The organism is Stenotrophomonas daejeonensis, from assembly GCF_001431505.1.
Taxonomy (GTDB): domain Bacteria; phylum Pseudomonadota; class Gammaproteobacteria; order Xanthomonadales; family Xanthomonadaceae; genus Stenotrophomonas; species Stenotrophomonas daejeonensis.
In genome coordinates this window covers 1-48163 of the sequence record NZ_LDJP01000042.1, presented here as the reverse complement: position 1 = coordinate 48163, position 48163 = coordinate 1, and the positions used below count along the sequence as shown (strand labels likewise).

General features: G+C 69.6%; 38 protein-coding genes, 1 other RNA gene and 1 riboswitch. Of the genes, 15 read left to right on the top strand and 24 right to left on the bottom strand.

Going from position 1 to position 48163, the window contains the following annotated elements; genetic code table 11:
• Positions 1-44 precede the first annotated feature (44 nt).
• On the top strand, positions 45-2384 hold the full coding sequence (locus tag ABB34_RS07690; protein ID WP_057640685.1) for a beta-N-acetylhexosaminidase: 2340 nt from the start codon (positions 45-47) through the stop codon (positions 2382-2384).
• A gap of 85 nt (positions 2385-2469) precedes the next feature.
• Here the strand turns inward: ABB34_RS07690 and ABB34_RS07685 are convergent, their stop codons facing one another.
• Both ABB34_RS07685 and ABB34_RS07680 read right to left on the bottom strand, forming a co-directional pair.
• Entirely contained in the window at positions 2470-2853 is a 384-nt protein-coding gene (locus ABB34_RS07685; RefSeq protein WP_057640692.1) for a VanZ family protein, read from the bottom strand.
• Between the two features lie 20 nt (positions 2854-2873).
• The gene (locus ABB34_RS07680; protein WP_057640683.1) at positions 2874-4058 is read right to left on the bottom strand and encodes a class I SAM-dependent methyltransferase; all 1185 of its coding nucleotides are present in this window, start codon (positions 4056-4058) and stop codon (positions 2874-2876) included.
• A gap of 54 nt (positions 4059-4112) precedes the next feature.
• Here ABB34_RS07680 and ABB34_RS07675 point away from each other — a divergent pair, with 54 nt between their 5' ends.
• Entirely contained in the window at positions 4113-4850 is a 738-nt protein-coding gene (locus ABB34_RS07675; RefSeq protein WP_057640680.1) for a pteridine reductase, read from the top strand.
• Between the two features lie 147 nt (positions 4851-4997).
• Here the strand turns inward: ABB34_RS07675 and ppc are convergent, their stop codons facing one another.
• Entirely contained in the window at positions 4998-7709 is a 2712-nt protein-coding gene (ppc, locus tag ABB34_RS07670) for a phosphoenolpyruvate carboxylase (protein ID WP_057640679.1), read from the bottom strand.
• 388 nt (positions 7710-8097) lie between these two features.
• The gene (locus tag ABB34_RS07665; protein WP_057640677.1) at positions 8098-10605 is read right to left on the bottom strand and encodes an alpha/beta hydrolase family protein; all 2508 of its coding nucleotides are present in this window, start codon (positions 10603-10605) and stop codon (positions 8098-8100) included.
• Positions 10606-10703: 98 nt separating this feature from the next.
• Positions 10704-10795: riboswitch (S-adenosyl-L-homocysteine riboswitch) on the top strand.
• Positions 10796-10828: 33 nt separating this feature from the next.
• On the opposite strand from ABB34_RS07665, the gene ahcY reads away from it, so the two are divergent.
• Positions 10829-12268 carry an adenosylhomocysteinase gene (ahcY, locus tag ABB34_RS07660; protein ID WP_057640676.1) on the top strand — a complete coding sequence of 480 codons (1440 nt, stop codon included), beginning with the start codon at positions 10829-10831 and terminating at the stop codon, positions 12266-12268.
• A gap of 164 nt (positions 12269-12432) precedes the next feature.
• Positions 12433-13017 (top strand): YdeI/OmpD-associated family protein, encoded by a 585-nt coding sequence (locus ABB34_RS07655; RefSeq protein WP_057640674.1) that lies wholly within the window; start codon positions 12433-12435, stop codon positions 13015-13017.
• Between the two features lie 104 nt (positions 13018-13121).
• Here the strand turns inward: ABB34_RS07655 and ABB34_RS07650 are convergent, their stop codons facing one another.
• Positions 13122-13676, bottom strand: coding sequence for a DUF3228 family protein (locus ABB34_RS07650; protein WP_057640671.1), 555 nt, complete (start codon positions 13674-13676; stop codon positions 13122-13124).
• Between the two features lie 106 nt (positions 13677-13782).
• Here ABB34_RS07650 and grxB point away from each other — a divergent pair, with 106 nt between their 5' ends.
• The 3 genes from grxB (at position 13783) to ABB34_RS07635 (ending at position 16123) form a co-directional block, all read left to right on the top strand.
• Positions 13783-14421, top strand: coding sequence for a glutaredoxin 2 (grxB, locus tag ABB34_RS07645; protein WP_057640670.1), 639 nt, complete (start codon positions 13783-13785; stop codon positions 14419-14421).
• Positions 14422-14584: 163 nt separating this feature from the next.
• Complete coding sequence (gene metF / locus ABB34_RS07640; RefSeq protein WP_057640668.1) at positions 14585-15415, top strand: methylenetetrahydrofolate reductase [NAD(P)H]; 831 nt, start codon at positions 14585-14587, stop codon at positions 15413-15415.
• Between the two features lie 135 nt (positions 15416-15550).
• On the top strand, positions 15551-16123 hold the full coding sequence (locus tag ABB34_RS07635; RefSeq protein WP_057640667.1) for a DUF4124 domain-containing protein: 573 nt from the start codon (positions 15551-15553) through the stop codon (positions 16121-16123).
• Here ABB34_RS07635 and ABB34_RS07630 read toward each other — a convergent pair.
• The 3 genes from ABB34_RS07630 to ABB34_RS07620 form a co-directional block, all read right to left on the bottom strand.
• Entirely contained in the window at positions 16113-17066 is a 954-nt protein-coding gene (locus ABB34_RS07630; protein WP_057640665.1) for a Nudix family hydrolase, read from the bottom strand. The two genes, ABB34_RS07635 and ABB34_RS07630, sit on opposite strands and share 11 nt — an antisense overlap.
• A 398-nt stretch (positions 17067-17464) precedes the next feature.
• Positions 17465-20176, bottom strand: coding sequence for a preprotein translocase subunit SecA (secA, locus tag ABB34_RS07625; protein WP_057640663.1), 2712 nt, complete (start codon positions 20174-20176; stop codon positions 17465-17467).
• A 163-nt stretch (positions 20177-20339) separates the two neighbouring features.
• Positions 20340-21290 carry a M23 family metallopeptidase gene (locus tag ABB34_RS07620; protein ID WP_057640661.1) on the bottom strand — a complete coding sequence of 317 codons (951 nt, stop codon included), beginning with the start codon at positions 21288-21290 and terminating at the stop codon, positions 20340-20342.
• Between the two features lie 12 nt (positions 21291-21302).
• Between ABB34_RS07620 and ABB34_RS07615 the strand changes: the two genes are divergently transcribed.
• Entirely contained in the window at positions 21303-21752 is a 450-nt protein-coding gene (locus tag ABB34_RS07615; protein WP_057640658.1) for a DciA family protein, read from the top strand.
• Between the two features lie 183 nt (positions 21753-21935).
• Here ABB34_RS07615 and lpxC read toward each other — a convergent pair whose 3' ends face one another.
• The 14 genes from lpxC to mraZ form a co-directional block, all read right to left on the bottom strand.
• Positions 21936-22847 carry a UDP-3-O-acyl-N-acetylglucosamine deacetylase gene (gene lpxC, locus ABB34_RS07610; RefSeq protein ID WP_057640656.1) on the bottom strand — a complete coding sequence of 304 codons (912 nt, stop codon included), beginning with the start codon at positions 22845-22847 and terminating at the stop codon, positions 21936-21938.
• Positions 22848-23209: 362 nt separating this feature from the next.
• On the bottom strand, positions 23210-24439 hold the full coding sequence (ftsZ, locus tag ABB34_RS07605) for a cell division protein FtsZ (protein ID WP_057640690.1): 1230 nt from the start codon (positions 24437-24439) through the stop codon (positions 23210-23212).
• 125 nt (positions 24440-24564) lie between these two features.
• Positions 24565-25800 (bottom strand): cell division protein FtsA, encoded by a 1236-nt coding sequence (gene ftsA / locus ABB34_RS07600; protein ID WP_057640654.1) that lies wholly within the window; start codon positions 25798-25800, stop codon positions 24565-24567.
• A complete protein-coding gene (locus ABB34_RS07595; protein ID WP_057640688.1) occupies positions 25797-26525 on the bottom strand; it encodes a cell division protein FtsQ/DivIB in 729 nt (242 codons plus the stop codon). The genes ftsA and ABB34_RS07595 overlap by 4 nt, the downstream gene beginning before the upstream one ends.
• Positions 26526-26610: 85 nt before the next feature.
• On the bottom strand, positions 26611-28050 hold the full coding sequence (murC, locus tag ABB34_RS07590; protein WP_057640653.1) for a UDP-N-acetylmuramate--L-alanine ligase: 1440 nt from the start codon (positions 28048-28050) through the stop codon (positions 26611-26613).
• Positions 28047-29297, bottom strand: a complete 1251-nt coding sequence (gene murG, locus ABB34_RS07585) for an undecaprenyldiphospho-muramoylpentapeptide beta-N-acetylglucosaminyltransferase (protein WP_057640651.1) — start codon at positions 29295-29297, stop codon at positions 28047-28049. The genes murC and murG overlap by 4 nt, the downstream gene beginning before the upstream one ends.
• Positions 29297-30604 carry a putative lipid II flippase FtsW gene (gene ftsW / locus ABB34_RS07580; RefSeq protein WP_057640650.1) on the bottom strand — a complete coding sequence of 436 codons (1308 nt, stop codon included), beginning with the start codon at positions 30602-30604 and terminating at the stop codon, positions 29297-29299. Before ftsW ends, murG begins: the two co-directional genes overlap by 1 nt.
• A complete protein-coding gene (gene mraY / locus ABB34_RS07575) occupies positions 30604-31689 on the bottom strand; it encodes a phospho-N-acetylmuramoyl-pentapeptide-transferase (RefSeq protein ID WP_057640648.1) in 1086 nt (361 codons plus the stop codon). The genes ftsW and mraY overlap by 1 nt, the downstream gene beginning before the upstream one ends.
• Positions 31679-33118 (bottom strand): UDP-N-acetylmuramoyl-tripeptide--D-alanyl-D-alanine ligase, encoded by a 1440-nt coding sequence (locus tag ABB34_RS07570; protein ID WP_057640646.1) that lies wholly within the window; start codon positions 33116-33118, stop codon positions 31679-31681. The genes mraY and ABB34_RS07570 overlap by 11 nt, the downstream gene beginning before the upstream one ends.
• Positions 33115-34644, bottom strand: a complete 1530-nt coding sequence (locus ABB34_RS07565) for a UDP-N-acetylmuramoyl-L-alanyl-D-glutamate--2,6-diaminopimelate ligase (RefSeq protein ID WP_057640645.1) — start codon at positions 34642-34644, stop codon at positions 33115-33117. Before ABB34_RS07565 ends, ABB34_RS07570 begins: the two co-directional genes overlap by 4 nt.
• On the bottom strand, positions 34641-36500 hold the full coding sequence (locus ABB34_RS07560) for a peptidoglycan D,D-transpeptidase FtsI family protein (RefSeq protein WP_057640644.1): 1860 nt from the start codon (positions 36498-36500) through the stop codon (positions 34641-34643). The genes ABB34_RS07565 and ABB34_RS07560 overlap by 4 nt, the downstream gene beginning before the upstream one ends.
• 115 nt (positions 36501-36615) lie before the next feature.
• Positions 36616-36879, bottom strand: coding sequence for a cell division protein FtsL (ftsL, locus tag ABB34_RS07555; RefSeq protein WP_057640642.1), 264 nt, complete (start codon positions 36877-36879; stop codon positions 36616-36618).
• Positions 36876-37937: a 16S rRNA (cytosine(1402)-N(4))-methyltransferase RsmH gene (gene rsmH, locus ABB34_RS07550; RefSeq protein ID WP_057640640.1), complete on the bottom strand. Its 1062-nt coding sequence runs from the start codon at positions 37935-37937 to the stop codon at positions 36876-36878. Before rsmH ends, ftsL begins: the two co-directional genes overlap by 4 nt.
• Before the next feature lie 14 nt (positions 37938-37951).
• A complete protein-coding gene (mraZ, locus tag ABB34_RS07545; RefSeq protein ID WP_057640638.1) occupies positions 37952-38398 on the bottom strand; it encodes a division/cell wall cluster transcriptional repressor MraZ in 447 nt (148 codons plus the stop codon).
• A 318-nt stretch (positions 38399-38716) separates the two neighbouring features.
• Here mraZ and ABB34_RS07540 point away from each other — a divergent pair, with 318 nt between their 5' ends.
• On the top strand, positions 38717-39472 hold the full coding sequence (locus tag ABB34_RS07540; protein WP_057640636.1) for an NRDE family protein: 756 nt from the start codon (positions 38717-38719) through the stop codon (positions 39470-39472).
• 196 nt (positions 39473-39668) lie between these two features.
• Here the strand turns inward: ABB34_RS07540 and rnpB are convergent.
• Both rnpB and rsmI read right to left on the bottom strand, forming a co-directional pair.
• Positions 39669-40020, bottom strand: an RNA gene (rnpB, locus tag ABB34_RS07695) — RNase P RNA component class A.
• A 68-nt stretch (positions 40021-40088) separates the two neighbouring features.
• A complete protein-coding gene (gene rsmI, locus ABB34_RS07535) occupies positions 40089-40913 on the bottom strand; it encodes a 16S rRNA (cytidine(1402)-2'-O)-methyltransferase (protein ID WP_057640686.1) in 825 nt (274 codons plus the stop codon).
• An 81-nt stretch (positions 40914-40994) separates the two neighbouring features.
• On the opposite strand from rsmI, the gene ABB34_RS07530 reads away from it, so the two are divergent.
• From ABB34_RS07530 to ABB34_RS07505, 6 genes are all read left to right on the top strand, one after another.
• A complete protein-coding gene (locus ABB34_RS07530; protein WP_057640634.1) occupies positions 40995-42722 on the top strand; it encodes a penicillin-binding protein activator in 1728 nt (575 codons plus the stop codon).
• Positions 42712-43086: a YraN family protein gene (locus ABB34_RS07525; RefSeq protein WP_057640632.1), complete on the top strand. Its 375-nt coding sequence runs from the start codon at positions 42712-42714 to the stop codon at positions 43084-43086. Before ABB34_RS07530 ends, ABB34_RS07525 begins: the two co-directional genes overlap by 11 nt.
• A 4-nt stretch (positions 43087-43090) precedes the next feature.
• Positions 43091-44470, top strand: coding sequence for an FAD-binding oxidoreductase (locus ABB34_RS07520; RefSeq protein ID WP_057640630.1), 1380 nt, complete (start codon positions 43091-43093; stop codon positions 44468-44470).
• A 621-nt stretch (positions 44471-45091) separates the two neighbouring features.
• Positions 45092-46066, top strand: a complete 975-nt coding sequence (gene ilvC / locus ABB34_RS07515) for a ketol-acid reductoisomerase (protein WP_057640629.1) — start codon at positions 45092-45094, stop codon at positions 46064-46066.
• A gap of 39 nt (positions 46067-46105) precedes the next feature.
• Positions 46106-47833 carry an acetolactate synthase 2 catalytic subunit gene (gene ilvG / locus ABB34_RS07510; RefSeq protein ID WP_057640628.1) on the top strand — a complete coding sequence of 576 codons (1728 nt, stop codon included), beginning with the start codon at positions 46106-46108 and terminating at the stop codon, positions 47831-47833.
• Positions 47817-48065, top strand: coding sequence for an ACT domain-containing protein (locus tag ABB34_RS07505; RefSeq protein WP_057640627.1), 249 nt, complete (start codon positions 47817-47819; stop codon positions 48063-48065). Before ilvG ends, ABB34_RS07505 begins: the two co-directional genes overlap by 17 nt.
• Positions 48066-48163 lie beyond the last annotated feature (98 nt).

The window sequence follows — 48163 nt, the reverse complement described above, 5'->3', positions numbered from 1 at the left end:
ACCTTCCCCCGCAGGGGGAAACAAATTCACCACGAGGATTCGCCATGCCCCGACACCGACGCCCCGCCACCGTCCTTGCCGCCACGCTGCTCGCCTCGCTGGTGGCCTTGGGCGGCTGTTCCTCCGGCAATGACCAAACCGCCGCCACCGCGCAGGCGCAAACCGCGGAGGTCAGCGGCGCGCCATTGATACCGCGCCCGGTTTCGCTGCAACTCGGCGAAGGCCGCTACACCGTCGACAACGCCACCGGCATCCATGCGCAGGGCGAGGCCGCAGGCCACGTGGCGGCGCAGTTCATCGAACTGCTGGGCAGGACCACGCCGCTGCAGCTGAAAACCACCAATGGCGCCGCCGGCATCAGCTTCCGCCTCGTCGAAGCCGCCGAAGGCGCATCGCCGGAAGCCTACGTGCTGGACATCGGCAACGACGGCATCAGCATCGAAGCCGGCGACGAGCGCGGCCTGTTCTACGGCGCAATGTCGCTGTGGCAGCTGCTGGCCGGGCAGCAGGCCGGTGCGGTGTCGTTGCCGGCCATGCACGTCGAGGACGCGCCGCGCTTCGGCTGGCGCGGGCTGATGCTGGATTCGGCGCGGCACTTCTGGAGCGTGGAGCAGGTCAAGTCGATGATCGACGCGATGGCCGTGCACAAGCTCAACACCTTCCACTGGCACCTCACCGACGACCAAGGCTGGCGCATCGAGATCAAGCGCTACCCCAAGCTCACCGAAATCGGCGGCTGCCGCGTGCCGCAGGGCGATGCCGGGCGCAAGGCCGATGGCTCGCCGAACCTGTACTGCGGCCATTACACGCAGGAGCAGATCCGCGACGTGGTGGCCTACGCCGCCGCGCGCCACATCACCATCGTCCCCGAGATCGACGTGCCCGGCCATGCGCAGGCGGCGGTGGCGGCCTACCCCGAGCATGGCGTGGTCGATGGCCCGACCGAGCCGTCGCACAACTGGGGCGTGAACCCCTACCTGTTCAACCCGCGCGAGGAAACGCTGCAATTCCTCGAAGGCATCCTCACCGAAGTGATCGACCTGTTCCCCGGTGCCTACATCCACATCGGCGGCGACGAGGCGGTGAAGTACCAGTGGCAGGCTTCCCCGCAGGTGCAGGCGCATATCCGCGCGCTCGGCCTGAAGGACGAGGAAGCGATGCAGTCGTACATGCTCAAGCGGCTGGATCGATTCCTCGAAGCACACGACCGCAGGCTGATCGGTTGGGACGAGATCATCGAGGGCGGGTTGCCGCCGCAGGCCACGGTAATGTCCTGGCGCGGCACCGAGGGCGGCATCGAGGCGGCCACCCACGGGCATGACGTGGTGATGACGCCGGGCCACACGCTGTACCTGGACTTCCTGCAGACCGACCTGCCGGACGAACCGCCGGGCCGGCCGAAGTTCACCCCGATGCAGAAGATCCACGCCTTCGACCCGGTGCCGGAACAACTGACGCCCGAGCAGCGCAAGCACGTGCTCGGCGTGCAGGCCAACGTGTGGACCGAACACATGCGCCTGTTCGAGCGCGTGCAGCACAACGTGTTCCCGCGCATGGCGGCGCTGGCCGAAATCGCGTGGTCGCCGGTCGAGGGCAAGGATTACGACGAATTCCTCACCCGTCTGCCGGCGCAGTTGCAGCGCTACAAGGCACTGGGCATCCCGTATGCGCAGACCGCGCTGTCGGTGGCGATGCAGCGCCGGGACGACCGCGCCAACGGCACGGTGACGGCCGAATTGTCCAACCCGATGGGCTATGCCGACATCCGCTACACCACCGACGGCAGCGCGCCCACCGCGCAATCGCCGGCCTACGATGGCCCATTGACCCTGCCGGTGCCGGCCACGCTGAAGGCCGCCGCCTTCTTCGACGGCAGGCCGCTGGCCGACGCCGCCAGCAGCTGGACGCTGGACGCCGCCTCGCTGCTGAGCCGCAACGACAAGACGCTGGCGCAATGCCCGCAGGGCGGCCGGCTGCTGCTGCGGCTGGAGGACGACAACCCGCTCGACGGCCCGCGCGAGAACTTCGACGTGAGCATCTTCAACCCGTGCTGGCTGTGGGAGAACGCGCAGTTGCAGGACGTGGCCAGCATCCACGTCCGCGCCGGGCGCCTGCCCTACAACTTCGGCCTGCTGCGCGAGGAGGAAGCCAGGCGCGGTTTCCGCAAGCCGGTCGCCGCGCATGGCGAGTTCGAGGTGCGCGACGGCTGCGAAGGCCCGGTGCTGGCCTCGGTGCCGCTGCCGGAGGCGCCGGGCACGGATGGATTCATCGAGCTGGACGCGCCGTTGCATGCGCCGGCCAACGACGTCGCCAACCTGTGCATGACCTTCAGCGGCGATACCCGGCCGCAGATGTGGGTGTTGAAGCAGGTGACGCTGCAATAACCCGTAGCAGCGGGGCTTGCCCCGCTGTGGCTTCACCGGGAAAGCCACGTGCCGGGCAAGCCCGGCACCTACGGGGGTTGCCTCGTCATCGGCGCGGCTGCAAGCGCAGCAACAGGTCGCGCAGCGGCGTGAACGCCGTCATCAGGCCAACCGACACACCCACCGTGTTGGCCAGCGCATCGAACGGATCGGCACTGCGGGTTTCAGTCAACGCGCCCTGCGCAAATTCGATGCACACGCCCATCGCCACCAGCGCCACGCCCACGGCCAGCAGCACGCAGCCGCGGCGGAACAGCTGCACCGCACCGGCGGCCAACAGGAAGTAGGCGGCGAAGTGTTCCAGCTTGTCGCTGTTTTCCGGCAGCGGCGGCAGTGGCGGCGGCGGAACCAAGCACACCACGATCACTGCCAGCACCGCCGACGCCCACAGCGTGGCCCAGAACCGATGGTGCCGCAGCGGCTTGAACATGCCGTTCACAAGCCCGCCGCTCACAGGCGCCAGGTCAAGTCGCCCATCGCGAACGCGGCCGACAGGTCCACGTCGCGGCTGAAGCCCATCACCTGGAAACGCTCGCCCATCTCGGTCGGCAGGGTCAGGCGCTTGAACTGCTCGCGCAGGCGCACGCGCCCGACTTCGTCGGTGTGCTCGTCGGCGGCTTCCAGCAACTCGGCAATGCCGTTGCCGAGCAGGAACCCGGCCTGGTGGCCATAACCGGCCAGCTCGAAGCCGGCGCCGGTGCCCGCCTCGGCCAGCGCGGTGAAATCCACCGAGGCGGTGATGTCCTGCAGGCCCGGCCACCGGTATACGTCGTTGTGCACGCGGTGACGGTAGAACGCGCGCACGGTGCCGTCGCTGCGGTCGTCCTGGTAGAACTCGTCGCGCACGTAGCCGTAATCGACGAACAGCATCGCGCCGCGGCGCAGGCCGCCGGCCACTGCCTGTATCCAGTACGGCAGCTGCGGCAGCAGTTCCGAACGATAGCCGTTGGCGAACGGGCGTTCGAGGTAACGCTCGACATGGCGCACCGCCGCGTGCAGCAGCATGTCCGCCGGCTGTGCGCCGCGCACGAAGCGGCCTTCGCCATCGAGTTCGACCGTTTCCTCGTACACCTCGCCTTCGTCGATGAAGAAGCGCGGCGTCGGCAGCGCGTCGATCACCTCGTTGGCGAACAGCACGCCGTCCCACTCGTCCTCGAACGGGCGGTCCAGCCATTCCACGCGGGCGAACAGCGCCGGTTCCAACGCTTCGCGCAGGCGATGGCGCTGGCGCTGGCGCAGGTCGGCGCTGGGTTCGAGGATCGCGTAGCGCGCCGGCGCCGCGTCCAGCTCGGCCAGCCGCTTCAGCGCGGCCTCGGCGAAGGCGCCGCTGCCGCCGCCCAGTTCCAGCACGCGCGCCTGCGCGCCGAGTTCGCGCAGTACCGGCGCCAGCGCGTTGGCGGTGGTCGCGGCGAACAGCGTGCCCAGCTCCGGCGCGGTGACGAAATCGCCGGCGGCACCGAACTTGCTGGCGCCGGCGCTGTAATAGCCCCAGCCCGGCGCGTACAGCACCAGTTCCATGAAGCGCGAGAACGGCATCGCGCCGCCCTGCGCCATGATCTCCGCGCGCAGGTGCGCGGCCAGCTGCTCGCTGTGGGCCAGCGCATCGGGTTCGGGCAGGGGCAGGTCGGAATGCATGGGACGGCGGTTTGCGGGGACAATGCACAGGATAGCCGAGCAAGGAAACCGCAGATGACCGACCCGCAACGTGTAGCCCTGGTGACCGGCAGCGCGCGCCGCATCGGCGCGGCCATCGCCCGCCACCTGCATGCGCACGGCTACCGGCTGGCGCTGCATGCGCACCACTCCGGCGAAGAGCTGCAGGCGCTGGCCTTCGACCTGGAAAGCGAGCGCCCCGGCAGCGTGCTGGCGGTGCAGGCCGACCTGCGCGAGCCGCAGGCGCTGCCGGACCTGGTCGAGCAGGTGGTGGCGCATTTCGGCCAGCTCGACGCACTGGTCAACAACGCCTCCAACTTCTTCCCCACGCCGTTCGGGCAGGTAACGGCGGCGCAATGGGACGAGCTGTTCGCGGTCAACGCGCGCGCGCCGTTCTTCCTCGCCCAGGCCGCCGCCCCGTACCTGCGCAGCCAGCGCGGGGCCATCGTCAACCTGACCGACGTGCATGCCACCCGGCCATTGCGCGAGCACCCAGCCTATTCGGCGGCGAAGGCGGCGCTGGAGATGACCACGCGCACGCTGGCGCTGGAACTGGCCCCGCACGTGCGGGTCAATGCCGTGGCGCCCGGCGCGATCCTGTGGCCGGAACAGGGCAAGAGCGAGCCGGACAAGCGCAGGCTGATGGAGCGCACCCCGCTGGCGCGCACCGGCACCCCGCACGAGATCGCCGCGGCGGTGCGCTGGCTGCTCGACGATGCAGGCTACGTCACCGGGCAGACGCTGTGGCTGGATGGCGGGCGGATGCTGACCTGAACCTGCCTCGCGGGAGCCTGCCTTCGCGCGCGCTGAGGCTATTCGTGGATGCCTCTGCGCCACGTAGGTACCGGGCTTGCCCGGTACGGGCTTTATCGGGAATGCCCCATGCGGGGCAAGCCCCACATCTACGGGCGCTCCCGCGCCTCACCCGGTGTTCTGCACACCCTGCGAGACACCATTGACGCAGGCCACCAGCGCGCGCAGCAGCGCCTCGTCCTCGCGGCCGCTCTGGCGCCAGCGGCGCAGCAGGTCCACCTGCAGGGTGCTGATCGGGTCGATGTAGGGGTTGCGCAGGCGGATCGACAGCGCCAGCCGCGGGTCGTGCTCCAGCAGTTCCTGCTGGCCGCTCAGGCGCTTGACCCAATGCGCGGTCAGCGCCAGTTCGTCGCGGATCAGCGGGAAGAAGCGCGCGTGCAGCGGCCCGGCCAGCGTCGAGAACTGTTCGGCGATGTCGATGTCGCCCTTGCTCAGCACCATCGCCATGTCGTCGAGGAAGGTGGCGAAGAATGGCCAGTCGTGCGCCATCTCCAGCAGCGTGTCCTCGTGGCCGGCGGCAGCGGCCGCCTGCAGGCCGCTGCCGACGCCGAACCAGCCGGGGATCACCGCGCGCGCCTGGCTCCACGCGAACACCCACGGGATCGCGCGCAGGTTGGACAGCGCGGCGTTCTGGCCGAGCCGGCGCGAGGGCCGCGAGCCCAGCGTCATCCGCTCGATCACGTCGATCGGCGTGGCCTGCCGGAAGTAGTCCATGAACTGCGGGTCGCCGACGAAGGCGCGGTAGGTACGCGAACTCTCGCTGGCGACGATGTCCATCACCGGCTTCCAGCGCGCCTCGCGCGGCTCCGGCGCGCGCGGGCGCAGGCTGGCGCGCAGCACCGCGCCGGCGGCCTGCTCCAGCGAGCGCAGCGCCAGCGCGCGGATGCCGTACTTGCGGTGGATCACCTCGCCCTGCTCGGTCACCCTCAAGCGCCCGCCGATACTGCCGCGCGGCGAGGCATCGACCGCATGCGTGGTCTTGGTCCCGCCACGGCTGAGCGAGCCGCCGCGGCCGTGGAAGAAACTCAGCCGCACGCGCTGTTCGCTGGCGGCGTTGAGCAGTTCCACCTGCGCCTGCTGCAGGCCCCAGCGCGAGGCGGCGATGCCGCCGTCCTTGCCGCTGTCCGAATAGCCCAGCATCACCATCTGCACGTCGCCGCGCGCGCGCAGGTGGGCGCGGTAGACCGGGTCGGCCAGCAGGTCGCGCAGGGTGGCGGTGCCGCGGCGCAGGTCGTCCACGGTTTCGAACAGCGGCGCAATGTCCAGCGGCACCGCGCCCTGCGCGTCGACCAGGCCGCCGCGGCGCGCCAGCGCCAGCACCGCCAGCACGTCGCCGCGGTCGTGCGCCATCGAGATGATGTAGGTGCCCAGCGCATCGGTGCCGTGGCGGCGGCGCGCGTCGGCCAGCGCGGCGAACGCCTTGTCCAGGCGCTGGCCGGTTTCGTCGTTGCCGGGCGGCAGCGCGGCCTCGCCGGCCGCATACGGCGACAGCGTGCCGGCGCGCGCTTCGTCGTCGAGCGCATCGAATGCCTCCTGCCCGCCCAGCACCTCGGCCAGCGCGCGCGAATGCACGCTCGACTCCTGGCGCACGTCCAGCCGCGCCAGGTGGAAGCCGAAGGTGCGTACCCGCCACAGCAGCCGGCGCACCGAGAACCAGCCGGCATGCCTGCCCTTGTTCGCCTCCAGGCTGTCGAGGATCAGCTGGATGTCGCCGATGAACTCCTCCGGCGAGGCATACGCGCCCGGCGCGTCGTCCAGCGTGGCCTGCAAGCGCGCGCGCATGCGGTCGTTGAGCAGGCGGTAGGGCATGTCGGCGTGGCGCGGGCGCGACTGCACCTGCGGCAGCAGCTGCCGGTATTCCTCGACGCGCGCGCGCACCGCATCGCTGACGCCGATCAGCTCGGTGGACTGGCTGAGCAGGCTGGCGAGCTTGAGCAGGTCCTTCAGGTACAGCTCCAGCACCGCGTTGCGCTGCGCGTCCAGGGTGGCGGTGATGGTGCCGGCGTCGACGTTGGGATTGCCGTCCATGTCGCCGCCCACCCAGGTACCGAAGCGCACCAGCCGCGGCAGCGGCAGGGTGCGGCCCCAGGTGTCGAGCAGCGCCTGTTCCAGCGATTCGTAGAACACCGGCATCACCCGGTACAGCACCCGGGCGAGGTAGAAGCCGACGTGCTCGCGCTCGTCGTCCACCGTGGGGCGCACCGGCGAGGAGTCGGCGGTCTGCCACGAGGCGGTGAGCGCCATGCGGAAGCGCGCGGCATCGGCGGCCTGTTCGCCCGGCGTGCGCTGGCCGTCGAGGTTGTCCACCAGCGCGGCCACCATCAGCTGCTCTTTTTCCAGCAGCGCGCGGCGCACCGCTTCGGTCGGGTGCGCGGTGAACACCGGCTCGATGTCGATGCGCGGCAGCCACTGCGCCAGTTCTTCCAGCGTCACGCCCTGCGCCTTGAGCTGCTGCAGCGCGTCCTGCAGCCCTTCCGGCTGCGGGCGCTTGGTGCCGGCGCGCTGGTAGTCGCGGCGGCGGCGGATGCGGTGCACGCGCTCGGCGATGTTGACCACCTGGAAATAGGTGCTGAACGCGCGCACCAGCACTTCGGCCTGGCGCGGCGCACGCCCGGCCAACTGCTCGCTCAGCGTGGACAGCGGGCCCTGGCTTTCGCGGCGCGCGATGGCAGCGGTGCGCACGTCTTCCACTTCATCGAGGAAGGCCGGTGCGACCTGTTCGGAAATGAGCTCGCCGACCATCGTGCCGAGGCGACGCACATCGTCGCGCAGGGGCAGGTCGGGGGTGGCGAAGACGACGCTGCTGCGGTACTCGTTCATCCGGAATGCCGAACCTCGGGGGAGGAAGCATTCAAGCCTAACCGAAAAAAACATCGGTTTTTGCAGTGCATCAAACCTGAAACAGTTGCATCTGCATGTTGTCCGGCCGCTGTCCGGATGGACATGGAAACGGGACGCTAGCGCCCCGGGGTGGACATGCGATGACGTCATGAAGCCGTAGATGCGGGGCTTGCCCCGCATGGAGCCTTGCCGGGAAATCCCCGTGCCGGGCAAGCCCGGCACCTACGGGTTGCATTGTGTGCGGCGGTGCGCCGCGCCGATGGGTTTCCCGCAACCGGATCGGTAGTGCCGACCAACGGTCGGCACCCACCCCGAGGGTGCAGCCCCGACCTGTCACCGGTAGTGCCGGCCACTGGCCGGCACCCCATCAACGGCGCTTGCTCTGCTCCGCCGGTGCGGCCAGCCAGCGGTCAAGCCAGTCCTCGCTTTCGGCAAGCATGGTCATGATCGATTCGCGCGCGCGGTAGCCGTGCGATTCGTTCGGCAACATCACCAGCCGTGCGGTGCCGCCCAGGCCCTTGACCGCGGCGAACATGCGTTCGCTCTGCATCGGGAAGGTGCCGGAGTTGTTGTCGTCCACGCCGTGGATGAACAGGATCGGGTCCTTGATGTCGCCGGCGTAATTGAACGGCGACATCTTCAGGTAGGTGTCCTGCGCCTGCCAGTAGTTGCGTTCCTCGGCCTGGAAGCCGAACGGGGTGAGCGTGCGGTTGTATGCGCCCGAACGCGCGATGCCAGCCTGGAACAGGCGCGTGTGCGCCAGCAGGTTGGCGGTCATGAACGCACCGTAGGAATGCCCGCCCACGGCGATGCGCCCGCGCTCGCCGACGCCACGCCGCACCACTTCGTCCACCGCTGCCTGCGCACTGGCGACCAGTTGTTCGATGTAGGTGTCGTTGGGCTCGACGTCGCCCTCGCCGATGATCGGCATGCTCGGGTTGTTGAGCACCACGTAGCCCTTGGCGAGGAACGCCTGCGGCCCCCAGTAGCTGATCGCGTTGAAGCGGTGCGGCGAGCCGGTGACCTGGCTGGCGTCGTCGGCCGACTTGAACTCGGCCGGGTAGGCCCACATCAACACCGGCCGCGGGCCGTCCTTCGCCGGGTCGTAGCCGGGCGGCAGCAGCAGGTCGGCGGTGAGCTCGACGCCGTCGTTGCGCGCGTAGCGGATCTGTTCCTTTTTCACCCCGCGCAGCTGCGGCAACGGATGCGCGAAGTGGGTCAGTTCCACCGGCGCGGCATCGCCGCCGAGCGCGTGCGCGAACAGGTTGGCCGGCACGTCGCTGGATTCGCGGTAGGTGAGGATGCGCGCGTGCTCGCCCTCGATGATCGACAGCGGCACCTCGTAGTACGGCGCCTGCGAATGGAACAGCCGTTCGCTGGCGCCGCTGGCCAGGTCGACGCGGTCGAGGAACGGGCGGTCGCCCTGCGGCGAGGCGCCGTCGCCGACGCGGTAGAAGCTGCGGCCATCGGCGCTGAGCTGCAGGCGGGTGCGGCCGGCGGCGTCGCGCCGCAGCAGCGGTTCGCCCGGGTCGCCGTAGCGGTCGTCCTCCGAGCGCGCGTACAGCAGCACCGGCGCCTGCTCCGGGTGGTCCGGCGCGATCTTCCACTGCTTCACCTGGCGGCTCTTCCACCAGTATTCGTCCAGCAGCGCCAGCCCGTCGTCCGCCCAGGTGATGCCCGCATAGCGCGAACCCAGCTGCGCCAGCGTGACCGGTGGCTTCTCGAACGGCGCGGCCTGCATCAGCACCGCGTCGCGGATGGCCGCCTCGCGCGAGGGATCGCCGCCGTCCTGCGCTTCGGCCCAGACCAGCGTGGCCGGCGCGTCGGCGCGCCAGCCGATCGCGCGCACGCCGGTCGGCACCGCGTCGTTGCCGGTCGGCAGGCCCTCGACCAGCGGCAGCTTCGCCACCGTGTGCGCCACGCGGCCCTGCGCATCGAGCACCTCGATGCGGCGCGGGAAACGGTTCACCGGCACCGCGTAGGAGAACGGCCGCTCCACGCGCTGGCCGAGCAGGTAGTTGCCATCGGGCGAGGCCGACAGGCCCAGGTACAGGCCGGGGGCGCCGATGGGCGCGCTCTGGCCGTTGATCGCCACCCGCAGCGGCTGCGCCTTCAGGTAATGCTCGAACAGGCGTGCGTCGTCCTCGTTCTTCAGCAGGTCCTGCCAGGTACGCACCGCACGCACGCCCTGCCCGGCCACGGTTTCCTGCACCGCCGGCCCGGTGGGCACGCCATCGCCCGCCGGCGCCTCGCCCTGCCCGGCCGGGCGCTGCATCACCAGCAGCGCGTCGCCGCCCGGCAGCCAGGCATAGCCGTCGGTGGCGACGCTGTTCAGCCGCTCGGCCAGCTTGCGCGCGCTGCCGGCGGCCACGTCCACCAGCCACAGCTCGTTGCGGCCGCTGGCCGGGTCGAGCTGGTTGAAGGCGAGGTAACGCTGGTCCGGCGACCATGCCAGCGACGCCACCGACAGCGGCTGCGGCAGGCCGCTGATCTGGCGCTCGACACCGTCGACGGTGGAGATCAGCCACAGCTTGCTGCCGAAGGAGAAGCGGCTGTCGGAATAGGTCTTCGGATTGATCCGCAATCCGGCCAACTTCAGCTCCGGCGCGGCGACCTGGGCGATGGACGGCAGCGGCGGGGTCTGCAGCATCGCCGCCATGTCGCGGCGGGGCGAGAGGTGCAGGCTGGGCGCGCGCGGCGCATCCACCACCGCCTGCAACGCCGCCGACGGCAGCCGGTAGCCCTGTCCGTCGCTGGCGGCGGGCTGGGCCGCGGGCGTGGCCGCCAGCAACGGCGGCACCGCCAGCAGCAGGCCCGCGCACAGCAGCAGCGCCGCGGAAGCCCGCCGTGGGCGGCGGGAAGCGAACATCGTCATGGCAATCCTCTCCAATGGAATCAGCGGGTCACGTTAACAAGCTGCGCCCGCCGGCTCCCCTGCCTTTGGTTGGGCCGGGCCACGATATAATCGCCGGCCCGTACCGAGGGGCGCTGCGACTGTCAGGCGGTTCATGCCGCCCAATACAGCCAGGCTCGGACGGCTACCCACAGAACGGCGCCCGGCGAACACGAGTCCCCTCGTACCCACCGGAGCACACCGCATGAACACCCGTACCTTCTCGCAGGAAGGCGACTACAAGATCGCCGACATCTCGCTGGCCGACTGGGGCCGCAAGGAAATCGACATCGCCGAGCACGAGATGCCGGGCCTGATGTCGATCCGCCGCAAGTACGCCGCCGCCAAGCCGCTGGCCGGCGTGCGCGTGACCGGCTCGCTGCACATGACCATCCAGACCGCGGTGCTGATCGAGACGCTGAAGGACATCGGCGGAGACGTGCGCTGGGCCTCGTGCAACATCTTCTCCACCCAGGACCAGGCCGCGGCCGCCATCGCCGCCACCGGCACTCCCGTGTTCGCGTGGAAGGGCGAGACGCTGGAGGAATACTGGGACTGCACGCTGGAAGCGCTGACCTTCAAGGCGGCCGATGGCACCCTGCTCGGCCCGGAACTGGTCGTCGACGACGGCGGCGACGTTACCCTGCTGATCCACAAGGGCTATGAGCTGGAGAATGGCAGCGACTGGGTGAACAGCGCCTCCGGCTCGCACGAAGAACAAGTCATCAAAAACCTGCTCAAGCGCGTGCATGCCGAGCGCCCCGGCTACTGGACCCGCGTGGTCAAGGACTGGAAGGGCGTCTCCGAAGAAACCACCACCGGCGTGCACCGCCTGTACCAGCTGGCCGAGGCCGGCACCCTGCTGGTGCCGGCGATCAACGTCAACGACTCGGTGACCAAGAGCAAGTTCGACAACCTGTACGGCTGCCGCGAATCGCTGGCCGACGGCCTCAAGCGCGCGATGGACGTGATGCTGGCCGGCAAGGTGGCCGTGGTCTGCGGCTACGGCGACGTCGGCAAGGGCAGCGCGCACTCGCTGCGTGCTTATGGCGCACGCGTGGTGGTCACCGAGATCGACCCGATCTGCGCGCTGCAGGCGGCGATGGAAGGCTTCGAGGTCAACACCATCGAATCCACGCTGGGTACCGGCGACATCTACGTCACCACCACCGGCAACAAGGACATCATCCGCATCGAGCACCTGAGCGCGATGAAGGACCAGGCCATCGTCTGCAACATCGGCCACTTCGACAACGAGATCCAGGTCGACGCGCTGGTGAAGTTCCCGGGCGTGCAACACGTCAACATCAAGCCGCAGGTGGACAAATACGTGTTCCCGAACGGCAACGCGATCTTCCTGCTGGCCGAAGGCCGGCTGGTGAACCTGGGCTGCGCCACCGGCCACCCCAGCTTCGTCATGTCCAACAGCTTCGCCAACCAGACCCTGGCGCAGATCGACCTGTGGGCCAACAAGGACAGCTACGAGGCCACCGTCTACCGCCTGCCGAAGAAGCTGGACGAGGAAGTGGCGCGCCTGCACCTGGAGAAGATCGGCGTGAAGCTGACCACGCTCACGCAGGAACAGGCCGACTACCTCGGCGTGCCGGTGGACGGCCCGTTCAAGCCGGAGCATTACCGCTACTGAGCGGCTTGCCGTTCGGCCGATGATTCGCGGAAACGGGTGCCGAAAGGCGCCCGTTTTCTTTTGCGTATTCCGCGAGCGGAATCGGATCGCAGCCGGCTTCGCGCGCGAAGATGTGCGAATCTTTCCGCGATCTCCGCAGACGCCGGACCCCTCGGACCGGGCCGATGACAAGCTCAAGCACACCGCGATCCAACAGGCACACGGGCACCAAGCCCGCCCCTTCCCGTTTCAAGGCCAGGCTGCGCCGCCCGGCCAAACCGGACGGCGATGCGGCGTGGGCTTTCGTGGTCCTGCCCAGGGAAGCCAGCGACACGCTGCCAAGGCGCGGGCGTACCAGCATCGAAGGCACCCTCGACGGCCATGCCTTCCAGGCCACGCTGGAACCGGACGGCCAACTGAGCCATTGGCTGCGTGTGAACGAGGCGTTGCTCGACGCCGCGAGCGTGGCCATCGGCGACGACGTCACTCTCGAAATCCGGCCGGTGGCACGCGAGCCGGAACCCGAACTGCCATCCGACCTGCGCGCGGCGCTGGCGGCCGCGCCCGAGGCCCGGGTAGCGTGGGAGGCCACCACCACCCTCGCGCGGGTGGACTGGATCCACTGGATCACCACTGCCAAACAGGCCAGGACCCGCGCGCAGCGCATCGCCAACGCCTGCGACATGCTGGCGGCCGGCAAGCGCCGGGTCTGCTGCTTCGATCCTTCCGGGTTCTACAGCAAGGCCTTCGCCGCGCCCGAAGAGGCATAGACAGCGAAGCCCGACGCGACGCCCTCAATGGGGTAGGTCGGGGCTACGCCCCCGACGCCTCTACGCCCACATCGTCGTCCGTCGGGGGCATCGCCCCGACCTGCCTAGCGCCAGTTGGCATTGTTCTCCCAGAACTCCACCGCACCGCGGTAGGCGTCGCGGTCGATCGGCACGCCCGAACCGCCTTCCTCCACGCCCAGCGCATTGCGCAGCATCGTGATCGGCGCCATCGGGATTTCCTCCGGCGTCGCCGTGTAGAGGCAGCCGACCACACCCCAGTCGGCGTCGATGGGCGAGCCTTCCTTCGCCAGCTGCTCGCGGCTGTAGAGGATGACGACCAGGTAGTCGGCCACCGGCGGCGCCACGCCCTCGAACCAGCGCACCAGCACCGGCAGTTCCTCGCGCGTGCGCGCCTCGTAGGCCGAGCGCAGCAGGTGGCGGTTGGCGTCGGTGACCGGCACCGTCAGGCAGCGCGTTGAAGTCCAGTTGCGGTGCACGTGCAGCTTGCAGAACGGCGCGTAGCCGTCGAGCACCTTCAACGGCGCATGTTCGTTGAGATGGCGCTCGAACTGCTCCGGCGTGCAGTCCTGGATGGTGTTGCCGCGCGGCGTGCGCGGGAACAGGCGGGTGCGGGCGAACGGGGTCAGGAAGATCGACATGGGCAGGTGCGTGCGTGGACCGGGGCGCATTGTCGCCGATGCCGCGGCCATGCCGGCGCCTGCCGAAAGCGGCGATCATGTCCGCCTGTCCACAACGAGCAACGCCATGGAACTCTTCATCTACGAACACTGCCCCTTCTGCTGCCGCGCGCTGATGATCGTCGGCCTCAAGCAGCTGGACGTGGACATCGGCATCATCATGGAAGGCGACGTGGAGACGCCCACGCGCATGGTCGGGCGCAAGGTGGTGCCGATCCTGCGCAGGCCGGACGGCAGCCACATGCCCGAGAGCATGGACATCGTGCACTACCTCGACCAATCCGCCGCGCCGGCCCTCGTCCAGCGCGGCGGCGATGCCGCCATCGACGCCTGGGTCGAGCGCGCGTGGCCGCTGATGCTGCGCTTGTGCGTGCCGCGCTTCACCCGCACCGACTTCCGCGAACTGGCCACGCCGGCCGCGCGCGAAGCATTCGTCGCCCGCGAAACCCGCGCCTTCGGCGACCTGCAGGCATTGCTGGACGACAGCGACAAGCTGCTTGACGAACTGCGCCCGCTGCTGGACGAGCTGGAGCCACTGCTCGCCACGCGCGGCGAGGCCATCGACGAAAGCGACTTCCGCCTGTTCCCGCTGCTGCGCTCGCTGACTATCGTCAAAGGCATCGGCTTCGGCGCCAACAGCCGGCGCTACCTCGACGCCATCAGCGCACGCTGCCGCGTCGCCCTGTTCGACGACAAGGCCGCCTGACCACGGCTTGTCCCCCTGCAGGAGCGACGTGAGTCGCGACCGGAGCTTTCCCGATAAAGCCCCGGTCGCGACTCACGTCGCGCCTACGGTCACGCCGGAAACATTTGCATATCCATCTTGATAAAGAGATATAATTCACCGCGATTCCACATCCCCGCCCGCCATGACCGCGCTCAGCTTCGAGTTCTACCCGCCCAAGACCGACGACCAGCGCGCGCAGCTCGACCGCGCCGCGAACAAGCTCAAGGTCCATGCCCCCGAATACGTGTCCTGCACCTTCGGCGCCGGCGGCTCGACGCTGAGCTACACCTCCGAGACCGTGCGCCACCTCAACCAGCACCACGGCTTCGAGGCCGCGCCGCACCTGTCCTGCGTCGGCGGCACCCGCGAGGAAATCCGCGAGCTGCTCAAGCTGTACCGCGCCATCGGCGTCAAGCGCATCGTCGCCCTGCGCGGCGACCTGCCCTCGGGCATGGGCTTCCCCGGCGACCTGCGCTATGCCTCGGAACTGATCGCCTTCATCCGCGCCGAGCATGGCGACGCCTTCCGCATCGAGGTCGGCGCCTACCCGGAGACGCACCCGCAGGCCGGCGACGCACTGGCCGATCTGCGCCACTTCAAGGCCAAGGTCGATGCCGGCGCCGACGCCGCCATCACCCAGTACTTCTACAACGCCGACGCCTATTTCCGCTTCGTCGACGACGTGCGCCGGCTGGGCGTGGACATACCGATCATCCCCGGCGTCATGCCGATCTCCAACTTCAGCCAGCTGCGGCGTTTCTCCGAGCAATGCGGCGCGGAAATCCCGCGCTGGATCGGCAAGCGCATGCAGGCCTACGGCGACGACGCCGAATCGGTGCGCGCCTTCGGTGCCGACGTGGTGGCCGCGCTGTGCGAGCGCCTGAGCGCCGGCGGCGCGCCCTCGCTGCACTTCTATACGCTCAACCTCGCCAAGCCGACCGGCGCGGTGCTGCAGCGCCTCGGCCGCGCTTGATCCACGGGCCGGGGACTTCGCTCCGGATGCATGGCACGTCGGGGACGTGACCCCGACCCACGCACTTGATTCCCGACCCTGCCGGTGGGTGCCACCGGGGCACCCGGATGCGTCCTTGCACGCTAGTCTTGGCGGATGCGACGCTCCCTCCTCCTGCTGGCTTGTTGCGCCCTGGCTCCCGCCGCCCACGCGCAGCAGGTCAACCGCTGCACCGACGCCCAGGGGCGCACTGTGTATGGCGACCAGACCTGCGAAACGATGGGCGCGCGGGCGCGCCTGCCGCCGGACACCCGCGCCGCGGGCGGCAGCGGCCTGTACCGCGACAGCTGCGCGCGGCGCCTGAGCGAGGTGGTGGCGCAGATCCGCAGCGCAGTCGATGCACGCGACGCCAACCGCTTGTCCGGCATCTACCTGTGGAATGGCCTGTCCAATGCCAGCGCCGCGCGGGTGATGGACCGGCTGGATACCATCGTGCAACGCCCCCTCGTGGACATCGCCCCGGTGTATCCGGACGACCCGGCGCTGGAAACGGTGGACGCACCCGGCACGGAGGCCCGCGGCGGCCCGATCTTCATCACCAACATGCCGGCCACGCCACCGCGGCCGGTCGCGCTGCGGCTGGAGCAGACGCTGGGCACCGGCCACGTGCCGGCGCGCACCGTGCTGAACCTGCGGCGCCAGTACAACTGTTTCTGGATCAGCCTGTAACCGGCTGCGGCCACAACGCACGGATCGCCGCCACGCCCTGCGCACCATGCCGGCGCGCTGCATCGACATCATCGGCGGCGAGGCCGCCGATGGCGTAGATCGGCAGGGCCACCTGCTCGCGCATCCGCTCGAATGCCTCCCACCCCAAAGGCGCGGCGCCCGGGTGGCTGGCAGTAGCCCGCACCGGGCCGAGCACGGCGAAATCGCAACCCAATCGCTGCGCGGCCTGCAACTGCGCCAGATCGTGGCAGGACGCAGCGACCGGCACGCCATCCGGCAGCGGGCGTCGTTCCAGCTGCAGCAGCTGTTCGCTGCCCAGGTGCACCCCCACCCCCAGCTCTCGTGCCAGTTCGATGTCGCGGTTGAGCAGCAGTTCGGCATGGCGCCCCACGCAATCCACCGCATCGCGCGCCAGGGCGATGCGCGCTTCGCTGCGCGGCGTGCGCAACTGCACGCGGCGGATGCCGCCTTCGACCGCGGCCTGCAGGCGTTCCAGCCAGGCAGCCGTCCCCGCGGCCGGTTCCGGCGTGACCAGGTAGCGGTCGGCCTGCATCAAGGCCGCCACCGCCGGCTGGTCGGCCGGCGGCATCGAATAGCGCGTCAGCTTCTCCGGCGCTACCCAGGTGATGGCCTGGCCCTCGCGGCCGCGGGCGTTGCCCTTCCACTGCCGCACGTGGCGCACCTCCAGCCGCAAGCGCTTGTCCGGGTACAGCTGCGGCACGTCCATCAGCCATTCGCCGACCTCGGCCTCGATGCCGAGCTCCTCGTGCAGCTCCCGCGCCAGCGCCTGCTCGGAGGTTTCGCCCGGCTCGCGCTTGCCGCCGGGGAACTCCCACAACCCGGCCATGTCGCTGTCGCCGGTGCGGCGGTTGAGCAGGATGCGGCCACGCGCGTCGGTGATGACGGCGGCCACGACGTGGATCGAGCGCAACGGGGGTGTCATGGCACCGAGAATGCCGAAAATCCGGTTGCCGACGCAATCTCCGGTGCCGGGTGTCGTAAAACCCTCCCCCCACCCGTGGCGCCCGACCGCTGGTCGGGCGGCAGCGCGCCTGGCGTGAACGGATGGATCAGTGCCGACCAACGGTCGGCACCCACCGGGAAATCCTGGCTCCGGGTAATGCCGGCCGCTGGCCGGCAACCTCGCATTCCCCGATATCGTGCAGATGCCGGCCAGCGGCCGGCACTACCGGATATGTCTGGAGGAAAGCCCCCCTTTTGGTAAGGGGGGCGCGCCGAAGGCGCGGGGGATCAGAGATGAAGACCGTGTGCCCATGATCCGTTGCACGGATCATGGGTGTGTAGCCCGCTCCGCGGGCTACACCACAGGTCAGCTCAGCCTCAGCTGAGCTGACCGTGGCAATGCTTGTACTTCTTGCCGCTGCCGCACGGGCATGGCTCGTTGCGGCCGACCTTGGGCTCGGCCTGCGCGGCCTGCACCTGCGCAGCTTCCTCGTCGGCGCCGTAGCCGCCGTTGTCCTGGTGCTGGAACTGCGACATGCGCAGGCGCGCCTCGGCCTGCTGGCGCTCCAGCGCCTCCATCGCCGCCACTTCCTCCTCGCTGCGGATGCGCACGCGCGCCAGCAGGTGCACGACCTCGCGCTTGACGTTCTCCAGCATCTCCGAGAACAGCTCAAAGGCTTCCTTCTTGTATTCCTGCTTGGGCTGCTTCTGCGCGTAGCCGCGCAGGTAGATGCCCTGGCGCAGGTAGTCCATGCGCGCCAGGTGTTCCTTCCAGCTCTGGTCGAGCACGGTCAGCATCACGTGCTTCTCCAGCGCGCGCATGGTCTCGCCGCCGACCGCGGCTTCCTTCCCGGTGAAATGCGTGTCGACGGCCTCGGCCACCTGCCGGGCGATGCCCTCGGCGTCCAGTTCCTCGTGCTGCCTGAACAGGCCCACCAGGTCCATCTGCACGCCCAGGTCCGATTCCAGCGTGGCCTGCAGGCCCGGCAGGTCCCACTGCTCGTCGATCGAGTTCGGCGGCACGAAGCGGGCGACCAGGTCGTAGATCACGTCGTCGCGGATGCCGTCGATGTTGTCCTTGACCGACTCGGCGTCCAGCAGCTCGTCGCGCTGGGCGTAGATCACCTTGCGCTGGTCGTTGTTGACGTCGTCGAAGTCCAGCAGGTTCTTGCGGATGTCGAAGTTGTGCGCCTCGACCTTGCGCTGCGCCTTCTCGATCTGGCGGCTGACCAGGCGGTCCTCGATGACGTCGTCTTCCTTCATGCCCATCATGCGCATCGCCTTCTGCACCCAATCCGAGGCGAAGATGCGCATCAGGTTGTCTTCCAGCGACAGGTAGAAGCGCGAGGAACCCGGGTCGCCCTGGCGGCCGGAGCGGCCGCGCAGCTGGTTGTCGATGCGGCGGCTTTCGTGGCGTTCGGTGCCGACGATGTGCAGGCCGCCGGCGGCCTTCACCGCCTCGTGGCGCTGCTGCCACGCGGCCCGGGCCGCGGCCTTCTGCGCGTCGGTCGCCTCCTCGCCCAGCTCGTGCAGCTCGGTTTCCAGCGAGCCGCCGAGCACGATGTCGGTACCACGGCCAGCCATGTTGGTGGCGATGGTCACCGCACCGGGCTGGCCGGCGTTGGCGACGATGGTCGCTTCGCGGTCGTGCTGCTTGGCGTTGAGCACCTCGTGCTTCACCCCGGCCTTGCGCAGGTGCTCGGACAGCATTTCCGAGGTTTCGATCGAGGTGGTGCCCACCAGCACCGGCTGGCCGCGCCTGGCGCAATCCTCGATGTCGGCCAGCACCGCGTTGAACTTGCCGGTGCGGTTGAGGAACACCTGGTCCGGGTGGTCCTTGCGGATGGTCGGCTTGTTGGTCGGGATGACCACCACTTCCAGGCCGTAGATGCTCTGGAACTCGTAGGCTTCGGTGTCGGCCGTGCCGGTCATGCCGGACAGCTTCTTGTACATGCGGAACAGGTTCTGGAAGGTGATGCTGGCCAGCGTCTGGTTCTCGCGCTGCACCGGCACGCCTTCCTTCGCCTCCACCGCCTGGTGCAGGCCGTCGGACCAGCGGCGCCCGGCCAGGGTGCGGCCGGTGAACTCGTCGACGATCACCACCTCGCCGTCGCGCACGATGTAGTCCACGTCGCGCTGGAACAGCGCGTGCGCGCGCAGCGCGGCGTTGAGGTGGTGGACCACGGTCAGGTTCTGCGCGGCGTACAGGCCGCTGTCGTTGTCCGCGCCGATGATGCCGGCCTGCCGCAGCAGGTCCTCGGCGTGCTCCATGCCCGCTTCGGACAGGTGCACCTGCTTGCCCTTTTCATCGACCCAGTAGTCGCCCTCGCCTTCCTCGGTCTCCTGCTTGACCAGTTGCGGCACCACGCGGTTGACGCGGATGTACAACTCCGGCGAATCGTCGGCCGGGCCGGAGATGATCAGCGGGGTGCGCGCCTCGTCGATCAGGATCGAATCGACCTCGTCGACGATGGCGTAGTGCAGGCCGCGCTGGTAGCGGTCGGCGCGGCTCAGCGCCATGTTGTCGCGCAGGTAGTCGAAGCCGAACTCGTTGTTGGTGCCGTAGGTGATGTCGGCGGCGTAGGCCTCGCGCTTGTCGCCGTGCGGCATGTTCGGGTAGACCACGCCCACGCTCAGGCCCAGCCAGTTGTACAGCCTGCCCATCTGCGCGGCATCGCGCTTGGCCAGGTAGTCGTTGACGGTGACCACGTGCACGCCCTTGCCTTCCAGCGCGTTGAGGTACACCGGCAGGGTAGCCACCAGGGTCTTGCCCTCGCCGGTGCGCATCTCGGCGATCTTGCCCAGGTGCAGCACCATGCCGCCGATCAGCTGCACGTCGTAGTGGCGCATGCCCAGCACGCGCCGGGAGGCCTCGCGGCAGACCGCGAAGGCTTCCGGCAGCACCTTGTCCAGCGCCTCGCCGGCGGCGATGCGCTCGCGGAACTCGGGGGTCTTGGCCTTCAGTTCATCGTCGGAAAGCTTGCCGATTTCCGGCTCCAGCGCGTTGATTCTGGCGACGATGCGGTTGAACTGGCGGAGCTGGCGTTCGTTGCGGCTGCCGAAAACGCGGGTAAGCAAGCTGTTGATCATTGAAGGAACCGGTTTGGATGGAATGCCGCGCGCCCCCGCCCCGGGCGGAACCTGTCGGCACAAACGAAACAGGGCGCAGCGCGCCCCGTCGATGGCAATGCCTATTGTAGCTTGGGGCGGGCGCCTGGCGATTCAAGCGCCCGCCGCGGCCCCGCCCCGGCGATCAGCCGCGGCCGATCCGCCCCACCGGGGTGTTGCCACCCTCGCCGAGGAACTTGCGCGGGTTCATCACGCGCCCGTCCTGCCACACCTCGAAATGCACGTGGGCGCCGGTGGAGCGGCCGGTGGAGCCGGCCTTGGCCACTTCCTGCCCGGCCCGCACCAGGTCGCCCTCGCGCACGCTCAGCCGCGAGTTGTGCGCGTAGCGGGTGACGTAGCCGTTGCCGTGGTCCACGTCCACCACGTTGCCGTAGCCGCCCTTCACCCCGGCAAAGCGCACCACGCCGTCGGCCACCGCCATCACCGGGTCGCCGACGCGGGCATGGAAATCGATGCCCTTGTGGCTGGCCGCGCCGCGGCCGAACGGGTCGGCGCGGGTGCCGAACCCGGAGGTCACGTAGCTGTTGCGGATCGGCATGCGCGAGGGCACGGCGTTCTGCTCCAGCTGGTGGTCGAACAGCAGCGATTCCAGCACCGACAGCTGCCGGCCCGAATCGACGAAGCGCTGCTGCAGCATCTGTAATTCGGCATCGACCTTGCCGGCCGGGATGTCCTCGACCGGGCCGGCGTCGCCATCGCCCATGCCGGGGGTTTCGTTGAAGTCGAACTCGCCGTCCTCCAGCTTGCCCATCCGGGTCAGCCGTTCGCCCAGCGCGTTCAGCCGGGTGGCCTGCGCCTGCAGCTCGGCCATCCGCGCCGCCAGTGCGTTGACCTGGGTCTGCGCGTCGGCGCGCACCTTGACCAGTTCCTGCTGCTGGCGCTCGACCTCGGTGCGCAGCATCGCGTCACCGGCCGCGCCCACCGCCAGGGTCACCCCCATGCCCAGCAGGCAGCCCAGCCCCAGCAGGCCCCCAGCCAGCGCCTTCGGTCGCTCCTCGAAAAAATCATGCAGGCGTGCCAACCGGGTTTTCGCCTGCCGCCCCCGTGTTTTGATTACGATCTTTCTGAAGGTCATCGAAGAATTCTTATGTCTGAGCCGAAATCCGGTGTTCGCTCCCGTACAGCGCCCAAACAGGCGCTGGAAGCGGTCATGGCGGACAAAGCAGGAAATCCGTTGCGGCGAGCCCTGTGGCTCGATGCGCTGGACCGGCAGTTGCGCCCCCAGTTGCCGCCCATGCTGGCAAGCCGTTGCCGGCTGGCCAATGTGGACGGCGAACACCTCGTTTTTCTCGTCGAGTCACCGGTCTGGCATGCCAAGGTGCGGCTTGCCGAACAGCAGTTGCTCGACGCGGCCCGATCCATCGGGCTGAAGGCCACGCGGGTGACCGTCAAGACTGCTACCGCGCCTGCACCCTCCCCGGTGCGCAACGACCAGCGCAGTTCCCACGCAGTAACGGCCGCCACGCACAAAGGCCTGCGCGACGCCCTGGCTTGCCTGGCGGATGTGAAAGGCACCCGGTCCGGAAACGGCGGATGATCCTCCGCCACGCTCGCGGCACCCCGAAGGTCGCCGCGACAAGCCGGCAGGAATCCTAGCCGCGACTGGAAGGGCGGGAGTTAGCGAAACGTTAAATTAAAGTTAAGCATCGCCCGGAATTCCCGCGGGCTTCACATTTCCGACACACCGCCGGCCAACGGGCGCGTTCCGCCCATTCAGCATTCAGGCGTAGGCGACGTCGCCGTAGACGACGGGGCCGGGCGCGGCCGCGGCATCGTAGCGGACCCATTCCCAGGCGCTTTCATCGGCCAGCAGGGCGCGCACCAGCTTGTTGTTGAGCGCATGGCCGGACTTGAAGCCTTCGTAGGCACCGAGCACCTGACCGCCGGCCAGGTACAGGTCGCCGATGGCGTCGAGGATCTTGTGGCGCACGAACTCGTCGGCGTAGCGCAGGCCGTCGTCGTTCAGTACGCGGAACTCGTCCAGCACGATGGCGTTGTCCATCGAGCCGCCCAGGCCGAGGTTGCGCTCGCGCATGTACTCCAGGTCGCGCATGAAGCCGAAGGTGCGCGCACGGGAGATTTCCTTGATGTAGGCGGCGGTGGAGAAGTCGATTTCCGCCCGCGACTGCCGGGCCGGGATCATCGGGTGGTCGAACTGGATGGTGAAGCCGAGCTTGTAGCCCTCGTGGGGCTCGAAACGGGCGACCTTGTCGCCGTCGCGCACTTCCACCGGCTTGAGGATGCGCATGAAGCGCTTGGCCGCATCCTGCTCGGCGATGCCGGCCGACTGCAGCAGGAACACGAACGGGCCGGCCGAGCCGTCCATGATCGGCAGCTCGGCCGAGGACAGTTCGACGATGGCGTTGTCGATGCCGAGGCCGGCCATCGCCGACATCAGGTGCTCGACGGTCTGGATCTTGGCGCCCTCGCAGGTCAGGCCGGTGCACAGGGTCACCTCGGTGACCAGGTCGGCACGGGCCGGCACTTCCACCACCGGGTCCAGGTCCACGCGACGGAACACGATGCCGTGGTCGACCGGGGCCGGGCGCAGGGTCATGTAGACCTTGTCGCCGCTGTGCAGGCCGACGCCGGTGGCGCGGATCGTGTTCTTGAGGGTGCGCTGCTGGATCATGGGTTCGGGATCGGAGGCCGTGCAGGCACGGACATTCAAACAAGAATAACACGCGTTACCACGCGCCCTGCCGCCGCGAAGCGGCCTGCGCCGGCAGCGCCGCGCTGCCGAAAATGCCGCCGGTCCGGCACCGGACCGGCGACAAAGGACATGGTGCCGCCCGCCGGGGAGGACAACCCCGGCGTCGTGTTGCCGCGGCCGGGCGGCCAGGGCCACCCGGTCGTTCCGCTGCGGTCAGTCGGCCTGGCGACGCAGGGCGAACCGCCGCGTTTGCGAAGCACTGCTTCGCGCGGCGGTGAGCGCCCGGCCACGGATGGCCGGGCCGGACGTCCCGCAGTCGCGATGCCTCGCCAGGGATGGCATCAGTCGGCCTGGCGACGCAGGAACGCCGGAATGTCCAGGTAGTCGCTGGGCAGTTCGGCGGCGGCGGTCGGCGCGGCCGGGGCCGATGCGGCCACCGTGTCCGAGCTCGGGCGGCGCAGGCCGGTGCTGAGCGAGCTGCCGACCGCGCGGGCCACGGCGTCGGCCGGGCTCTCGTAGTCGCCGCCGAACTCCGGCTGGCCGGTGGTGGCGTTGCGCACCAGCTTGATCGGCGCGCGCTCGCCGGGACGCTGGGCGCCCTTGGCGACGGCACGGTTCAGGCCGGTGGCGACCACGGTCACCTTGATCTCGTCGCCCAGGTCCGGGTCGATCACGGTGCCGATGACCACGGTGGCGTCCTCCGAGGCGAAGGCGTGCACGGTGCGGCCGATCTCGTCGAACTCGCTCATGGTGATGTCGGTGCCGGCGCTGATGTTGACCAGCACGCCGTTGGCGCCGGCCAGGTTGACGTCGTCCAGCAGCGGGTTCTGGATCGCGGCCTCGGCGGCGGCCTGGGCGCGGTCGTCGCCGCGGGCGGTGCCGGTGCCCATCATCGCCAGGCCCATTTCCGACATCACGGTGCGCACGTCGGCGAAGTCGACGTTGATCAGGCCCGGGCGCACGATCAGGTCGGCGATGCCCTGCACCGCGCCCTGCAGCACGTCGTTGGCGGCGCGGAAGGCCTGCACCATCGTCGCGTTGCGGCCGAGCACGGTGATCAGCTTTTCATTCGGAATGGTGATCAGCGAATCGACGTGCTGGCTCAGTTCCTCGATGCCCTTGAGCGCCACCTGCATGCGGCGGCGGCCCTCGAACGGGAACGGCTTGGTGACCACGGCCACGGTCAGGATGCCCATTTCCTTGGCCAGCTGCGCCACCACCGGCGCCGCGCCGGTGCCGGTGCCGCCGCCCATGCCGGCGGTGATGAACACCATGTCCGCGCCCTGCAGGGCGTCCATGATGCGCTCGCGGTCCTCCAGCGCGGCCTGGCGGCCGACTTCCGGGTTGGCGCCGGCGCCCAGGCCCTTGGTGACGTTGGTGCCGAGCTGCAGCTGCAGCTTGGCGCCGCAGTTCTTGATCGCCTGCGAATCGGTGTTGGCGGTGATGAACTCCACGCCGTCGATGCTGCCGTTGACCATGTGCGCCACGGCGTTGCCGCCGCCGCCGCCCACGCCCACCACCTTGATCACCGCATTGGGTGCCATCTTCTCGATCAGTTCGAAATGTGCCATGTCCATGTCCTCGTTATGTTGGAACCCGACCCGTGGGCCGGCATCTCTTCTAGTTGGTGTTGCGTTACCGCCAATCGTCTTCCGCCCTTCCGCCTTCCGCTCTTTCCACAGCCGGCCCGCGACGCTCAGAACTCGCCGCGGAACCAGTTCTTCAACTTGTTGAACAACGTGCCGGCGCGCCCGACCGGCAGCGACGGCCGCCGCGGATGCTCGATCTGGCTGCCCATCAGCAGCAGGCCCACGCCGGTGGCGTGCACCGGGTTGCCGACCACTTCGCCCAGCCCGGTGACGTGCTGGGGGATGCCCACGCGCACCGGCATCTGCAGCATTTCCTCGGCCAGCTCGACCACGCCCTCCATCTTCGAGGCGCCGCCGGTGAGCACCATGCCGGCGCGCACCATCTCCTCGAAGCCGGAGCGACGCAGTTCGGCCTGCACCATCTCGAAGATTTCCTCGTAGCGGCCCTGCACCGCCTGCGCCAGCGAGGCGCGCGGCATACGCCGCGGCGGGCGGTCGCCGACCGAGGGCACCTGGATGCTTTCCTCGGCGGTGGCCAGCTGCGCCAGCGCGCAGGCGTAGCGCACCTTGATCTGCTCGGCCTCCGGGGTCGGCGTGCGCAGCATGTGCGCGATGTCGTTGGTGACGTGGTCGCCGGCGATCGGCAGCGAGGCGGTGTGGCAGATGGCACCCTGCACGAACACCGCGATGTCGGTGGTGCCGGCGCCCATGTCCACCATCACCACGCCCAGCTCGCGCTCGTCGGCGGTCAGCACCGCCACCGAGGAAGCCAGCGACGACAGCACCAGGTCATCGACCTGCAGGCCGCACTTCTGCACGCACTTGCTGATGTTGGCCGCGGCCGACTGCGCGCACACCACCAGGTGCGCGTGCACTTCCAGGCGCACGCCGGTCATGCCGACCGGGTTGCGGATGCCCTCCTGCGAGTCGTCCAGCACGTACTCGCGCGGGATCGCGTGCAGGATCTTCTGGTCGGCCGGGATCGCCACCGCCTTGGCCGCCTCCAGCACCCGGTCGAGGTCGCCCCAGGTCACCTCACCCTCGCGGATCGGGGTGATGCCCTGCGAGTTTCGGCACTGCACGTGGTTGCCGGAGATGGAGGCGTAGACCGAGCGGATCTCGCAGCCGGCCATCAGCTCGGCTTCCTCGATCGCGCGCTGGATCGACTGCACGGTCGATTCGATGTCCACCACCACGCCGCGCTTGAGCCCGCGCGATTCGTGCGAGCCGATGCCGATGACCTCGATCGGGCTGCCCGGCGAGTACTCGCCCACCAGCGCCACCACCTTGGAGGTGCCGATGTCCAGCCCGACGATCAACGATTTGTCACCCTTGCGATTCATGTCCTGTCCTGCGTCTGCTTTGTTGCCGGCGGCGGGGTTCCCCAGCTCAGCGTGAAACCATTGGTGTAGCGGAGGTCGGCGCGCACGATCGGCACCTGGGCGCGGGTGAGCTGCGGCAGCACGCGCACGAAGCGGGCCAGCCGCGAACGCGCGTCGTTGCGGCCGACGACGACCTCGGTGCCGTTGTCCAGCGCCAACGACCAGCTGCCGCGCGCGTCCATCGCCAGCCGGCGCACGTCCACCCCGGCCGGCGCGAACAGCGCGCGCGAATCGTTGTAGAGCTCGACCACTTCGGCGGTCTTGCCGTCCGGGCCGTCGAGCTGCGGCAGCGGCGCGTGCTCCAGCCCGCGTGGCACCGCGAACAGCTGGCCCTGCTCGGACAGCAGCCGGTCCTCGCCCCAGCGCGCGAACGGCCTGTGCTCGACCACGCTGACCTCCAGCACGTCCGGCCACTGCTTGCGCACCTGCGCGCTCGCCACCCACGGCAGCTGCTCCACCGCCTGCTGCGCGTCCTGCAGCCTGACCGCGAAGAAACCGGCGCGCGCATACGGCAGCAGCGCCTTCTGCAGCTCCTCGCCGGGCACGCGCTTGAACTCGCCATGCACGCGCAGCTTCGTCAGCGGCCAGCGCTCGGCGCCGACCCAGCCGTTGAGCACGGCCACCACCGGCAACGCCACCAAGGCGATGGCCAGCAGCCAGGCGAGGATGCGCAGCAGGGCGTTCATCGCGCGCACCTCCAAGCCACACGCGCACGCATGCCTGCCGGCGATGCGGCAGCATGGGTACGGCGCGACGGGCGCAGGGCGCGGATCATTCGTCGGCACCCTCCGCCAGGAAGCCGCCGGTGGCGATCTGCTGGGCGACGTGGCCGATGTCGCCGGCGCCCATCATCAGCAGCAGGTCGCCGTCGCGCAGCACGTCCGGCAGCACCGACACCAGGTCGCCGGCGTGGCCGACCACCACAGGTTCGCTGCGGCCGCGCGCGCGGATGGCGCGGGCCAGCGACCGGGAATCGGCGCCGGGGATCGGCGCCTCGCCGGCCGGGTAGACCTCGCTGAGCACCAGCGCGTCCACCTCCGACAGCACCGCGGCGAACGCGTCGAACTGGTCGCGGGTGCGGCTGTAGCGGTGCGGCTGGAACGCCACCACCAGGCGCTGTTCCGGCCAGCCGCCACGCGCGGCGGCGAACACCGCGGCCAGTTCGCGCGGGTGGTGGCCGTAGTCGTCGATGACCCGCACCGCCGCGCCCTTGCCGGTGGCGACGACGCCGAGGTCGTTGAAGCGGCGGCCCACGCCCTGGAACTTCTCCAGCGCCGCGGCGATGGTCTCCGGCGCCACGCCCAACTGCCAGCCGATGGCGGCCGCGGCCAGCGCGTTGAGCACGTTGTGGCGGCCCGGCAGCGCCAGCGTCACCGGCACGCTGCTGCCTTCGGGCAGGCGCAGGGTGAAGCGCATGCGCGCGCCGTCCTGCACCACGTCCTCGGCGCGCACGTCGGCGTTGCCGCCCATGCCGTAGGTCATCACGTGGCGCGGCGTGGTGGCGGCCAGCGCGGCCACCTCGGGGTCGTCGATGCACAGCACCGCCAGCCCGTAGAACGGCAGGCGTTGCAGGAATTCGGCGAACGCGGCCTGCACCCGGGCGAAGTCGCCGCCATAGTTCTCGAGATGGTCGGCGTCGATGTTGGTGATCACTGCCACCAGCGGGTTCAGGCGCAGGAAGCTGCCATCGCTCTCGTCGGCCTCGGCCACCAGCCACTGGCCGCCGCCGAGCTTGGCGTTGGCACCGGCGGCGAGCAGCTGCCCGCCGATGACGAAGGTCGGGTCCAGCCCGCCCTCGCTGAGCACCGCGGCGGTCAGCGAGGTGGTGGTGGTCTTGCCGTGGGTACCGGCTACGGCGATGCCGCGGCGGAAGCGCATCAGCTCGGCCAGCATCGCCGCGCGCGGCATGATCGGGATGCGCTGGCTGCGCGCCTCCATCAGCTCCGGGTTGTCGTCGCGGATCGCGCTGGAAACGACGATGCAGTCGGTGCCCAGCACGTTGGCGGCCGAGTGCCCGCGCATCACCCGTGCGCCCAGCCGCGCCAGGCGGCGGGTGGCGGCGTTGTCGGCGTTGTCCGAGCCGGAGACTTCATAGCCCAGGGTCAGCATCACCTCGGCGATGCCGCTCATGCCGGTGCCGCCGATGCCGACGAAATGCACGCGCGGGAAGGCGCGCACCAGGTCGGTGGTGTCGTGCAGGCGGCGGATCATGCACGGCCTCCGGTGGAGCCGGGAACGGAGAACGGGGGAACGGGAATGGGAGAACGCTGCGCGCCGCCGGCAATCCGGTTCACGCCCTTGTCTGGATGCATCGATGTGTGTTCCTGCTGGTTGTCCTGTTCGCGGCCATTCCCGGTTCCCGGCTCCCCGTTCCCCGCTTCTTCCAGGATGATGTCGGCGATGCGTTCGGCCGCATCGGGCATGGCCAGCGCGCGCGCGGCCTGCGCCATCCGCAGGCGGCGCTCGGCGGTGCCGGCCAGCGCGCGCAGCACGCCTTCGAGGTTGGCGGCCAGCGCGTCGTCCTGTTTCAGCAACTCGGCGGCACCGCGTTCGACCAGGTAGTCGGCATTGCGGGTCTGGTGGTCGTCGACCGCGGCGGCGAACGGCACCAGCACGCTGCCGATGCCGACCGCGCACAGTTCGGCCAGGGTGGAAGCACCGGAACGGCACACCACCAGGTCGGCCCATTCATAGGCCGCGGCCATGTCGGTGATGAAGGCATCGACGCGGCCTTCGACGCCGGCGTCGCGGTATGCCTGCTGCGCTTCGCCGTGCAGCTTCTCGCCGCACTGGTGCCAGACCTCGATGGCGACGCTGTTGCCCAGCGCGGCCAGCGCCTGCGGCATGGCGTTGTTCAGCGCGCGCGCGCCCTGGCTGCCGCCGAGCACCAGCACGCGCATCGGGCCGCCGCGGCCGGCAAGGCGCTGTTCCGGCGCCGGCAACGCGGCGATCTCGGCGCGCACCGGGTTGCCGACCACTTCCTCGCGCGCGGCGAAGCTGCCTGGGAAGCCGGTCAGCACGCGGCGTGCGACGCGCGACAGGATGCGGTTGGTCAGGCCCGGCGCGCGGTTCTGCTCGTGCACCAGCAACGGCAACCCGTGCAGGCGCGCGGCGATGCCGCCGGGGCCGGAGGCGAAGCCGCCGAAGGCGACCACGGCGCGCGGGTTGCGCTCGCGCAGGATGAAACCGGCCGCGCGGATCGCGCGCATCACCCGCAGCGGCGCGCCCAGCAGCGCCAGCTTGCCCTTGCCGCGCAGGCCGCTGATGGCGAGCGTGTCGAGGGCGATGTCGTGCTGCGGCACCAGCCGGGTTTCCATCGCGCCGTCGGCGCCCAGCCACGTCACCGGGATGCCGCGCGCGCGCAGCACTTTGGCGACCGCCAGGCCGGGGAAGATGTGGCCACCGGTACCGCCGGCCATGATCAGCACCGGGCGCTGCCGCATCGACGGGCCGACCATCACGCGATCCTCCCGAAGGTGGGTTCGACCCGCTGCTGCATGCGGCTGGTGCCGCGCGCGGCACTCCGCTGCATCGCCACGGCGATGGCGCCGGCGGTGGCCGGCGTCGCCGCCGGTTCGTCCTCGGCGGCCTCGAACAGCGGCTCGCTGTCCTCCTCGCGCACTTCCTGGCGGCGCACCGCGCGGTTGTATTCCCACGACACCCGCAGCAGCACGCCGATCGCCACGCAGGTCATCATCACGCTGGAGCCGCCGGAGGAAATCAGCGGCAGGGTCAGGCCCTTGGTCGGCAGGATGCCGAGGTTGACGCCGATCGACACGAAGGTCTGCAGGCCGATCCACAGGGCGATGCCGAAGGCAATGTAGCCGGCGAAGTGGCGGCGCATCTCGATGCAGCGCATGCCCAGCCACAGTGCGCGACCGACCAGCAGCGCATACAGCGCGACGATGCTGCACACCCCGGCGAAACCCAACTCCTCGGCGATCACCGAGAAGATGAAGTCGGTATGCGCCTCGGGCAGGTAGTTGAGCTTCTGGATCGATGCACCCAGGCCCACGCCGAACCATTCGCCGCGGCCGATCGCCATCAAGGCGTTGGACAGCTGGTAACCCGAACCCAGCTGGTCCACCCACGGGTCCATGAACGAAGTGACGCGGGCCATGCGGTATGGCTCGATGATCACCAGCATTACCAGCGCGGCCAGCAGCACCAGCGCCGGCAGCACGATGCGCTTCATCTGCGCGCCACCCAGCACCAGCATGCAGATGGTGATGCCCAGCAGCAGCGTCGAGGAGCCGAAATCCGGTTGCAACAGCAGCAGGCACACCAGGAAGCCGACCACGCCCACCGGCTTGAGCATCGCCGGCCAAGTGGCGTTGACCTCGTCGCGGAAGCGCACCAGGTAGCTGGACAGCCAGACGATGTACAGCACCTTCACCGCCTCGACCGTCTGGAACTTGGAGACGCCCAGGTTGATCCAGCGCCGCGCGCCGTTGACGGTGCTGCCCAGGCCGGGCACGAACACCACCAGCAGCAGCACCGCGCAGGCGACCAGCAACAGGCGGTTGTGCTCCTCCACCTTCTTCAGCTCGACGCGCATGGCCACCGCTGCCAGCACCGCGCCGATGGCGATGAACAGCAGGTGGCGGTCGAGGTAATAGAACGGGCTCCGGGTCAACGCGATGGAGCTGGACGCCACCATCACGATGCCCAGCGACGCCAGCGCCACGGCGGCGCCCAGCAGCCACTTGTCGTAGTGGCCGCCGATCGCTTCGAGCCGGGTCGCCTGGCGCGCGTAATCGTCCATCAGCGCACCTTCAACGTCGCCAGGCCGATCAGCACCAGCACCACCGAGATGATCCAGAAGCGCACGATCACCCGCGGCTCCGGCCAGCCCTTCAGCTCGAAGTGGTGGTGGATCGGCGCCATGCGGAACACGCGCTTGCCGGTCAGCTTGAAGCTGGCGACCTGGATCATCACCGACAGCGTCTCGATCACGAACACGCCGCCCATCACCACCAGCACCAGCTCCTGGCGCACGATCACCGCGATGGTGCCCAGCACCGCGCCCAGCGCCAGCGCGCCGACGTCGCCCATGAACACCATCGCCGGGTAGGTGTTGAACCACAAAAAGCCCAGCCCCGCGCCGGCGATCGCCGCGCAGATGATGACCAGTTCGCCGGCGCCGGGAATCTGCGGGATCTGCAGGTAGCTGGAGAACACCGCATTGCCCGAGGCGTAGGCGAACACGCCCAGCGCGCAGGCGACCAGCACGGTCGGCATGATCGCCAGGCCGTCGAGGCCGTCGGTGAGGTTGACCGCGTTGGAGAAGCCGACGATCCAGAAGTAGGCGATGGCCACGAAGCTGATGCCGGCCAACGGCAGCGCGATGGCCTTGAACATCGGGATGTACAGGGTCAGCGCCGCCGGCACGTCGGCCGTGTAGAACAGGAACAGGCCGGCGCCGAGGCCGAAGATCGACTGCAGCAGATACTTCCAGCGCGACTTCAGGCCGTTGGGGTCGCGTTTTGCGATCTTGATCCAGTCGTCGTACCAGCCGATGGCGCCGAAGCACAGCATCACCGCCATCACCAGCCACACGTAGCGGTTGCGCAGGTCGCCCCACAGCAGCACCGCCATCAGCACCGACAGCAGGATCAGGCCGCCGCCCATGGTCGGCGTGCCGGCCTTGGAGAAGTGCGACTGCGGGCCGTCCTTGCGGATCGGCTGGCCGCCCTTGAGCTGCGCCAGCCGGCGGATCGCCGCCGGGCCGAGCCACAGCGACAGGCCCAGCGCGGTCAGCGCGGCGAGGATGCCGCGGAAGGTGAGGTAGTTGAACAACCGGAACAGATCGTCCAGCTGCTGCAACCAACGGGCCAGTTCAAGCAACATGCGGGGTGTCCTCGCCACGCTGCAGCAGCGCGGTCACGATCTTGTCCATTGCACTGCCGCGCGAGCCTTTGACCAGCACGCGCGGGGAACAGGGAACGGGGAATGGGGAATGGTCGTTTTCAAGCGACGGCACGGCAGCGCTCGTGGCGGACAGATCGGCAATCAATGCCGCGGCCAATGCCGCGTGCGACTCGAAATGCCTCGCACCTTCGCCGAAGGCCTGCGCTGCGGCTTCGCTCAATGGCCCCAGCGTATAAAGGCGCTTCAAGCCGGCTTCGCGCGCGCGAACGCCGGCCTGCGCATGCAGCGCCTGCGCATCGGGGCCGAGTTCGCGCATATCGCCCAGCACCAGCCAGCCGGGCTGCCTGCCGGCGGCCAGCGCGGTGATCGCCGCAGCCAGCGAGCCGGGGTTGGCGTTGTAGCTGTCGTCGACCAGCACCGCGCCGTTGTCCAGCACATGCGCGACCTGACGGCCGGGCACCGGACGCGCCTGCGCCAGTCCTTCGGCCACCTGCGCCAGCGTGATGCCGGCGGCCAGCGCCAGCGACGCGGCGGCCAGCGCGTTGAGCACGTTGTGGCGGCCGGGCAGCGGCAACTCCACCGCGGCCTCGCCCTGCGGCGTGCGCAGCACGAAGCGCGAACCGGCCTCGGCCAACGCGATGTCGCCTGCGGTGACCTCGGCGCTGGCGTCCAGCCCGAAGCGGATCACCCGGTGCGCGCCGGCACGCGCCGCGAAGTACGGCGCGAACGCGTCGTCGGCATTGACCACCGCCACGCCGCCGGCGCGCAGGTCGTCGTAGACCGCGGCCTTGGTGTTGGCGATCTCCAGCAGGCTGCCCATGCGCTCCAGGTGCGCCGGGGCGACGTTGTTGACCAGCGCCACGTCCGGCGGCGCGATCGCGGTCAGGTAGGCGATGTCGCCGGGCTTGCCGGTGCCCATTTCATAGACCGCGTAATCGGCGTCTTCCGGCGCGTCGATCACCGCCAGCGGCAGGCCGATCTCGTTGTTGCGGTTGCCCGGTGTTGCGTGCACATGGCGGCCTTCCAGCGCGGCGGCGTGCCGCAGGATCGCCAGCAGCAGGTTCTTGACGCTGGTCTTGCCGTTGCTGCCGGTGATCGCGAACACCTTGGCGCCACGGCCCTGCTGCATCGCGGCGGCGATCTTCGCCAGCGCCAGTTCGGCATTGGCGACCACGACCTGCGGCACGTCCAGCGGCTGCAAGGCTTCGACCAGCAGGGCGCTGGCACCGCGCGCGAGCGCGTCGGCGGCGAAGGCATGGCCGTCGAAATTTTCGCCACGCAGGGCCACGTACAGGCTGCCCGGCGCCAGCGTGCGGGTGTCGTTGCCGATGGCCTCGATGCTCGCGTCGTCGCCGTGGAGTTCGCCGCCGGCCCAGTGCGCGATCAATGACAGCGGAGTGCGCTTCACCCTGCACCTCCCCTGCGTGCCGCCAATGCCCGCGATGCGACCTCGGTGTCGTCGAAGGGATGCTTGATGCCGGCGATCTCCTGATAAGGCTCGTGGCCCTTGCCGGCCACCAGCACGATGTCGCCGGGGCCGGCCTGCGCGACGGCCGCATCGATGGCGCGCGCGCGGTCGCGCTGCACATGTATTTCGGCGGATCGACGTGGTGCTCCTTCGCATCCTGCGACCGCACCACTTGCGCATCCATGCGCGGCGAAGCCGGCCATGATGTGGGCGACGATGGCGTCGCCATCCTCGCCGCGCGGGTTGTCGTCGGTGACGAACACCGCATCGGCCAGTTGTTCGGCAATGGCCGCCATCTGCGGGCGCTTGCCGGTGTCGCGCTCGCCGCCGCAACCGAAAACGCACAGCAGGCGGCCGTCGAGGTGGCCGTGCAGGCTGCGCAGCGCCTGTTCCAGCGCATCGGGGGTGTGGGCGTAGTCGATCACCACGGTGGGCTCGCCGTGGCCGCCGAGGCGGTTCATGCGCCCGCGGATCGGCTGCAGCTGGCCGAGCACGTCGGCAATGGTCGCCGCCGGCTGGCCCAGCGCATGCAGCGCGCCGGCCACGGCCAGCAGGTTATCGACGTTGAAGCGGCCCAGCAGCGGCGAGCGCAGCGGATGGCTTTCGCCATCGACCCACAGGTCGAAGCCGATGCCCTGCCCGTCCAGCGCCAGGTTTTCGGCACGCACGCTTGCACCCGGCTGGCCGGTCGAGCTCAGGCCAATGGGCCGCACGTCCGCCGCCAGCGTGGCGATCAGGTCGCTGCCAAAGCCATCGTCGAGGTTGATGACCGCCGCCTTCAGGCCGTCGCGGTGGAACAGCCGCGCCTTGGCCGCGCCGTAGCCGGCCATGTCGCCGTGATAGTCGAGGTGGTCGCGGGTGAGGTTGGTGAACACCGCCACATCAAAGTGCACGGCATCGACGCGGCCCTGGTCCAGCGCGTGCGAGCTGACCTCCATCGCCACCGCCTGCGCGCCCGCATCGCGCAACTGCGCCAGCACTTCATGCATCTGCAGCACCAGCGGCGTGGTGAAGCCGGTCGGTACCACCTCGCCGTACAGGCCCACGCCCAGCGTGCCGATCGAGCCGCTGCGGGTGCCCAGCAACTGCCACGCCTGCGCCAGCAACTGCACGGTGGAGGTCTTGCCGTTGGTACCGGTGACGCCGACCATCGTCATCGCGCGCGAGGGATGGCCGTGGAACTTGTCGGCCATCGCGCCCATGCGTGCGCGCAGGCCGGGCACGGCGATGGCATCGGCCGGCGCCGGCAGTTCCGCCGGGGCCGGCGGCTCGAACAGGATGGCGCTGGCACCGGCCGCGCGCGCCTGCTCGACGAAGCCCAGCCCGTGCGCGCCGAAACCGGCGATGGCGACGAAGGCATCGCCAGGGCGCACCTGGCGCGAATCCAGCACCAGCCCGGCGACCTGTGGGTCGTGCGCCAGCGCCACGTCCGGCAGCAGCTGCGACAGCGGCATCGTGCGGCTCATTGGCGCACCTCCTGCACGGCCGGCTGCGGCGCACGGGCGGTGGGCATGGCCGCGTCGAATTCGGTGGCGGCATCGATGTCGGCGCCTCCCGCATCGGTGGGGTCGGGGGCGACCGGCAGCACCGCGGCATTGCCGACCTTGCCGGCGGCCTGCGCCGCCAGCCACGACTGGATGTCGTCCGGCGGCACGTCCATCAGCCGCAGCGTGCCTTCCATCACGCTGTGGAACACCGGCGCGGACACCTGCCCGCCGTAGTACTTGCCACCCTGCGGGTCGTTGACCACGATCACCGCGGCGAAGCGCGGGTTGGTCGCCGGCACCACGCCGGCGAACAGCAGGTTGTAGTGGCCCTGCTCGTAGCCGCGCGGCCCGTTCTTGCGCGCGGTGCCGGTCTTGCCGGCGACGTGGTAACCCAGGATCGCCGCGCCCTTGGCGCCGCCCTGGGTCACCACCGTCTCCATCATCCGCACCACTTCGCGCGCCACGCCCGGCTCGATGACCTGCCGTGCCTCGTTGTGCTGGCCCTTGACGAAGGTCGGCTGGATCACCCGGCCGCCGTTGGCCAGCGCCGAATACGCCTGCGCGATCTGCAGCGGCGTCACCGACAGGCCGTAGCCGTAGGACATCGTGGTCTTGGTGGTGCCGTACCAGCCGGCGCTGCCCGGCACCGGCACCACGCCCGTCGATTCGCCGGGGAAGCCGCTGTGCGGCGCCACGCCGTAGCCGAAGGCGCGCACCGAGTCGTAGAAGGTGCGGTCGGGAATGCGCGCGGCGATCTTGGCCGCGCCGATGTTGGAGCTGCGGGTGATGACGCCGGTGACGTCGAGCACGCCGTTGTTCCGCGGCACGTCGCGGATGGTGTAGCGGCCCAGGGTCAGGTAGCCCGGGTTGGTGTCGATCTGGGTGTCCGGCGTGACCAGGTGGTTCTGCAGCGCGGTGGCCACGGTCAGCGGCTTCATCGTCGAGCCCGGCTCGACCAGGTCGGTGACGGCGCGGTTGCGGCGCGCGTCCGCGCTGGCGCCGCTGATCGCGTTGGGGTTGTAGGTCGGCAGGTTGGCCATCGCCAGCACCTCGCCGGTGGCCACGTCCATGATCACCACCGAGCCGCCGGCGGCCTTGTTCTCGACCACCGCGTTGCGCAGCTCGCGCATGGCCAGGAACTGGATGCGGCGGTCGATGCTCAGGGTCAGGTCCTTGCCCGGCTCGGCCGGCCGCACCAGGTCGATGCTCTCGACGATCGCGCCCTTGCGATCGCGGATCACCTTCTTGGCGCCGGGCTTGCCGCGCAGCCAGTCGTCGAAGGCCAGCTCCAGCCCTTCCTGGCCGTGGTCGTCGATGTTGGTGAAGCCCAGCACGTGCGCCAGTGCCTCGCCCTGCGGGTAATAGCGGCGGAACTCGCGCTGCGAGAACACGCCCGGGATCTTCAGCGCGACGATCTGCGCGGCCACGTCCGGGTTCATGCGCCGGCGCAGGTACAGGAATTCCTTGTCGGCCTTCTGCGTGAGCTTCGCGGTCAGTTCGTCCACCGGCAGCGACAGCGCCTGCGCCAGCTCGGGGATGCGTTCGGGCGCGCGCAGCAGCTCCTGCGGGTTGACCCAGACCGAGGCCACCGGCGTGGACACCGCCACCGGCTCGCCATTGCGGTCGGTGATCATGCCGCGCGAGGTGGCGATGGGCACTTCGCGCAGGTAGCGCGCCTCGCCCTGGCGCTGGTAGAAGTCGCTGTTGACCAACTGCACGTAGGCGGCGCGGCCGACCAGCGTCACTGCGCACAGGCCCAGCCCGGCGCCCACCATCAGCATGCGGGTGCGCAGGTTGAACTGGCTGCGGTTGCGATTGCGGCGCGGCGCGTTCATGGCGCACCTCTGACCGCCATGGACGGCGGGAATGCCGGTTTTGCAGGAGCACAAACCGGCCCTGCGCCACCCTGCGGGCGGCTTCGCCGTGCAAAACGGCTGTCCTGCCGCTTCGTCATGGGCGCACCACCACGATGTCGGCCGCTTCCGGGAACTTCATGCCCAGCCGACCGCGCGCCTCTTGATCGATGCGGGTGGCCTGCGCCAGCGTGGCCTGCTCCAGCTGCAGGCGGCCGAATTCGATGTTCAGTTCGTCGCGCGCGTGCTCCAGCCGCGTCAGTTCGACGAACAGCTGGCGGTGGCGGTGGCGGCTGTAGACCACGCCGATCGCCGAGGCGATGGTGGCGAGCAGCAGCACGACGAGGAGGAGCCGGCTCATGGCTGTTTCTCCGAAGCAGCCATGATTGGGGATTGGTGATTGGTGATTCGGGAAGAGCTGACGCGCTTGCTCTTCACCAATTCCGAATCACCAATCACCAATCCCCGTTTTTCAGCCACCCGCAATACCGCGCTGCGCGAACGCGGGTTCGCCGCCAGTTCGTCGTCCTCGGCCTTGGTGGCACCGCCAATCAAATCCAGCGTCGGCACGAAGGCCGCCATCTCCGGCAGCCGACGGTTGCTCGGCGGGGCCTTGGCGTGGCGGTTCATGAACTGCTTGACGATGCGGTCTTCCAGCGAATGGAAGCTGATCACCGCCAGCCGGCCGCCGGGCTTGAGCCGCGCCAGCGCCGCGTCCAGCCCGGCCTCGAGGTCGGCCAGCTCGCGGTTGATGTGGATGCGGATGGCCTGGAAGCTGCGCGTGGCCGGGTGGATCTTGTCTTTCCCGCGCGGCATCGCCGAGGCGATCAGCTCGGCCAGTTCGGCGGTGCGCGCGAACGGCTGGCTGGCACGGCGGGCGACGATAGCACGGGCGATGCGGCGGCTCTGGCGTTCTTCACCGTAGGTCCACAGCACGTCGGCGATCTCGCGCTCCTCGGCGCGGTTGAGCCACTGCGCGGCGCTCTCGCCCGCGTCCGGGTCCATGCGCATGTCCAGCGGGCCGTCCTTGCCGAAGCTGAAACCACGCTCGGCCACGTCCAGCTGCGGCGAGGACACGCCCAGGTCGAACAGCACGCCGTCGAGGCCGGCAGCCGTCTCGTTCCAGTCCAGCAGGTCGGCGAAGCTGCCGCGATGGATGGACACCCGCGCATCCGGCGCGAAGTCGCGCTGCGCCACGGCGATGGCTTCCGGGTCCTTGTCCATCACCAGCAACCGGCCCTGCGGCCCCAGTTGCTCCAGCACGCCGCGCGCATGGCCGCCACGGCCGAAGGTGCCGTCCAGGTAGGTACCGTCTTCGATCACCCTCAGGCCGCTCAGGACCTGGGTGTACAGCACCGGCAGGTGGGCCGCCGGCGGCTGCGACACCGGAGGGTGACCGGCCTGCGCTTGACCGCGCACCCGGGCACCCCGGCTCACAACTTCAGGTCGAGCAGCCCATCGCCCAGATCCCCGTCAGACAACGTCTGCTGGATCAACGCGCGATGCGCTTGCTCGCTCCATAGTTCGAACTTGTCGCCCATGCCCATCAGCACCGCCTTCTTCTCGATGCCGACCGCGTTGCGGTGGCTGGACGGCAGGCTGATGCGGCCGTTGCCATCCAGTTCCAGGTGGGCGGCCGAGCCGACGAGCTTCTGCTGCAGGGTGCGCACCACGCGCTGCGTGTTGGGCTTGGCCATCACCTCGTCGCGCACCCGCTCCCATTCCTTTTCGGCGTACAGCCACAGGCAACCGGCTTCGAACGGGTTGTAGGTCAGCACCAGGCGGTTGCCACAGGCACGCGCGACCAGGTCGCGATGGGCGGTGGGCACCGCCATGCGTCCCTTGTCGTCAACCGTGATGGCCGTCTCACCCTGAAACACGCCGCGTCCTACCCGTCTGTCATTCCGCCTGGGCGGTCATTGAACCACGAAAAACCACGAATAACCCGGTTTTCCCTCCGATACCCACATTAGCAGTGGCAAAAGGCTTGTCAACAACTTTCGGGACGCAAAATCGCCAGATGCATCAATGGCTTGCGCCAATCTTTAGAGACTTGTTCAAGGTTTATCCACAAGTCGCTGTTTCGTCTCAAATTTTGAGATTGAGGTGAAGTTCAGGCGCGTAGAGACGGCGTGAAGACCACGCCGCCATTCAGCCGGCCGTGGCCGCCGCTTGCGCGAAAAGGCACACTGGAGCGCATGTGTCTGGTCGCCCTTGCCTGGAAAACCCACCCCCGTTGGCGCCTGCTGATGGCCGGCAACCGCGACGAATTCCACGCCCGCCCCACCGCCGCCCTCGCCCGCTGGCCGGCGCCGCAGGCGGGCATCGTCGCCGGGCGCGACCTGCGCTCGGGCGGCACCTGGATGGGCATCAACGATGCCGGCCACGCGGCCGTGCTCACCAACGTGCGCGACCCGACCGCCGCCACCGGCGGCCCATCGCGCGGCGCACTGGTCGCCGATTTCCTCGCCGGCACGATCCCGGTGGCCACCCGCATCGACGCATTGGCCGGGAATGCCGGCGATTTCGCCCCGTTCAACCTGCTGCTGGCCGACGCCGAAGGCTGCCACCACCTCGGCAACCATCCAGCGACGCGACAGGCGCTGGCGCCGGGCGTGCACGGCATGTCCAACGGCGCACTGGATGCACCGTGGCCGAAGACCCGCCGGCTGATGGCCGCCCTCGAGCACTGGCTGGCGCAGGACGACCCGGCGCTGGACGGACTGTGGGCCGCGCTGTCCGACGAATGGCGTCCGGCCGATGCCGACCTGCCCGCCACCGGCATCCCGCTGGAGCTGGAGCGGCACCTGTCGGCCGCCTTCATCCGCGGCGAAGACTATGGCACCCGCGCCAGCACGATCCTCGCGCTCGACCATGCCGGCCACGGCTTCATCGTCGAGCGCCGCTTCGGCCCGCAGGGCGTGTTCAACGGCGAAACACGGATAGAACTGTAGGAGCGCACCAGGGTGCGCTCCTACAACGATGCGAAGCGAGCCTCGGAAAACCCTCTGGAGAAAAGCCCCCTTTGGTAAAGGGGGCGCGCCGACAGGCGCGGGGATTCGGCAGAAAATGGAGCGGGACCCGACTTTTTGTACCGCCGCTCCGGCGGTACAAAAGATTGGGCGCCTTTTCGGGCGTTGCCCGAAAAGGCGGCGAAGCCGGCCTGTAAGCCGGGTTCTGTCGTGGACAGTCATTCTTCTAGGCGCCGCGTCACCGCGACGCTCGAGCAACCTACCCGGATCCGACGCGGGCCACGTCATGGGATCCCTATTTGGTCTTGCTCCAGGTGGGGTTTGCCGTGCCGGTCCGTTGCCGGACTCGCGGTGCGCTCTTACCGCACCATTTCACCCTTGCCGGCCTTCCGAAGAAGACGTAGGCGGTATCTTTCTGTTGCACTTTCCGTCGGCTCGCGCCGCCCAGGCGTTACCTGGCACCTTGCCCTGTGGAGCCCGGACTTTCCTCGGCGCTCCCGAAGGAACGACGCGACTGTCCGGCCGACTCCGCCGCGCGCATTGTACGGGGTAATGCCTGCTTGGCGGGCATTACCTCGACAATCCGCAGGTCAAGGCGTCAGCCTCCATACAAGGCCTTGCGCGGTGCGCCGCTCAATTCGGCCGCCAGCTTGGCCGCGGTCGAAGGCGGCAGGTGTTCGTGGAGCTTGGCGTACAGGCGGCGGCCCTCGGCAATCTTCGCCTCCCCGTCGTCGCCGGCGCCCTGCACCATCACCACGAACTCGCCCTTGCGCTGGTTGTCGTCGGCCTGCACGGCGGCCAGCAGCTGCTCCAGACTGCCGTCGAGCACGGTTTCGAACATCTTGGTCAGTTCGCGCGCGACTGCCGCCGGGCGCTCGCTGCCGAACGCGACGGCCATGTCCGCCAGCGATTCGGCGATGCGGTGCGAGGATTCGTAGAACACCAGCGTGCCGGTCTCGCCGGCCAGCCGTTGCAGGCGCTCGCGGCGCGCGGCGGCCTTGGCCGGCAGGAAGCCCTCGAACACGAAGCGGTCGCTCGGCAGGCCGGCCACGCTCAATCCCGCGATCGCCGCACAGGCGCCCGGCACCGGGCTGACCCTCACCCCCGCCGCGCGCGCGGCGCGCACCAGCCGGAAGCCGGGGTCGCTGACCAGCGGGGTACCGGCGTCGCTGACCAGCGCCAGCGATTCGCCGCCCAGCAGGCGCGCCACCACGCGCTCGGCCATCGCCTCCTCGTTGTGGTCGTGCAGCGCCACCAGCGGCTTGCCGATGCCGAAGTGCGACAGCAGTTGGCCGGTGTGGCGGGTGTCCTCGGCGCAGATCGCCGCCACCGAACGCAACACCTCCTGCGCGCGCGGGCTCAGGTCGGCAAGGTTGCCGATCGGCGTGGCAACGACATACAGGGTGGCGGCAGGGGCGGGCATCATCGGCTTTTCCGTGGGCAAGGGTAGAATCCTACCGTCTCCTCCACCCCGCGCCGCCGCATGCCGTTGAATGGACTTCGAATGAACAAGCCCGCCGCACGGATCACCACCCTGTCATTGTCGCTGCTGCTGTTCGCCGGCTGCGCCACCACCGGCATGGCGCCCACCGCGTCGCCGGGCCAGCAGGCAGCCATCGCCCTGCTCGACCAGGGCAAGCCACGCGAGGCGGCGCAGCAACTGGAAGCCGAGGCAGCGCTGGCGCGTGGCGCGCAGCGCGCGCAACTGCTGGCCGACGCCGCCTTCGCCTGGCACGAGGCCGGCGACGATGCGCGCGCGCGCATGCTGCTGGCGCAGGTGCAGGCCCGCCAGCTGGCCGGCGCCAGCCAGCAGCGCCATGCCCTGCTGGTCGCGGAACTGGCCCTGGCCGACAAGCAGCCGGGCACCCTCCTGCAGACACTGGGCGGCCAGCCCGATCAATTGCCGGCAGCCCTGCAGGCGCGCTGGTACCTGGCACGCGCGCAAGCACAGGAAGCCGCCGGCGATACCTTCGCCACCGCCGGCGAGCGTGCACGCGCCAACCCGCTGCTGTCCGGCAGCGCCCGCGCCGACAACCAGCGCGCCATCGTCCGCCTGCTGGCCAGCCTCGACGACGCCACCCTCACCCTGCGCAGCGCAGCGCTGCCGGTGGGCGACCCGCTCTACAACCACGCAGGCCGTGCCCTGATCGGCCGCGGCCTGCCGCTGCCGCGCCCGTTCGACCGCGATGCCGCCTGGCAGATGGACACCGGCAAGCGCCCGCCGGCCGAGGCCGACGGCTACCGGCCGCCGCTGAAGATGGCGGTGCTGCTGCCGCTGTCCGGCAGCCTCGCCACCGCCGCCGCGCCGGTGCGCGACGGCCTGCTGACCGGCTACTACGCCGAGTATCGCCGCCGCCCGCAGCTCGACTTCATCGATACCCGCGGCACCCCGGCCGGCGCCGGCGCCGCCTACGACAAGGCGGTGGCCGACGGCGCCGACTTCGTGGTCGGGCCGCTGGGCCGCGACGAGGTCGACGCGCTGTTCGCCCGCGACCAGTTGCAGGTTCCGGTGCTGGCGCTGAACCGCGGCAAGGACACCCCACCGCCGGGCAGCGCCGGTTTCTCGCTGGCGCCGGAGGACGACGGCATCATGGCCGCCGAATACCTGCTGGCGCGCGAGCGCGGCAACGTGCTGGTGATCGTCAGCAACGACGACACCGGCCGCCGCGCCGCGGCCGCCTTCGGCGAGCGCTTCGCCCAGCGCGGCGGCAAGGTGGCGGCCAGCATCGGCATCGGCGACGCCCCGGCCGACATCGGCGCGCAGCTGCGCCAGGCCGGCACGGTGGATTCGGTGTTCCTGGCGGTCAAGGGCCCGCAGGCGCGGATGCTGACGCCGCAGCTGGCGCTGGCCGGGCTCGCCGGCACCACCCGCGTGGGCACCTCGCAACTGGTTTCCGGCACCGGCAAGGCCGAGGAGGACATGCCGCTGGACGGCATCGCCTTCCCGAGCGAGGCATGGACCACCCGTGGTACCGCCGGCCTGCCTGCCGCCAGCGAACTGGCCGCCACCCTGCCGACCGCCCGCGGCGCCGCCGCGCGCCTGTTCGCCTTCGGCTTCGACGCCTGGAAGATTTCCGCCTATCTGGAAAAGCTGGCCAACAGCAGCGGTGGCAGCGGCCTGGCCGGGGCCACCGGCACCCTGCACCTGGATGGCTTCGGCAACGTGCTGCGCACCCCGGCATGGTCCACCTTCCGTGGTGGCCAGCCGGTGCCGATCGGTGATGGTCGCTGAGCAGGCCGGCCGTGGCGCGGCGGTCGAGGCCGCCGCGCGCCGCCATCTGGAAAGCGCCGGCCTGCGCTGGCTGGCCGGCAACGTCCGCTACCGCGGCGGCGAGCTCGACCTGGTGATGCTCGACCCGGCGGCCGGCAGCCTCGTGTTCGTGGAAGTGCGCTACCGTCGCCATGCCATGTTCGGCGGCGGCGCGGCCTCGGTGGATGCCGGCAAGCGCCGCAGGTTGCTGCTGGCCGCACAGCTCTATCTATCCGCGCACCCGCAACATGCGCAGTCGCCCTGCCGCTTTGACGTGGTCGAGGCCAGTGGCGAACCGCCGCGATTGAACTGGCTGCGCGATGCATTCCGTGCCGACGACTGCTGATGCGATGAACCCGCTGCCCACCGCCTTCACCGATGAACTGTCGCGGCTGCTCGGCGAGCACTGGCGCACCGACGCCGCCGCATTGGCCGCGCACGCGCAGGACAACTCCTGGCGCCACGCGCTGCCGCAGGGCGTAGCGCTGCCTTCGAGCCGCGAACAGGTGCAGGCCATCGTCCGTGCGTGCCGCGCACACGGCGTGGCGCTGGTCGGGCGCGGCGCGGGCACCGGCACCACCGGCGCGGCGGTGCCCAGCGCCGGCGGCATCGTCCTGTCGTTCGCGCGCATGGACCGCATCCTCGCCATCCGCCCCGGCGACCGCTGCGCGGTGGTCGAGCCGGGCGTGTTGAACGGCGACCTGCAACAGGCCTTGATGCCGCACGGCCTGTTCTGGCCGCCGGACCCGTCCAGCTTCGAGATCTGCAGCATCGGCGGCAACCTCGCCACCAACGCCGGCGGCCCGCGCGCGGTGAAATACGGCACCAGCCGCGACAACGTGCTCGGGCTGGTGGCCGTCACCGGCGCGGGCGAGATCATCGAATGCGGTGGGCCGTGGACCAAGGACGCCACCGGCTACGACCTCACCCACCTGATCGTCGGCAGCGAGGGCACGCTGGCGTTGATCGTCGAGGCCACGTTGAAGCTGGCGCCACGCCCGCGCGCGCAGGCCGGCCTGCGCGTGCTCTACCGCGACGCCGAAAGCGCCGCGGCGGCGGTGTCGCGGGTGATGACCCAGCCGGCCACGCCGACCACGCTGGAATTCATGGACGCGCGCAGCCTGGCGCTGCTGCGCCGCAACGGCGCGCAGGTGCCCGAGGCCGGCGCGATGCTGCTGATCGACGCCGATGGCGACGACGACACCCTGCCCAGCGTGCTGCACGCGCTGGCCCAGGCCGCCGAAGGCGACGGCCTGCTGGCGCTGGACGTGGCGATGGACGGCAGCGCGCGCGAAAAACTGTGGGCGGCGCGGCGCGCGTTGTCACCGGCGCTGAAGAGCATCGCGCCGGGCAAGATCAACGAGGACGTGGTGGTGCCGGTGTCGCGCATTCCCGAACTGGTGGCCGGGGTGCAGGCGCTGTCGGCGAAGTTCGACCTGCCCATCGTCACCTTCGGCCATGCCGGCAACGGCAACCTGCACATCAACATCCTCTACCACCCGGACGATGCCGGCGAGAACGCGCGCGCGCATGCGGCGTTGCCGGAAGTGTTCGCGCTGGCGCTGGCGCTGGGCGGCACCCTGTCCGGCGAACACGGCATCGGCCTGGCCAAGCGCGACTTCATGGCACGGGCCTTCACCCCGGCCACGCTGGCGGCGATGCGCGCGATCAAGCAGGCGCTTGATCCCGACGGCATCCTCAACCCCGGCAAGGTGCTGCCGCCGTCGTAGGAGCGACGTGAGTCGCGACCTTGGTATTGCCGGGAAAGCCTCATCGCGACTCGCGTCGCTCCCACAAAAACCTGCCGGAACCGCGCAATCGGCCGCTCCCCATCTTCGTCGCCACGCTGTTGCCGCATCGTTTTCAACGGCAACCATGCTGCCGTGGCGGGCATTCGCGCCGCATTGCGGCATGGCGTTCCGTGCATCGGGCGAACAGGGCTTGACAGCGGCAAAAGTCGCATGTTTATCTCGAACCCATGCTGCAACGCCACACCGCCACCGCCCACCTGTCGCCGAGCCCGGCTCCCGCCGCGGCCTCGCTGCTTGTACTCGTGCTTATTACCGGGCCCACAGGTGCGGGACGAGCTGGCGCGTAGTCGAAAAAAGCCAGTTTCGATCAAGAACCCCGCACCGGCCCCGGTGCGGGGTTTTTCGTTTCCAGCATCCATTTCAACTGAAACCATGTCCATCGCCACTACCGCCAAACAGAAAACCACCGCCTGCGATGCACCGCGCACCGCAGCGGCCCGCGTCCATTGCCCGCCTCCCCCGACGGCCGCCGCGTCCTGACGCGACGGCCGTTTCTTTCTTCACCGCACCCTTTCTCTTCATCGCAAGGAACCAAGCCCCATGAGCACCAACGACCTGCCCCAGATCAAGATCGCCGTCATCGGTTACGGCAGCCAAGGCCGCGCCCATGCGCTGAACCTGCGTGAATCCGGTTTCGACGTCACCGTCGGCCTGCGCCCGGGTGGCCCGACCGAAGCCAAGGCACAGGCCGATGGCTTCACCGTCAAGGCGCCCGCCGAGGCGGTCAAGGACGCCGACCTGGTCGCGGTGCTGACCCCGGACATGGTCCAGCAGAAGCTCTACGACGAAGTGCTGGCGCCGAACATGAAGCAGGGCGCGTGCCTGCTGTTCGCCCACGGCCTGAACGTGCACTACGGCATGATCACCCCGCGCGTGGACCTGGACGTGGTACTGGTCGCGCCGAAGGGCCCGGGCGCGCTGGTGCGCCGCGAGTACGAGATCGGCCGCGGCGTGCCGTGCATCTGGGCGGTCTACCAGGACAAGAGCGGCAAGGCCGAGCAGTACGCGCTGGCCTATGCCGCCGGCTTGGGCGGCGCGCGCGCCAACCTGATCCAGACCACCTTCAAGGAAGAAACCGAAACCGACCTGTTCGGCGAGCAGGCGGTGCTGTGCGGCGGCGCCTCGTCGCTGGTGCAGGCCGGCTTCGAGACGCTGGTGGAAGCCGGCTACCAGCCGGAGATCGCCTACTACGAAGTGCTGCACGAGCTGAAGCTGATCGTCGACCTGTTCTACGAAGGCGGCATCAGCCGCATGCTGGAATTCGTCTCCGAGACCGCGCAGTACGGCGACTATGTCAGCGGCCCGCGGGTGATCGACGCCGGCACCAAGGCGCGCATGAAGGACGTGCTCAAGGACATCCAGGACGGCACCTTCACCCGCAACTGGGTGGCCGAGTACAACGCCGGCCTGCCGAACTACAACAAGTCCAAGCAGGCCGACCTGGAGCACCCGATCGAGAAGGTGGGCAAGGAGCTGCGCGCCAAGATGGTCTGGCTGCAAGCCCAGAACGCGTAAACCCGCGGTCCCCCACCCGCAACAGGCAAAGGTCGCTGCATGAACACTCCCGTCCACGGCGCGCCACGCAACGGCGCACGCTGGTTGACGCAGGCCCTGGAGGCCGAAGGCGTGCAGACGCTGTTCGGCTATCCGGGCGGCACCATCATGCCGTTCTACGACGCATTGGTGGATTCCACCCTCAAGCACATCCTGGTGCGCCACGAGCAGGGCGCGGCGCTGGCCGCCAACGGCTACGCCCGCGCCAGCGGCAAGGTCGGCGTATGCGTGGCCACCTCCGGCCCCGGCGCGTCGAACCTGGTCACCGGCATCGCCGACGCGATGCTCGACTCGGTGCCGATGGTGTGCATCACCGGCCAGGTCGCCACGCCGCTGCTGGGCACCGATGCGTTCCAGGAGCTGGACGTGTTCGGCATGATGATGCCGATCGTCAAGCACAGTTGGTTGGTGCGCAGCGTCGACGAGCTGCCACGGGTGCTGGCCGAGGCGTTCCGCGTCGCCCGCGAGGGCCGCCCCGGCCCGGTGCTGATCGACCTGCCCAAGGACGTGCAGCTGGCCGATGCCTCGCACCTGCCCGACCACGTGCCGGCCACGGTCGAGCCGGTGCCGGCGCCGGACGCGCAGCGGCTGGCCGAGGCGGTGGCGATGATTGCCACGGCCGAGAAGCCGGTGATCTACGGCGGCGGCGGCGTTGCCCTGGCCGAGGCGGTGGGCGAGTTCCGCGGCTTCGTCGAAGCCAGCGGCATCCCCACCGTGCTGACCCTGCGCGGGCTGGGCGCGCTGCCGGCCAACCATCCGCAGTACCTGGGCATGCTGGGCATGCACGGCACCCGCGCCGCCAACATGGCGGTGCAGGAATCGGACCTGCTGATCGTGGTCGGCGCGCGCTTCGACGACCGCGCCACCGGCAAGCTGGCCGAGTTCGCGCCGTTCGCGCGCGTCATCCACCTGGATGCCGATGCGTATGAAATCTCCAAGCTGCGCGGTGCCGACATCGCCATTCCCGGCAACGTCGCCCACGGACTGCGCGCACTGAGCAAGGTGCGTGGGAACTGCAACAGCTGGCGCGCGCGCTGCGCGGCCAACCGCGAGAAGTTCGCCGCGCGCTACGACGCACCGGGCAAGGACATCTATGCCCCGGCTCTGCTCAAGCGGCTGAGCGAGATCGCCCCGCCGGACACCGTGATCACCTGCGACGTCGGCCAGCACCAGATGTGGGTGGCGCAACACTGCCGCTTCAACCACCCGCGCAACCACCTGACCAGCGGCGCGCTGGGCACGATGGGCTTCGGCCTGCCGGCGGCGATGGGCGCGCAGTTCGCCTGCCCCGAGCGCACCGTGGTGCTGGTCTCCGGCGATGGCAGCTTCATGATGAACGTGCAGGAGCTGGCGACCATCGCCCGCTGCCGGCTGCCAGTGAAGATCGTGCTGCTGGACAACTCCTCGCTGGGCATGGTCCGGCAGTGGCAGGAGCTGTTCTTCGCCGAGCGCTACAGCGAGATCGACCTGTCCGACAACCCGGATTTCGCCGCGCTGGTGCAGGTGTTCGGCATCCCCGCCACGCACATCACCCAGCGCGCGGAAGTGGAGGACGCGCTGGCCGCGCTGTTGGACACCCCCGGCCCGGCGCTGCTGCACGTGGGCATCGACGCCCGCGCCAACGTGTGGCCGCTGGTGCCGCCGAACAACGCCAACAGCACCATGCTGGACAGCAACCCCGCCCATGCCCGGGCGACGCAGGAGAACCCCAATGCAATACCGGCTTGAGCTGGTGCTGAAGCCCGCCGAAGGCGCGCTGCTGCGGGTGCTGGGCATGGTCGAGCGCCGCGGCTTCTTCCCGCACAACATCGACGGCAGGCGCAGCGCCGACGGCTGGCGCGTGCGCATGGAAATTTCCGGCCAGCGTCCGCCGGAGACGCTGCGGCACCAGTTGGAGAAGGTCTATGACTGCGAATCGGTGCGGGTGGTGGAGCTGGACGATGCCGGGGTGACGGCATGAACTCTGAAGTAGCTGTAGCGCTGCCCTTCCCTTCTCCCATCGGGAGAAGGTGCCCCGTAGGGGCGGATGAGGGGCGATGGAGTCCCGATGGTTCAGGC

Coding starts and splice junctions, on each gene's coding strand:
- ABB34_RS07690 (WP_057640685.1), top strand. CDS start 45: ATGCCCCGACACCGACGCCCCGCCACCGTCCTTGCCGCCACGCTGCTC.
- ABB34_RS07685 (WP_057640692.1), bottom strand. CDS start 2,853: ATGTTCAAGCCGCTGCGGCACCATCGGTTCTGGGCCACGCTGTGGGCG.
- ABB34_RS07680 (WP_057640683.1), bottom strand. CDS start 4,058: ATGCATTCCGACCTGCCCCTGCCCGAACCCGATGCGCTGGCCCACAGC.
- ABB34_RS07675 (WP_057640680.1), top strand. CDS start 4,113: ATGACCGACCCGCAACGTGTAGCCCTGGTGACCGGCAGCGCGCGCCGC.
- ppc (WP_057640679.1), bottom strand. CDS start 7,709: ATGAACGAGTACCGCAGCAGCGTCGTCTTCGCCACCCCCGACCTGCCC.
- ABB34_RS07665 (WP_057640677.1), bottom strand. CDS start 10,605: ATGACGATGTTCGCTTCCCGCCGCCCACGGCGGGCTTCCGCGGCGCTG.
- ahcY (WP_057640676.1), top strand. CDS start 10,829: ATGAACACCCGTACCTTCTCGCAGGAAGGCGACTACAAGATCGCCGAC.
- ABB34_RS07655 (WP_057640674.1), top strand. CDS start 12,433: ATGACAAGCTCAAGCACACCGCGATCCAACAGGCACACGGGCACCAAG.
- ABB34_RS07650 (WP_057640671.1), bottom strand. CDS start 13,676: ATGTCGATCTTCCTGACCCCGTTCGCCCGCACCCGCCTGTTCCCGCGC.
- grxB (WP_057640670.1), top strand. CDS start 13,783: ATGGAACTCTTCATCTACGAACACTGCCCCTTCTGCTGCCGCGCGCTG.
- metF (WP_057640668.1), top strand. CDS start 14,585: ATGACCGCGCTCAGCTTCGAGTTCTACCCGCCCAAGACCGACGACCAG.
- ABB34_RS07635 (WP_057640667.1), top strand. CDS start 15,551: ATGCGACGCTCCCTCCTCCTGCTGGCTTGTTGCGCCCTGGCTCCCGCC.
- ABB34_RS07630 (WP_057640665.1), bottom strand. CDS start 17,066: ATGACACCCCCGTTGCGCTCGATCCACGTCGTGGCCGCCGTCATCACC.
- secA (WP_057640663.1), bottom strand. CDS start 20,176: ATGATCAACAGCTTGCTTACCCGCGTTTTCGGCAGCCGCAACGAACGC.
- ABB34_RS07620 (WP_057640661.1), bottom strand. CDS start 21,290: ATGACCTTCAGAAAGATCGTAATCAAAACACGGGGGCGGCAGGCGAAA.
- ABB34_RS07615 (WP_057640658.1), top strand. CDS start 21,303: ATGTCTGAGCCGAAATCCGGTGTTCGCTCCCGTACAGCGCCCAAACAG.
- lpxC (WP_057640656.1), bottom strand. CDS start 22,847: ATGATCCAGCAGCGCACCCTCAAGAACACGATCCGCGCCACCGGCGTC.
- ftsZ (WP_057640690.1), bottom strand. CDS start 24,439: ATGGCACATTTCGAACTGATCGAGAAGATGGCACCCAATGCGGTGATC.
- ftsA (WP_057640654.1), bottom strand. CDS start 25,800: ATGAATCGCAAGGGTGACAAATCGTTGATCGTCGGGCTGGACATCGGC.
- ABB34_RS07595 (WP_057640688.1), bottom strand. CDS start 26,525: ATGAACGCCCTGCTGCGCATCCTCGCCTGGCTGCTGGCCATCGCCTTG.
- murC (WP_057640653.1), bottom strand. CDS start 28,050: ATGATCCGCCGCCTGCACGACACCACCGACCTGGTGCGCGCCTTCCCG.
- murG (WP_057640651.1), bottom strand. CDS start 29,297: ATGGTCGGCCCGTCGATGCGGCAGCGCCCGGTGCTGATCATGGCCGGC.
- ftsW (WP_057640650.1), bottom strand. CDS start 30,604: ATGGACGATTACGCGCGCCAGGCGACCCGGCTCGAAGCGATCGGCGGC.
- mraY (WP_057640648.1), bottom strand. CDS start 31,689: ATGTTGCTTGAACTGGCCCGTTGGTTGCAGCAGCTGGACGATCTGTTC.
- ABB34_RS07565 (WP_057640645.1), bottom strand. CDS start 34,644: ATGAGCCGCACGATGCCGCTGTCGCAGCTGCTGCCGGACGTGGCGCTG.
- ABB34_RS07560 (WP_057640644.1), bottom strand. CDS start 36,500: ATGAACGCGCCGCGCCGCAATCGCAACCGCAGCCAGTTCAACCTGCGC.
- ftsL (WP_057640642.1), bottom strand. CDS start 36,879: ATGAGCCGGCTCCTCCTCGTCGTGCTGCTGCTCGCCACCATCGCCTCG.
- ABB34_RS07540 (WP_057640636.1), top strand. CDS start 38,717: ATGTGTCTGGTCGCCCTTGCCTGGAAAACCCACCCCCGTTGGCGCCTG.
- rsmI (WP_057640686.1), bottom strand. CDS start 40,913: ATGCCCGCCCCTGCCGCCACCCTGTATGTCGTTGCCACGCCGATCGGC.
- ABB34_RS07530 (WP_057640634.1), top strand. CDS start 40,995: ATGAACAAGCCCGCCGCACGGATCACCACCCTGTCATTGTCGCTGCTG.
- ABB34_RS07525 (WP_057640632.1), top strand. CDS start 42,712: ATGGTCGCTGAGCAGGCCGGCCGTGGCGCGGCGGTCGAGGCCGCCGCG.
- ABB34_RS07520 (WP_057640630.1), top strand. CDS start 43,091: ATGAACCCGCTGCCCACCGCCTTCACCGATGAACTGTCGCGGCTGCTC.
- ilvC (WP_057640629.1), top strand. CDS start 45,092: ATGAGCACCAACGACCTGCCCCAGATCAAGATCGCCGTCATCGGTTAC.
- ilvG (WP_057640628.1), top strand. CDS start 46,106: ATGAACACTCCCGTCCACGGCGCGCCACGCAACGGCGCACGCTGGTTG.
- ABB34_RS07505 (WP_057640627.1), top strand. CDS start 47,817: ATGCAATACCGGCTTGAGCTGGTGCTGAAGCCCGCCGAAGGCGCGCTG.